The organism is Micromonospora sp. DT201, from assembly GCF_049841575.1.
Classification (GTDB): domain Bacteria; phylum Actinomycetota; class Actinomycetes; order Mycobacteriales; family Micromonosporaceae; genus Micromonospora.
Map to the genome: position 1 here is coordinate 168323 of NZ_JBNCKP010000003.1, position 55494 is coordinate 223816.

Annotated in this window: 55 protein-coding genes and 1 tRNA gene (2 of these 56 only partly in view); 29 read left to right on the plus strand and 27 right to left on the minus strand. The window is 70.5% G+C overall.

Features of this window, described 5'->3' with window-relative positions:
- Positions 1-1207 carry the 3' portion of a sigma-70 family RNA polymerase sigma factor gene (locus ACLQ28_RS07720; RefSeq protein WP_425685503.1) on the plus strand. Its footprint begins 686 nt before the window's first position, so 1207 of the gene's 1893 nt are visible here — the last part of the coding sequence; its start codon lies off the left edge, out of view; the stop codon is at positions 1205-1207.
- Between the two features lie 138 nt (positions 1208-1345).
- Here ACLQ28_RS07720 and ACLQ28_RS07725 read toward each other — a convergent pair whose 3' ends face one another.
- The gene (locus tag ACLQ28_RS07725) at positions 1346-1909 is read right to left on the minus strand and encodes a GNAT family N-acetyltransferase (protein ID WP_425685504.1); all 564 of its coding nucleotides are present in this window, start codon (positions 1907-1909) and stop codon (positions 1346-1348) included.
- Between the two features lie 81 nt (positions 1910-1990).
- Here ACLQ28_RS07725 and ACLQ28_RS07730 point away from each other — a divergent pair, with 81 nt between their 5' ends.
- From ACLQ28_RS07730 to ACLQ28_RS07765, 8 genes are all read left to right on the plus strand, one after another.
- Positions 1991-2701 (plus strand): siderophore-interacting protein, encoded by a 711-nt coding sequence (locus ACLQ28_RS07730; RefSeq protein ID WP_425685505.1) that lies wholly within the window; start codon positions 1991-1993, stop codon positions 2699-2701.
- Complete coding sequence (locus ACLQ28_RS07735) at positions 2698-3957, plus strand: MFS transporter (RefSeq protein WP_425685506.1); 1260 nt, start codon at positions 2698-2700, stop codon at positions 3955-3957. The genes ACLQ28_RS07730 and ACLQ28_RS07735 overlap by 4 nt, the downstream gene beginning before the upstream one ends.
- A 44-nt stretch (positions 3958-4001) precedes the next feature.
- Positions 4002-5171 carry an ATP-grasp domain-containing protein gene (locus ACLQ28_RS07740; RefSeq protein ID WP_425685810.1) on the plus strand — a complete coding sequence of 390 codons (1170 nt, stop codon included), beginning with the start codon at positions 4002-4004 and terminating at the stop codon, positions 5169-5171.
- The gene (locus ACLQ28_RS07745; RefSeq protein ID WP_425685507.1) at positions 5168-6793 is read left to right on the plus strand and encodes an IucA/IucC family protein; all 1626 of its coding nucleotides are present in this window, start codon (positions 5168-5170) and stop codon (positions 6791-6793) included. Before ACLQ28_RS07740 ends, ACLQ28_RS07745 begins: the two co-directional genes overlap by 4 nt.
- A complete protein-coding gene (locus ACLQ28_RS07750) occupies positions 6790-8388 on the plus strand; it encodes an IucA/IucC family protein (RefSeq protein ID WP_425685508.1) in 1599 nt (532 codons plus the stop codon). The genes ACLQ28_RS07745 and ACLQ28_RS07750 overlap by 4 nt, the downstream gene beginning before the upstream one ends.
- Positions 8385-9530, plus strand: coding sequence for an alanine racemase (locus tag ACLQ28_RS07755; protein ID WP_425685509.1), 1146 nt, complete (start codon positions 8385-8387; stop codon positions 9528-9530). Before ACLQ28_RS07750 ends, ACLQ28_RS07755 begins: the two co-directional genes overlap by 4 nt.
- A gap of 116 nt (positions 9531-9646) precedes the next feature.
- Entirely contained in the window at positions 9647-12499 is a 2853-nt protein-coding gene (locus ACLQ28_RS07760; protein WP_425685510.1) for a hypothetical protein, read from the plus strand.
- 229 nt (positions 12500-12728) lie between these two features.
- A complete protein-coding gene (locus tag ACLQ28_RS07765) occupies positions 12729-13079 on the plus strand; it encodes an STAS domain-containing protein (RefSeq protein ID WP_425685511.1) in 351 nt (116 codons plus the stop codon).
- 9 nt (positions 13080-13088) lie between these two features.
- On the opposite strand, the gene ACLQ28_RS07770 is transcribed toward ACLQ28_RS07765, so the two are convergent.
- Positions 13089-14333: a PP2C family protein-serine/threonine phosphatase gene (locus tag ACLQ28_RS07770; protein ID WP_425685512.1), complete on the minus strand. Its 1245-nt coding sequence runs from the start codon at positions 14331-14333 to the stop codon at positions 13089-13091.
- 246 nt (positions 14334-14579) lie between these two features.
- On the opposite strand from ACLQ28_RS07770, the gene ACLQ28_RS07775 reads away from it, so the two are divergent.
- Complete coding sequence (locus tag ACLQ28_RS07775; RefSeq protein WP_425685513.1) at positions 14580-15227, plus strand: CatB-related O-acetyltransferase; 648 nt, start codon at positions 14580-14582, stop codon at positions 15225-15227.
- Positions 15228-15698: 471 nt separating this feature from the next.
- On the opposite strand, the gene ACLQ28_RS07780 is transcribed toward ACLQ28_RS07775, so the two are convergent.
- Together ACLQ28_RS07780 and ACLQ28_RS07785 are read right to left on the minus strand one after the other, a co-directional pair.
- Positions 15699-16031 (minus strand): hypothetical protein, encoded by a 333-nt coding sequence (locus ACLQ28_RS07780; protein ID WP_425685514.1) that lies wholly within the window; start codon positions 16029-16031, stop codon positions 15699-15701.
- Positions 16032-18770 (minus strand): LuxR C-terminal-related transcriptional regulator, encoded by a 2739-nt coding sequence (locus ACLQ28_RS07785; RefSeq protein WP_425685515.1) that lies wholly within the window; start codon positions 18768-18770, stop codon positions 16032-16034.
- 136 nt (positions 18771-18906) lie between these two features.
- On the opposite strand from ACLQ28_RS07785, the gene ACLQ28_RS07790 reads away from it, so the two are divergent.
- The gene (locus tag ACLQ28_RS07790; protein ID WP_425685516.1) at positions 18907-19467 is read left to right on the plus strand and encodes a dihydrofolate reductase family protein; all 561 of its coding nucleotides are present in this window, start codon (positions 18907-18909) and stop codon (positions 19465-19467) included.
- 81 nt (positions 19468-19548) lie between these two features.
- Positions 19549-19893, plus strand: coding sequence for a DUF1801 domain-containing protein (locus tag ACLQ28_RS07795; protein WP_425685517.1), 345 nt, complete (start codon positions 19549-19551; stop codon positions 19891-19893).
- Positions 19894-20022: 129 nt separating this feature from the next.
- Here the strand turns inward: ACLQ28_RS07795 and ACLQ28_RS07800 are convergent, their stop codons facing one another.
- Positions 20023-20268 (minus strand): hypothetical protein, encoded by a 246-nt coding sequence (locus tag ACLQ28_RS07800; RefSeq protein WP_425685518.1) that lies wholly within the window; start codon positions 20266-20268, stop codon positions 20023-20025.
- 5 nt (positions 20269-20273) lie between these two features.
- Positions 20274-20888, minus strand: a complete 615-nt coding sequence (locus ACLQ28_RS07805) for a TetR/AcrR family transcriptional regulator (RefSeq protein ID WP_425685519.1) — start codon at positions 20886-20888, stop codon at positions 20274-20276.
- Positions 20889-20973: 85 nt separating this feature from the next.
- Here ACLQ28_RS07805 and ACLQ28_RS07810 point away from each other — a divergent pair, with 85 nt between their 5' ends.
- Complete coding sequence (locus tag ACLQ28_RS07810; RefSeq protein WP_425685520.1) at positions 20974-21399, plus strand: DUF4345 domain-containing protein; 426 nt, start codon at positions 20974-20976, stop codon at positions 21397-21399.
- A gap of 239 nt (positions 21400-21638) precedes the next feature.
- Here ACLQ28_RS07810 and ACLQ28_RS07815 read toward each other — a convergent pair whose 3' ends face one another.
- Positions 21639-23084, minus strand: coding sequence for a TOTE conflict system archaeo-eukaryotic primase domain-containing protein (locus tag ACLQ28_RS07815; RefSeq protein WP_425685521.1), 1446 nt, complete (start codon positions 23082-23084; stop codon positions 21639-21641).
- A 60-nt stretch (positions 23085-23144) separates the two neighbouring features.
- Between ACLQ28_RS07815 and ACLQ28_RS07820 the strand changes: the two genes are divergently transcribed.
- Positions 23145-23456, plus strand: coding sequence for a hypothetical protein (locus tag ACLQ28_RS07820; RefSeq protein WP_425685522.1), 312 nt, complete (start codon positions 23145-23147; stop codon positions 23454-23456).
- A gap of 6 nt (positions 23457-23462) precedes the next feature.
- Positions 23463-24614: a hypothetical protein gene (locus ACLQ28_RS07825; protein ID WP_425685523.1), complete on the plus strand. Its 1152-nt coding sequence runs from the start codon at positions 23463-23465 to the stop codon at positions 24612-24614.
- 189 nt (positions 24615-24803) lie between these two features.
- On the opposite strand, the gene ACLQ28_RS07830 is transcribed toward ACLQ28_RS07825, so the two are convergent.
- The 5 genes from ACLQ28_RS07830 to ACLQ28_RS07850 form a co-directional block, all read right to left on the minus strand.
- Complete coding sequence (locus ACLQ28_RS07830; RefSeq protein ID WP_425685524.1) at positions 24804-25022, minus strand: hypothetical protein; 219 nt, start codon at positions 25020-25022, stop codon at positions 24804-24806.
- Positions 25023-25376: 354 nt separating this feature from the next.
- Positions 25377-25610, minus strand: coding sequence for a hypothetical protein (locus tag ACLQ28_RS07835; protein ID WP_425685525.1), 234 nt, complete (start codon positions 25608-25610; stop codon positions 25377-25379).
- Between the two features lie 235 nt (positions 25611-25845).
- Positions 25846-28584, minus strand: a complete 2739-nt coding sequence (locus ACLQ28_RS07840) for a helix-turn-helix transcriptional regulator (RefSeq protein WP_425685526.1) — start codon at positions 28582-28584, stop codon at positions 25846-25848.
- A complete protein-coding gene (locus ACLQ28_RS07845) occupies positions 28551-28745 on the minus strand; it encodes a hypothetical protein (protein WP_425685527.1) in 195 nt (64 codons plus the stop codon). Before ACLQ28_RS07845 ends, ACLQ28_RS07840 begins: the two co-directional genes overlap by 34 nt.
- A 299-nt stretch (positions 28746-29044) precedes the next feature.
- Positions 29045-29479: a VOC family protein gene (locus ACLQ28_RS07850; RefSeq protein WP_110564523.1), complete on the minus strand. Its 435-nt coding sequence runs from the start codon at positions 29477-29479 to the stop codon at positions 29045-29047.
- Positions 29480-29571: 92 nt separating this feature from the next.
- Here ACLQ28_RS07850 and ACLQ28_RS07855 point away from each other — a divergent pair, with 92 nt between their 5' ends.
- The 3 genes from ACLQ28_RS07855 to ACLQ28_RS07865 all read left to right on the plus strand — a co-directional run bounded on the left by ACLQ28_RS07855 (position 29572) and on the right by ACLQ28_RS07865 (position 31399).
- Positions 29572-29745 carry a hypothetical protein gene (locus ACLQ28_RS07855; protein WP_425685528.1) on the plus strand — a complete coding sequence of 58 codons (174 nt, stop codon included), beginning with the start codon at positions 29572-29574 and terminating at the stop codon, positions 29743-29745.
- Positions 29746-30335: 590 nt separating this feature from the next.
- Positions 30336-30408, plus strand: a tRNA-Arg gene (locus tag ACLQ28_RS07860).
- 397 nt (positions 30409-30805) lie between these two features.
- Positions 30806-31399 carry a TIGR03086 family metal-binding protein gene (locus tag ACLQ28_RS07865; protein WP_425685529.1) on the plus strand — a complete coding sequence of 198 codons (594 nt, stop codon included), beginning with the start codon at positions 30806-30808 and terminating at the stop codon, positions 31397-31399.
- 54 nt (positions 31400-31453) lie between these two features.
- Here ACLQ28_RS07865 and ACLQ28_RS07870 read toward each other — a convergent pair whose 3' ends face one another.
- From ACLQ28_RS07870 to ACLQ28_RS07890, 5 genes are all read right to left on the minus strand, one after another.
- The gene (locus ACLQ28_RS07870) at positions 31454-32776 is read right to left on the minus strand and encodes an acyltransferase family protein (protein WP_425685530.1); all 1323 of its coding nucleotides are present in this window, start codon (positions 32774-32776) and stop codon (positions 31454-31456) included.
- A 132-nt stretch (positions 32777-32908) separates the two neighbouring features.
- Positions 32909-33259, minus strand: a complete 351-nt coding sequence (locus ACLQ28_RS07875) for a DoxX family protein (protein ID WP_425685531.1) — start codon at positions 33257-33259, stop codon at positions 32909-32911.
- Between the two features lie 151 nt (positions 33260-33410).
- Entirely contained in the window at positions 33411-34184 is a 774-nt protein-coding gene (locus ACLQ28_RS07880) for a hypothetical protein (protein ID WP_425685532.1), read from the minus strand.
- 86 nt (positions 34185-34270) lie between these two features.
- Positions 34271-34870 carry an ATP-dependent Clp protease proteolytic subunit gene (locus ACLQ28_RS07885; protein ID WP_425685533.1) on the minus strand — a complete coding sequence of 200 codons (600 nt, stop codon included), beginning with the start codon at positions 34868-34870 and terminating at the stop codon, positions 34271-34273.
- Between the two features lie 134 nt (positions 34871-35004).
- Positions 35005-35502: a helix-turn-helix domain-containing protein gene (locus ACLQ28_RS07890; RefSeq protein ID WP_425685811.1), complete on the minus strand. Its 498-nt coding sequence runs from the start codon at positions 35500-35502 to the stop codon at positions 35005-35007.
- 151 nt (positions 35503-35653) lie between these two features.
- On the opposite strand from ACLQ28_RS07890, the gene ACLQ28_RS07895 reads away from it, so the two are divergent.
- Entirely contained in the window at positions 35654-36667 is a 1014-nt protein-coding gene (locus ACLQ28_RS07895; RefSeq protein ID WP_425685534.1) for a potassium channel family protein, read from the plus strand.
- Between the two features lie 36 nt (positions 36668-36703).
- Here ACLQ28_RS07895 and ACLQ28_RS07900 read toward each other — a convergent pair whose 3' ends face one another.
- Positions 36704-37186: a MarR family winged helix-turn-helix transcriptional regulator gene (locus ACLQ28_RS07900; RefSeq protein ID WP_425685535.1), complete on the minus strand. Its 483-nt coding sequence runs from the start codon at positions 37184-37186 to the stop codon at positions 36704-36706.
- Positions 37187-37268: 82 nt separating this feature from the next.
- Between ACLQ28_RS07900 and ACLQ28_RS07905 the strand changes: the two genes are divergently transcribed.
- A complete protein-coding gene (locus ACLQ28_RS07905; RefSeq protein WP_425685536.1) occupies positions 37269-37913 on the plus strand; it encodes an FMN-dependent NADH-azoreductase in 645 nt (214 codons plus the stop codon).
- Between the two features lie 66 nt (positions 37914-37979).
- Here ACLQ28_RS07905 and ACLQ28_RS07910 read toward each other — a convergent pair whose 3' ends face one another.
- The 3 genes from ACLQ28_RS07910 to ACLQ28_RS07920 form a co-directional block, all read right to left on the minus strand.
- On the minus strand, positions 37980-39014 hold the full coding sequence (locus tag ACLQ28_RS07910) for a 2-oxoacid:ferredoxin oxidoreductase subunit beta (protein ID WP_425685537.1): 1035 nt from the start codon (positions 39012-39014) through the stop codon (positions 37980-37982).
- Positions 39007-40854 (minus strand): 2-oxoacid:acceptor oxidoreductase subunit alpha, encoded by a 1848-nt coding sequence (locus ACLQ28_RS07915; protein WP_425685538.1) that lies wholly within the window; start codon positions 40852-40854, stop codon positions 39007-39009. Before ACLQ28_RS07915 ends, ACLQ28_RS07910 begins: the two co-directional genes overlap by 8 nt.
- Positions 40855-41156: 302 nt before the next feature.
- The gene (locus tag ACLQ28_RS07920; RefSeq protein ID WP_425685539.1) at positions 41157-42620 is read right to left on the minus strand and encodes a hypothetical protein; all 1464 of its coding nucleotides are present in this window, start codon (positions 42618-42620) and stop codon (positions 41157-41159) included.
- A gap of 128 nt (positions 42621-42748) precedes the next feature.
- Between ACLQ28_RS07920 and ndhC the strand changes: the two genes are divergently transcribed.
- Positions 42749-43126 (plus strand): NADH-quinone oxidoreductase subunit A, encoded by a 378-nt coding sequence (gene ndhC / locus ACLQ28_RS07925; RefSeq protein WP_088986508.1) that lies wholly within the window; start codon positions 42749-42751, stop codon positions 43124-43126.
- Between the two features lie 67 nt (positions 43127-43193).
- On the opposite strand, the gene folP is transcribed toward ndhC, so the two are convergent.
- The gene (gene folP, locus ACLQ28_RS07930) at positions 43194-44063 is read right to left on the minus strand and encodes a dihydropteroate synthase (RefSeq protein ID WP_425685540.1); all 870 of its coding nucleotides are present in this window, start codon (positions 44061-44063) and stop codon (positions 43194-43196) included.
- Between the two features lie 156 nt (positions 44064-44219).
- Here folP and ACLQ28_RS07935 point away from each other — a divergent pair, with 156 nt between their 5' ends.
- Genes ACLQ28_RS07935 through ACLQ28_RS07950 form a run of 4 tightly spaced genes read left to right on the plus strand, consistent with a single transcriptional unit; the run spans position 44220 to position 46581 of the window.
- Positions 44220-44825 carry a DivIVA domain-containing protein gene (locus ACLQ28_RS07935; RefSeq protein WP_425685541.1) on the plus strand — a complete coding sequence of 202 codons (606 nt, stop codon included), beginning with the start codon at positions 44220-44222 and terminating at the stop codon, positions 44823-44825.
- On the plus strand, positions 44822-45319 hold the full coding sequence (locus tag ACLQ28_RS07940; protein WP_425685542.1) for an SRPBCC family protein: 498 nt from the start codon (positions 44822-44824) through the stop codon (positions 45317-45319). The genes ACLQ28_RS07935 and ACLQ28_RS07940 overlap by 4 nt, the downstream gene beginning before the upstream one ends.
- Positions 45320-45362: 43 nt before the next feature.
- Entirely contained in the window at positions 45363-45944 is a 582-nt protein-coding gene (locus ACLQ28_RS07945) for a DNA-3-methyladenine glycosylase I (protein WP_425685543.1), read from the plus strand.
- Positions 45945-45957: 13 nt separating this feature from the next.
- Positions 45958-46581 (plus strand): hypothetical protein, encoded by a 624-nt coding sequence (locus ACLQ28_RS07950; protein WP_425685544.1) that lies wholly within the window; start codon positions 45958-45960, stop codon positions 46579-46581.
- On the opposite strand, the gene ACLQ28_RS07955 is transcribed toward ACLQ28_RS07950, so the two are convergent.
- From ACLQ28_RS07955 to ACLQ28_RS07970, 4 genes are read right to left on the minus strand one after another with little or no spacing between them, the layout of a single operon-like run.
- Positions 46578-47819 carry a DUF1501 domain-containing protein gene (locus ACLQ28_RS07955; protein ID WP_425685545.1) on the minus strand — a complete coding sequence of 414 codons (1242 nt, stop codon included), beginning with the start codon at positions 47817-47819 and terminating at the stop codon, positions 46578-46580. The two genes, ACLQ28_RS07950 and ACLQ28_RS07955, sit on opposite strands and share 4 nt — an antisense overlap.
- A gap of 14 nt (positions 47820-47833) precedes the next feature.
- Entirely contained in the window at positions 47834-49132 is a 1299-nt protein-coding gene (locus ACLQ28_RS07960; RefSeq protein ID WP_425685546.1) for a DUF1800 domain-containing protein, read from the minus strand.
- Positions 49133-49191: 59 nt separating this feature from the next.
- Complete coding sequence (locus ACLQ28_RS07965; protein ID WP_425685547.1) at positions 49192-49983, minus strand: enoyl-CoA hydratase-related protein; 792 nt, start codon at positions 49981-49983, stop codon at positions 49192-49194.
- Positions 49984-49987: 4 nt separating this feature from the next.
- The gene (locus tag ACLQ28_RS07970) at positions 49988-50806 is read right to left on the minus strand and encodes a PaaX family transcriptional regulator C-terminal domain-containing protein (RefSeq protein ID WP_425685548.1); all 819 of its coding nucleotides are present in this window, start codon (positions 50804-50806) and stop codon (positions 49988-49990) included.
- Positions 50807-50996: 190 nt separating this feature from the next.
- Here ACLQ28_RS07970 and ACLQ28_RS07975 point away from each other — a divergent pair, with 190 nt between their 5' ends.
- Both ACLQ28_RS07975 and ACLQ28_RS07980 read left to right on the plus strand, forming a co-directional pair.
- On the plus strand, positions 50997-51164 hold the full coding sequence (locus tag ACLQ28_RS07975; RefSeq protein ID WP_007455245.1) for a DUF3117 domain-containing protein: 168 nt from the start codon (positions 50997-50999) through the stop codon (positions 51162-51164).
- A gap of 147 nt (positions 51165-51311) precedes the next feature.
- On the plus strand, positions 51312-52787 hold the full coding sequence (locus ACLQ28_RS07980; RefSeq protein WP_425685549.1) for a leucyl aminopeptidase family protein: 1476 nt from the start codon (positions 51312-51314) through the stop codon (positions 52785-52787).
- A 5-nt stretch (positions 52788-52792) separates the two neighbouring features.
- Here the strand turns inward: ACLQ28_RS07980 and ACLQ28_RS07985 are convergent, their stop codons facing one another.
- Entirely contained in the window at positions 52793-53362 is a 570-nt protein-coding gene (locus tag ACLQ28_RS07985) for an O-methyltransferase (RefSeq protein WP_091397298.1), read from the minus strand.
- 299 nt (positions 53363-53661) lie between these two features.
- On the opposite strand from ACLQ28_RS07985, the gene ACLQ28_RS07990 reads away from it, so the two are divergent.
- Positions 53662-55053 (plus strand): S1C family serine protease, encoded by a 1392-nt coding sequence (locus ACLQ28_RS07990; RefSeq protein WP_425685812.1) that lies wholly within the window; start codon positions 53662-53664, stop codon positions 55051-55053.
- A gap of 76 nt (positions 55054-55129) precedes the next feature.
- Positions 55130-55494 carry the 5' portion of a preprotein translocase subunit TatB gene (locus ACLQ28_RS07995; protein ID WP_425685550.1) on the plus strand. The gene runs 58 nt beyond the window's last position, so only the first 365 of its 423 coding nucleotides appear in the window; it begins with the start codon at positions 55130-55132; its stop codon lies beyond the right edge, outside the window.

Below are 55494 nucleotides of genomic sequence, written 5' to 3' on the forward strand. Positions count from 1 at the left end.
TGACTGCGAGTCCTGTGCACGACTGGGCGCCAACCTCCTGCCGATCGACCGGCTGCTCGCCGGCCTCCCGTTGCTGCCGCTGCCGGCGGGTCTCAGCGCACATTTCCCGAGCGCCGTGCCACAGGCGGCGTCGCAGGCTGCCGGGCACCACCCCCCGGGCCTGACCGCCGAGCACGCGGCCGGGCAAGCCCCGACGGGCGGTGTGCCCACCGACGCGGGCGGCGGCCAGAGCCTCGTCGACCTTGCGGTGAACCGGCCCCGTGGCCTTGTTCCATCCCTCGCCGCCGGGGTGGTCGCCGCCGTTCTCGCCATCACCCTGGCGGTGGTGATCCTGCCGGACGATCCGGCCGCACCCTCGTGGGCTGCCCCGCCGCCTCCCGCGCCCGCACCTACCGTCTTCGCCTCCCCGAGTGGTGCACCCTCACCGAGCGCGCGACCCTCGTCGAGGGCCCCGGCCGCGCCAGCGGTCAGCTCCGCGCGCAAGGGCGTCGGGGTGTGGAACTTCGGCGGGGCCAGTCAGGCGTTGGCGAACTCCAAGGCAGGCTGGTATTACACCTGGGGCACCCAGCATCCGGGGGTCAGCACGCCACGAGGTGTGACGTTCGTGCCCATGATCCGCAGTGCGGAGAACGTCACCGCGGCGGAGTTGGCCCGGGCCAAGGGGGCCGGGCCGGATCTGCTCACCTTCAACGAGCCGGACCTGCCCGAGCAGGCGAACATGACCGTCGAGCAGGCGCTGGAGCTGTGGCCGCAGTTGATGGCGACGGGCAGCAGGCTGGGCAGCCCGGCGGTCGCTTGGGGCGGCCCGGAGCCGCAAGGCTGGCTGGACAGGTTCATGACCGGTGCCCAGGCCCGCGGTCACCGGGTGGACTTCATCACGCTGCACTGGTTCGGCGCCGACTTCGCGACCGCCACTGCGGTCAACCAGCTCCGGCAGTATCTGCAGGCCGTGTACCAGCGGTACAGGAAACCGATCTGGCTGACCGAGTTCGCACTGATCCGCTTCGACGGCGGCGGTCAACAGTTCCCGAGCCAGGAGCAGCAGGCTGCCTTCCTCACCGCGGCCACCGCCATGCTCGGCCAATTGTCCTATGTGCAGCGTTACGCCTGGTTCGGTCTGCCCGCCACCGACAAGGACAGGTCCGGGTTGTTCAGCGACGGCGCCGAGGCGACTCTGGTCGGCCGCGCCTTCCAGGCCGCCCGTTGAGCAGGGGAGGACCCGTGAATGAGCGCCAGATCAGGGCCGAACGCTCTGTGTTCGATGCCCGGCACCTGGGCGTCGGGCGCGCCGCGCAGTTCGGTGAGACTGGCGCGGTCGACACCGGAAGTTGGACGCCCTGGACGGTCAGCCCGCTGCGATCGGGTGATTCGACTCGAACCGAGCGCGCGTCAGGAACGCGAGCTGGGCGCGCTTGTCCGGCATGTCGATCTCCGAGTCGAAGGTGAAGCCCTCGATCTCGAGCCGGCGCAGGGCGAGGTGGTTACGGATGTCCGGCTCGACCACGATCCGCTGGGCGGCCGGGTCACCGAAGAGGAACCGGGCGAGGGCGGGGCCGACGACGTTGGTAAGGCCGCGTGCGAGGCGTCGGTCGGGGCTGAGCAGCAGGTGCATCCCCACGTCGCCGGGCTGCACCAGGTAACGCTCGCCGACCGGGTCCGCCTCGGGCTGGTAGGTCTGAAACAGGCCAACCGGCTCGGCGTCAACCATGATCAGGTACGCGTGGTGCGTCGGCAGGCTGTCCACGAAGGCGTAGATCTCGCGTACCTCCTCCGGGGTGTGGGAACCCATGCCCCAGAAGGAGTTGCGGGGTCGGGTGACCCAGTCGTGCAGGAGTGCGGCGTGCCGGTCGGGGTCCACGGTCAGCAACGACAACTCACCGAGACCGGCGACTTTCTCCAGGTACGTCATCGGGCGCTGTCCTCTGTTCCATCGGGGGCGCAACTTAGGTTAACCTCCCCTAACCAAGGATGACCTTACCTGGAGGGGTTCGTGAAACGGAACTGGGAGGCCCTGGTCCTCAAGGCCATGGGAGGCCGGGACTTTCGGTTGACCGTGCTGAGCACCGAATCGATCGACGGGCACTACCAGCGGCTCCTCCTCGACGGTGGCGGCCTGCTGGAGGCGTGCGAGGTGCACCCCACGATGTGGATCCGACTGTGGTTCGACAACGACGGCCGGGCACACCAGCGCGCGTACACGTTGGTGGACCCCGACCCGGCCACCGGCCAGTTCACCCTCGAATTCGCCATCCACGACGGCTGTGCCGCCCGCTGGGCCACCACGGCCCAGGTTGGCGACACCATCAGCGCGACCGTTCAGGGCAGCGCGTTCGAGCTGCCCGACCCCGCGCCCGAGCACCTCTACCTCGTCGGCGACGCGGCGTCCCTGCCCGCGGTGAACAGCCTGCTCGACGCCGGTGCCGACATCCCGGCGACGGTCTGGCTGGAGTACGCCCACGAGGGCGAGAAGTCACTCGTGCCACGGGCCCGGACGCACCACGACGTCACCTGGGTGCCTCGGCGCGACGACGGTCAACACCTCGTCGACACGGTCTGCGCGGCCCTGCCGGGCACCGGGGCGGGTCACTACTGGGTGGCCTGCGAGGCAGCCACCACCCGCGGCATCACCCGACACATCCGGCGGACGCTGGGCGTGGGCAAGGACCGGCTGACAGCCCTCGGCTACTGGAAAGTCGCATGAAGGGTCGGCTCGGCACCCTGACCGCGCTGTACGTCACCCAGTACCTCGGCGTCGGCTTCATCACCGTCGGGCTGACCGCCATCCTGCGCGACGGCGGCACCTCGCTGGACACCCTGGCGCTGTTGCAGATCGTCGGCCTGATCTGGCCCATCAAGTTCCTCTGGGCGCCGATCCTCGACCGGTACGGCTCGCGGCACCGCGGCCACTACCGATCCTGGTTGCTCGTGCTCCAGAGCGCACTGGTGCTCGCCCTGCTGGCGCTGCTGCCGTTCTCCAACCCGGCCGACGCGCTCGGCCCGATCATCGCCATCTGCGCCGCGTACGTCTTCTTCTCCGCCACGCAGGACATCGCCGTGGATGCCGTCGCCGTTCGGATGCTCGCCGAGTCGGCTCAGGGGACCGGCAACGGCATTCAGGTCGCCGCCAGTTATCTCGGCAACCTGCTGGGCGGCGGGGCCTGCGTCCTGGTCTACGACCAGTTCGGCTGGGTGCCGGCGGTCGGCTTGCTGGCCGCGATGACGGCGGTCGGCCTGCTGGTGGTGTGGCGGTTCCGGGAGCCTCCGCGTACCGATCGGGTGGCCCGGGTCGGCACCGCCTACCGGGCGTTGCTGTCGGTGTTCGGCCAGCCGGGCTGCCGGTGGTGGACGTTCGGCGTGGTGCCGTTGGTCTACGTCGGGGCGGGCATGGCGTACGCCCTGGTGACGCCGGCCCTGGTCGACGCGGGGTGGTCGTTGGGCCGGATCGGCGTGGTCAGCGGCGTGGTGACCAGCGCACCGGCCATCGTGGCGGGTCTGGTCGCGGGGCTCGGGATCGGGCGGTTCGGGCGCAGCGGCGTGCTCGTGGTCGGCGGCGTGGCCCTCACGGTGTCGACGCTGCTGCTGTTGCCGTTGATGAACGGGCGCGCGCCGCTGGGTGGAACGGTGGCCGCGCTCTGCTGCTTCATGGTGGCCTACACCATCGCCAACGTCGTGCTCTACACGGTCAACATGGACTACTCGCGGCCGGACACCGGCGGCACCGACTTCACCGTCCTGTCGTCGTTCGGCCTGGTCTGCTCGTTCGTGGCCGCGTCCATCGGTCTCGCGGCGGCCGACCGGGTCGGCTATCCGGCGGTCGCGGTCGCCGCGATCGTGCTGGTGGCGGCCGGCGTCGCCCTCGGCCTCGCCCACCAGCGGCGATTCCCGAACCAACCTGGTCACGTCGCCGGCACGGCGGCAGGGCACCCAACCGTGGACGGCGTCAAAGCTGCGGCGTGACCGCAGCCCTGATCGCGACAATCGTCGTCGACGACGGAGGCGGCATGCGGCTGTATCTGACCGCGCTCAACCCCACCGACGCCGTCCTGGAAGGTTTCCTCCCGGCGGCGGCGGCGCTTGGGCTGTCGGCCACCGTGCTGACCGACCGACCTGCGCAATGGCCGTCGGACGTGCTGGTGGTGCGGTGCGCGGTCCGGGATGCGAATGCGGTGGTCGCGGCGGCGGCACCGACCCGACCGGTGGCGCTACTGTCCAATAGCGACCATCTTCAGGAGGCCACCGCGATCGCCGCACGGAAGCTCGGCCTGCCCGGCAAGGATCCCGACGCCGCCCGTCTCTGCAAGGACAAAGCCGCGGCCCGCCGGGCGATCGCGGCCGCGGGGCTCGATCTGGTACGCACCGTCACCGTCGACTCCGGTGCCGCACCGGAGGTGCCGGTCGGGATGTTTCCGGCGGTGGTCAAACCCCGCGAGGGAGTGGCCAGCGAGGACGCGTACCTGGTGGCAGACCGGGCCGAACTGGTCGCCCGGGTCACCGAGATCCGAGGTCGGCGGCCGGACGTGGCCCTGGTGGTCGAGGAGTATCTCGCCGGGGACCTGCGGACCTTCGAAACCCTCGGCGACGGCACGACGGTGGCCTCCCTCGGCGGGTGGCGCACCGGCCTCGGCCCGCCACCGACCTTCACCGAGGAGAGCCTCGACTGGTCACCCCCGGCGGAGCGGACGAGCACCCAGTTGCGGGCGCGGCTCGACGCGCTCGGCGTCAACTTCGGCGCCTGCCACACCGAGTACGTCATCTCCGACGGCCGAGTCCGGCTGATCGAGGTCAACTACCGCCTCATCGGCGACCGGATGGACCTGATCCTCGCCGACCTGCTCGGCGTGCCGTTGTTCCAACACGTCATCCGGCTACACCTCGGCGAGCCACTGGCCACCCTCAGCCTGCCGACCACCGTCGACCGGTACGCGCAGGTCGAATACGTCTGTGCGGACACCTCGGGCCGGCTCGCCGCCGCACCGGGCCGGCTGGACACCGTCCACGGTGATGTCCGGCTGGGCTGCCGACCGCTGCGTGCGGTGGGCCACGTCGCCGAGCGCACCGGGACGAACCGTGACTACCTCGCCGTGCTGCACGCGATCGGCCCCGACCAGACCACCGTCCGGCAGTCGTTGGCCGCCTTCCGCAGCGACCTGCAGTGGACCATCGTCGAGTGACCGACGACTGCGAGCGGGAGGTGTTCGCCCGGGTGCTCGACGCCCTGCTGCGTGAGGATCACGTCGGCCTGTTCAGCACCGGCCGACTGGACGGGCCAGACTGGTGGCAGGTGCCGCGGCCCGGTGGCCTGCTGCGCATCCCAGTCCGGGCGGACGGCTTCCAGCAGGCCCTGCGCTGTGCCGCGCCGATGGTTGTGGTGCTCGCCAACGGCGTCACCCACCGCACGGACACGGTGGAAGGGCTGTTGACGGTGCTCGCCCCGGACGGCAACGCCGAGGCTGAGGCTGGCTGGCGCGACTTCGGCGCCGAGTGCCACGCGGACCTGCGCGCCCGTCGGCTCGCAGCCCGCAACCGGCCACGGGTGCTCACCGAGGTGGCCACCGCACGCGCGCTCACCCCGACCGGCTTGCCTGCGGCGCTCCTGGACGACGTGCTCGCCGCCCACCACGGCCACCCGGTCTACCCCACCGACCGGTGCCGGCACGGTCTCAGTGACGACGAACTGCTCCGGTACGCCCCAGAGCACGCCCCACGTATCGCGCTGCGGTGGTATGCCGCCCCCGTCGAGGACGTCCGGCTCACCGGCGAACTCCCATCCTGGTGGCCGCGCGCACAGAGACCGGATCAGCTGATGCTCCCGGCGCATCCGCTCACCGCCGCACGCGACGCGTTACCGGTGACGGACCTGCCGGTGATCTCCGCGCGACCCACGCTCTCCATGCGGACGGTGGCGCTCGACGACGACCCGTACCTGCATCTCAAGCTGCCGCTGCCGACCGCGAGCCTCGGCGCCCGCAACCGGCGCACGCTGCACCCGGGCGCGCTCGGCGACGGCGCGGCCGTCGCCGCGCTGCTCGACCGGATCGCCAGTGCGGAGCCCGCCTTCGCTGGCCGGATCCGGCACGCCGACGAGAGCACCTGGGCGCACGTCGACGGCGACGAGCGGCGCGGCTTCCTGCTGCGCCGCTTCCCGCGCGACCTGGCCGGCGTCCACGTGGTGCCGGTCGCGGCCCTCGCCGCAGCCGACCCGGTCGCCGGCACGGTCCTCGAACGGATCAGCCCCGAGCGGCCCGGGACACTGCTGGAGTCCTACCTTGACCTGCTGCTCGACTGGCACGTCTTCCTGTGGCTCCGCCACGGCATCGCCCTCGAGGCGCACCCGCAGAACATCCACCTGCTGGTGCACCCCGACGGCACGGTCGGCCTGCTCTACAAGGACAACGACGGTGCCCGACTCGACGCGCGACACGGCGGCCCGAGCGGGCTCGCCTTGAACGACGACCGGATGTGGGCGCGTGATCCCCAGGAGTTGGCCGACGTGTTCATCACCATCACCCTGCACCTGGCCGCCGCCGCCCCCCTGATCGCACTGGCCGCCCGAGGGCTGCCCGTGCCGACACCCGCCGCGGCGCTGGCGCCCCGCCTCGCCGCCGCCCGCGACCGTTGGGGCGACGAGCCGGCGATCCGAACCTTCACCGAGCGGGTCCTGCGGGCCGCCCACCTGCCCATCAAGGCGATGGTGACCGCCGGCACCCTGCTGCCCAAACAGCGGCTGGGCTGCACCGACATCAACAAGTACTACCTGCGTACCGGCCCGAACTACCTCCGGGAGACACGATGACGAGCGCACAGGTGCGCTCTCGGCCCGCCACCGCCACCGGCCAGCTCGCCGACCTGGCCGCCGCCCACGCCGTCTTCGGCTGCCTGATCCGCGAGCTCGCCATTCCGGACAGCACCCCGAGTGTGGTCGACGGAGCCGTACGTCTGCCGTTGTGGCACTGCGGCGTCACGCTGCGCTGCGCCGTCGCCCGACCTGCGGCGCTCGGCACGCACCGCTATGCCGGCCCGGTGCAGCGGATGACTGACGACGGACGGTGGGAGGACCTGGACGCGGACAGGCTGGCCGGTCTGGTCGCGGCGGAACTCACCACCCGTACCGGCCTGGCGAACGACGAGTTCATCGAGCAGGTCCGGGCCAGCCGGGACACCGTGGCCCGGCTGCTGGCCGAGCGACCGGCCGAGGACCCGACCCCCACCGGTGAGCCCGCCATCGACGCGTACGTCGAGTCCGAGCAGTCACTGGTCTTCGGCCACCCGCACCACCCCACCCCGAAGTGGCGTAGCGGCGACCCGGCCAGCTGGCGTGCGTACGCGCCGGAGCTGCGCACGTCGTTCCGGCTGCACTGGCTCGCCGTACCGGACGAACTGGTCGCCGGTGCCGGGCCGTTCGATCCGCTCGTCGCGGCCCTCGACCCACCGCAACCCCCGGTCGGGCACCGCGTCCTGCCGGTGCACCCCTGGCAGCTCTCGCTCATCCCGCCGACGCACCCACGGCTGCGCGACCTGGGGGAGGCAGGCGTGCCGGTACGGCCGACGGCGAGCGTCCGCACCCTCTACGCCCCCGACGCCGACCTGTTCGTCAAGACCAGCCTGAACGTGCGAATCACCAACTGCCTGCGCAAGAACGCCCGGTACGAACTCACCGGCGCGGTCGCCCTGACCGACCTGCTGGCCCGGGTGCCGATGCCGGACGGGGTGGGGCTGCTCGCCGAGCCCGCCTACCGCACGGTCGACGCCCCCGGCCCGGACGAGGCGTACGGGACGATCCTGCGCAACGGTCTACGCCCGCACCTGCGCCCCGGGGACACCCCGATGCTGGCGGCGGCGCTGGCCGCCGCGCCGTTCGTGACACCGGATCCGGTGGCCTGGTGGCGGGCGTACGTCGGGCTGCTGGTGCCGGCGGTGTTGCGCTGCTGGCTGAGCCACGGCGTCGTGCACGAGGCGCACCTGCAGAACGTGGTCGTCGTGCTCGACCCCGACCGTCGTCCGGTCCGCATGCTGCTGCGCGACCTTGAGGGGGTGAAGCTCGACGCCGATCGGTGGGCCACCTGGCCGGACGGTGTCCCAACGCAGGTTCGCTACGGTCCCCGGGATGCCCGCCGCCGGATCGTCTACTGCCTGTTCGTCAACCACCTCGCTGGCATCTGCGGTGCCCTCGCCGACGCGCGGCCGGGCATCGAGCGGCGACTGTGGCAGGAGTTGCGGACCGTCGTCGAGGCGGTGGCGGCCGACCTCGACGATCCGCCCGAGCTGCGCGCGTTGCTGAACGGTGAGCCGCTGGTGGCCAAAGCGAACCTGCTGGTCCGGTGGCGGCGCGACGCGGACCGGGCCGCACCGTTCGTGCCGGTGCCGAACCCGATGGGCGGGCCACGGTGACGCGACCCGTCTACGTCCACGACCTCGACGCGTTGGCCGCGCAGGTCGAAGCCATCCGGGCGGCGCTGCCTCGGCAGGTCGAGCTGCTCTACGCGGTCAAGGCCAACCCGGAGCCCGGCGTTCTGCGTACCCTCGCTCCGGTCGTCGACGGGTTCGAGGCCGCGAGTCGTGGCGAGCTGCGGAGGTTAGCCGAGGTGCTGCCGGGACGAGCCCCGGCCGCGTACGCCGGGCCGGGCAAGACCGACGCGGACCTCGCCGCCGCCCTCGCCGCCGGGGTGCACCGCATCCACGTCGAATCGCCCGCGGAGCTTCGGCGACTCGGCGCGCAGGCCACCGCCTCGGGCAGAGCGGCTCAGGTGCTGCTGCGGGTGAACCTGCCGGTCGACGCACCTGGCGCGAGCCTGCTCATGGGTGGCGGGCCCAGCCCGTTCGGCATGGACCCGGCCGACGTGCTCGAGTGCGCCCGCCGGCCGCCCGAAGGCATCGACGTACGCGGAATCCACGCGCACCTGGCCAGCGGGCTGGACGCGCCACTCGCCGCCACGGTCGCCGCCGCCGTGGTCCGCTGGGCCGTCGCCGAGGTGGGTGCCGTCGAGGTCGACGTCGGCGGAGGCATGGCCGTGGACTACGCCGACCCGGCAGCACGATTCGACTGGGCGGACTACGGCCGGGCCCTGGCCGACGTCCTCGATGCGCACCCGGGAGTGCGGCTGCGCATCGAGCCGGGCCGGTCGGTCACCGCCTACTGCGGGGCGTACCTCACCGAGGTCATCGACGTGAAGCGCTCCTACGGCGAGTGGTTCGTGGTGGTGGCCGGCGGCACCCACCACCTGCGCACCCCGGCGGCAAAGGGGCACCCGCAGCCGTTCACCGTGCACCGCCGGCGCGGCCTCGACCGCCCGCGCACCGATGGGGGGCCGGTCACCGTCGTCGGGCAGCTCTGCACCCCGAAGGACGTGCTGTCCCGGTCGGCCACCGCCGGGCCGATCGGCGTGGGTGACGTGTTGGCCTTCGCAATGGCCGGCGCGTACGCCTGGAACATCAGCCACCGCGACTTCCTGCTGCACGAACCGCCGCTCTTTCGCACCGGTGACCCGGAGGAACTGGCCGACGAGTGGGCTGCCCTGCCGTCGGGGTCGTGACCCCAGACCGATCGGCTACACAGTGGATTCGCGGGCCGAAAATACGTGTGGGCCGTCGATACGATGACGCCGGTCGGCGCCGACACAGGCGCCGTCAAATGGAGGTCGACGTCTAGATGAAACGCATCGGTGCAGCGATGCTGGCAATGGCGGTAGGCGCCGCCACCGCCGTCCTGGCTACCGGCCAGCCGGTCCTCGCCGCCACCTCGGCCAATTCACCCCTGTCGAGCTGGGCCTATCTCGATTCGCAGAGCCCGACGAAGAAGTTCGTCAACCCGGCTGTTCCGCCGCCCGTCGGCACACTTGTCGACAGCGCGAACAAGGCGCACACCTACCGCTCGTACTTCACCTATGACCTGACCCAGCTCAAGGGCTCGGTGGTGCACAACTCGTACCTCTACACAAATGAGGAAACGGTCACCGACTGCTCTGCAGCCGCGACGATCGAGGTGTGGCGTACGACTGCGGTCAAGTCCGGGACGACCTGGAACAACCCGCCCGCCGAGCTGGAGAAGCTGATCTCCGCCGACCGCGGCGAGGGTTCCATCTACTGCCCCGGCTACCTGGGCATCGACATGGTGTCGACCCTCAACGCCGCGCTCAGCCGGCACGAGAAGTCGATCACCATCGAATACCGGATTACGGCAGCCCAGGAGTCGGACCCGCGCGCGGGCCGCACCTTCCAGCAGCCGACGCTGGCCTCCACCTCCAACTACCCGCCGACGGTGACCGACCCGCGCCTTGAGGCTCCTGCCCGGCCGTGCGGCACGGTCACCAAGCCGTCGCCGGCGGCGGCGTCGACCCAGTTCGGGGCTACCGCGAACGACCCCGACGAGGGCGACTTCCTGTCGACCCTCTACGCGATCTGGCCGGTCGACCACCCAGACCAGCGCCGCGAGTTCTACAGCTACAACTACGGCACGGACCTGAGCCAGTACGCCGATGGTGAGCTCCTCGCCTGGCAGGCCCGCGCCAACGACTACTACGACGCCGGGCCGTGGAGCAAGGTCTGCTACATCGTCATGGACAAGACGGCACCGACGAACCCGCCGGCCGTCTCCTCGAAGCTCTACCCCGAGGGCGGAACGCCCGGCGGCGGCAGCGGCCTCAAGGGCAAGTTCCGCCTCGACGCGGACGGCGACCGCGACGTCGTCGCCTTCGCATGGCACGACTCGATGGGTGACTCCGGTCAGATCAAGGCGCGTCGCCCGGGCGGCTCAGCCATCCTCGAATACACCCCGAAGAGGGATTGGCTCGAGGAGCTTTACGTCAACTCGATCGATGCGGCTGGCAATCGCGGGCCGGAGAGGACCTACCGGTTCTGGATCGCCGACACCGCGCCGAGCGCGCAGATCGAGCTGGGTGGGGTCGGGCTGCCGAGCACGATCACGCTGTCCGCGCCGAAGCCCGAGACGACCGCCTTCGGCTATCAGATCAAGGGCGGCCCTGAGTCCCGGGTGCCGGCCGTCGACGGTAAGGCGACCGGGCAGCTCACCTTCGCCGAGGTCGGTGAGGTCGATGTCGTCGTCAGCAGCTACGCGAAGAACAAGCTGATCGGGCAGGACACCCTGCGGGTCATGGTCACCGATGCCCCCGGGGTCGAGTCCGCCGAGTTCAACCTCGACAGCGAGCCGGTTGCCGGCAAGACCGGATCGTTCAGGTTCACGCCGCGCAACACCGACGTCGTCTCCTACGAGTACTCCCTGGACGACACCCTGCAGACCGTCCCGGCGGCGGCGGACGACACCGCCGTGGTGCCGTGGACGGCGACGGCAGGGTGGCACACCATGGTCGTACGGTCGGTGAAGGCGGACGGCTCGAAGTCCTTCGAGACCTACTACCAGTTCAGCGTCCTCGATCCGGTGCCGTCGGTGTACTCGCCGACGCTGGAACACCTGACGCGGATCGACGGCGTCGGCCTGCCGGTGGAGTTCTATCTGAGCAGCCAACTGCCGAACGTGACCGGCTTCGCCTACCGGTTCGACGGCGGCCCGGAGACCGTCGTCGACTCCTTCGGTGCCAGCGTGACAATCAACGTCACGCCGGTGCACACCGGCGACAACACGCTGATCGTCCGGGCGCTGCTGGCGGATGGCACTCGGTCGCCCGAGAAGAGCTTCACCTGGCAGCCGTTCGAGGCGCCGGTCATCATCACCGACCCGCCGAACGGTGGTGCGGCGGCTCAGCCGATGACGCTCACGTTCCGTTCGGCGCTACCGGACACCAAGGAGTTCCGCTACTCGTTGGACTTCGGCGAATATCAGATCATCGCGGCGGGGCCGGACGGCACGGCGACCGTGTCGTTCACACCGCAGTGGGATGGCTGGTTCTCGGCCCGGGTCACCGGTGTCGCTCAGGACGGCACGACGTCGCCGGAGCGCGAGATGACAGTCCCGGTCCGCGACACTCGCGTCTCGGTGTGGAGCCAGTACAACGAGTGGAGCCCGAGGGGCGGCATCGGTGTGCCCGGTGACTTCCTCCTCAGCACCTCCTGGACGCCGGAGGTGGTGGAGTACCGCTACCGGCTCAACGACGGCCCGGAGTTGAGTGCCCCCAGAGCGGACAACTGGAACACCCTGGTCACGCTCGCCCCGGACCGCAACGGGCTCAACACCCTCACCGTGCAGGGTCGCACCGCGGACGGCCGGCTCTCCCCGGTCACCGAATACTCGTTCCAGGTCGGCACCGCGCCGCATGTCTTCTCCGAGGTGTATCCGCGGGAGATGCCCGGCGGGGGAGTCGGCGTCGAGGGCCGCTTCGAGTTCAGTGGCGGCACGGCTGGGATCACGTCCTTCGAGTACACGATCGGTGGCACCGCAGACACGGTCGCCGCCGACGCGCAGGGCCGTGCGTCGATCACCTGGACCCCAACCGAGGCGACCAACCTCTACCTGGTCGTCAAGGGGCGGAAGGCGGACGGCAGCATGACCGACGAGGCCGGGTACAACATCTCGGTGAATCCCAGCTGATCGATCTTCAACACGCCCCAGCGCCACCACTGATCGGATGACGCCCCGCAGGCCGGGTAACCGCCTGCGGGGCGTCACCGGCTCGACCAACTCCCGTCCCTGCGCCGAGGCGACGGCCGGCTGACGCGGCGGTGGCGCACGTCGACGAGCGATTCGAGCGGTTATCTGGCACCGTGGTACGGCACGCAGTGTCGCCGAGCTGCCGGCGACGCCGTATCGAGGGGGTTTCGTGGACTTCACGCTGTCGACGCGGCAGGGGCGAATCGGCACCGTGGTGGAGGTCGCCGGCGACTTGGACATGAGCACCACGCCCGAGTTGCGTGACCAGCTGCGCAAGCTGGTGGACAGCGATACCCCGGTGGTGGTCGTCGACCTGACCGGTGTCGGGTTCATGGACTCCAGTGGCCTCGGCGTGCTCGTGGTCGCCTACAAGGACCTGCGGGAGCGGGACGGCTGGCTCGCCCTGGCCGGGGTCAGTCAGCCGGTGCGTACGGTGTTGTCGATCACCTCGGTGGATCGGGTCATCGGCGTCTTCGACACGGTGCACGACGCCGAGGAGGCGTCACCAGCGCTGTCGTGAGCACCGTCATTAAGGAAGGGTGCTGGCGCGGGTGGTGTCAGCGCCAGCGGTGCTCGATCGCGGCTCATGGCCGCCGTACCAGTCGATGATGAGCAGGGTGGCGTCGTCGGCCAGGACCGGCCCGGCGGTCGCCAGCACCGCGTCGGACAGCGCCCGGACCGCCTCGCGTGGATGCAGGTGGGCGATGCGGAGCAGAGCGGCGGGCAGGTCCAGGTCGGCGGCGTTGCGTTCGCGCATCCCGTCGGTGACGATGACCAGCCGGTCACCCGGCACCAGGTGGATCTCCCCGCTGCGGTAGCCCTCGTCGGGAAACATGCCCAGTGGGAAGTTTGCGGGCAGTTCCAGGGGCGCGGCCCGACCGTCCCGGACCAGCATCGGCGGAACGTGCCCGGCGTTGAGTAGCTCGCAACGCCCGGTGGTCAGGTCGATCCGGCCGAGCACGGCAGTCACGTAGGCGCCGCGTACGTTGGCGTGCTCGGCGACGGCCCGGTTGGCTGCTTCCGCCTGTGTGACGAGACTGTCGCCGTGGCGGCGGGTGTTGCGCAGGCTGCCCACCCCGAGGGTGGCGGTCAGCGCGCTGGCCACGCCGTGGCCCATCGCGTCGGTGACGCTGACGTGCAGTGTGTCGCGGGCCACGCTGTAGTCGAAAGTGTCCCCGCCGATGCTCGCGGCGGGCTCCAGCCAGCCGGAGAGGGCGAACGCGCTGGCCTCGCAGGTGAACGAGGCGGGCAGCAGGCGGCGCTGGATCTCGGCGGACAGGGTGAACGGAGCTGTGCGCTGCCCCCATTCGAACAGGTCGGTGTGCCGGCGGTTGGCGATCACCACGAACGCCAGCGCGTGCGCGGTGCGGGCGATCCGTGCGATCACGGCGGCGTCCGGCTCGTCGGGCAGGTCGATCTCCAGCAGGCCGATGGCCTCGCCGCGTTCGGTGACGGGTGCGAGCACCGTCCACCGGCCATCGCCGGGTAGCACCACGGTTGTCTGTTGGCGTAGCGCCTGCTCGTAGGGCCCGCCATCGAAGGGGAGAACCTCTGCGGTCTCCTCGCCCTGACGCCGGCCGGGGCGGCCGATGGCCGCTTGGTGGGTCAGACGGACCAGTGCCCGGCCGCTGAGGTCGGCGATGAGCAGCGAGACGCCGAGCGCGTTCAACGCTGTGACGATGGCGCCGGTGACGGCCTGGACCGCCTCGACCGGCTCGGCTTCCTCGGCCGCCTGCAGCATCTCGGTCAGCACGGCCTGCTCCTTCTCCTCCACCCTTCGAGCATAGGCAACTGCTGTTCCGGGTGTCTCGGGCCGACCGACGGGCAGAGGTCGGAGGCGCTAACTTCTCCGGCTCGGTGTCTCCCGCAGGATGGCCACCTCGCCGGCACGGGTGCCGTCGCCCAGGCCGGACAGCGACATCGAGGTAGTGCGCTCCGTGTAGACGGGCGCGGTGGTAGCGTTCGGCGAGTCTTTGCGATCTTGGTCAGGTCCCTTCAGCGGCCCAATAAGGAGATCATGATGGCAGGTGTTCCGGCCGATCCGGGCGTGTTGCATCCGATGCCCGAACAGCCGCGCGTGGTGCTACTGAAGCCGCTGGTCACCTCGCCGCTGATCGAGGTTGGGGAGTTCACCTATTACGACGACCCGGATGATCCAACCACCTTCGAGGCCCGCAATGTGCTGTACCACTACGGCCCGGAAAAGCTGATCATCGGGAAGTTCTGCGCGCTGGGCGAGGGCGTGCGTTTCATCATGAACGGCGCCAACCACCGCATGGACGGCCCGTCGACCTTTCCGTTCCCGATCATGGGTGGTTCCTGGGCCGAACACTTCGATCTCATCACCAACCTGCCCGGACGGGGTGACACTGTGGTGGGCAACGACGTGTGGTTCGGATACCGAGCCATGGTGATGCCCGGTGTCCAGATCGGCAGCGGAGCGGTCATCGCTTCCGGGTCCGTCGTCGTCGACGACGTCCCCGACTACGGCATCGTCGGCGGCAACCCAGCCAGGCTCATCCGCCTCCGCTACAGCGAGGAAGACGTCGCCCGCCTTCTGGCACTTGCCTGGTGGGACTGGCCAACTCAGGACATCACCGCGCGCCTTCGCACGATCATGTCCGGTAGCGTCGACGACCTCGAGGCCGTGGCGCCCAAGCTTCGGTAGTGCCGGGTCGGGTCTGCGTGCAACGCGCCAACCAGATCCTGGTTGGAGGCGGCGTTGAACCCCGCGTTCAGGCCGTCCAACGGATCCGTGGGCCACCGTCGCATGTGGGCATTCGCGCTGTTGAAAAAGCTGCCCTGAGTGCGGGGCAGGATGCCCTCATGCCAACCGACGGCCATGCTGACGACGTAGTCGGATCGGCCTTGGCTCTCCAGTACGAAGACTCGGTCCCCACGGTCGGCACGTACGCCGGGGAGAGACGCCATGATCTGGGTCGCCTCCCCAACGGTCGCACATCTGACGACGAGACCCGCGAAGCCATCACGGATCTTGACAGCCTCGACGTGGCCGTTGCCGTATGAGGCCTCGGCGGTGATGTGTGCTGCTGTCTTGGTCGCCGAGTACAGGGTGAGGACGCCCCTGCCCCGACGCAGGGTCCAGGAGGCCTAGATGACGATCATGTCGAGAGTCGGTTCACCTGATCTCTCCGGCCAACCAGTCGGCGGTCGCGGGCAGCCAGTCGGGCTGGGCGTTGCCGAGCAGGTGGTCGCCGTGCGGAACGAGTAGATACTTCCCGTACGGGGCAAGGCGGGCCAGCGGCTCACCGTTTGTCACACCGGGGATGACGTCCTGGCCGCCGTCCACCACGAGGAGCGGGCCAGCGACGCGGGGCGCCAGCGTGGACAGGTCGACCTGGCGGGCGAAGTCGCGGGCCGCAGCGGTCCCGCCGGCACGCCGGGCGAGCACGTCCTGCACCGGGGGCGGTAGGGACCGGGCCCGGTGTGGGTCCTCATCCCGCTCATCCACTCATTGAGCGGAAACCCCGACACCGAGTGCGGCGAGGTCTCGCCGGCCCTCGGCGGCACGGTCGGGTAACAGCAGGAGTGTGCAGGCTCGTTCGAACCGGGCACCGATGCGCTCCCATCCGGCCACAGATGCGTTGAGGGCAGCGACGTCGCCGTACAGGCGGCCTCGGGCGCGGGCGGTGCAGGCAGCGGCCCACGCGCTCTCGTGCCGCTCGGCGGCCGACAGCAGGTCCGGTGCCTCGGGGAGTTCGGCCACGACGGCCAGTTCGGCGCCCACCGCCCGCGAATAGGGCGGCGACCAACTGCGGATGCCGTTGAACGCCAGGCGGACAAGCGCCGCGGCGTCCTCAACTCGCCCCGCGTGTACGGCGAGCCGCGCGTCGACCATCGACACGAACATGGAGTGCCGGGGTAGCTCCCCGATGACCTCGATCGCGCGGGAACGCCACAACGCGTACCCCCCGTCGTCGCCGCGCAGCCCAAGGACCAGGGCGACCGCAGCCATCGGCGGAGACATCGTGCCGGTGCGCGGACTGCCGGCCCGCCGCCAACCCTCCCACGCGGTGCCCGCCATCCGCAGTGCCTCGTCGAAGCGTCCGCTGAGTACCAGCGGTGTGATCAGGAGAGCAGCCGAGTAATAGGAGCTGCCGGCGAGGTCGTCGTCCATGGTCCGCTGGCCGATCGACAGAGCTGCCGGCAGGTCACCGACGCCGAGGGCAGCCAGGTGGGCCATCAGGTACGTGTCGACGATCTCCGGGGCGGCGTTCGGGTCGTGCCGGGACATCGCGGGAAGCAGAGCCAACCGTTCGTCCATGACCCGGCGAAGGTCCCCGCCCCGCCCCGCCACGATGTCGGCGGTGGCCACCGTGTCCAGAGCTGCGCTGATCAACACCGGATCGCCGGTGGCCCGGGCCGCTGCTACCGCGGCCTCGGCGAGCGCCGGGTTGGCCTCGTGCCTGTCGGAGGTTGCGGCCCAGGCCACCGCCTCGGCGAGGCGGGCCGCCACCACCGCGTCAGTCGACCCGTCGGCTGCCAACGCCGCCTCGTCGAGGAGGTCACGCAGGCGCTCGTCCGGAATCTCGGCGGCGAATCCGGCCGGGTGCCGGCGCGCGGTGGTGACCGCCTGCGCCAGCGCGATGGCAGTGGCCCCACGATCCCCGGCCACCCGGGCCCGCTGCGCGGCGGCGAGCAGCAGGTCGAAGGGTCGCTGACCGTCGTCGCCGATCGCGTGGGAAACGGCCGAGGCCGCGTGCAGGTCCGCCGCAGCCTCGGCCGGAGCGGGGGCCCGATCGGCCGCGGTCCGGTAGTGGTCGAGCGACTCCATCAGAAACCGCCGCGTGTAGGCGAGGTGTGCCAGTGCCCGGGCCAGCCGGTGCGGCAGGGCACCCGGGCCATCGGGAGCGACGGCAAGGGCGGCCCGCAGATCGTCGGCGACGCCGTCGAACTCTTCGTACCACTCGTCGCCGTCCAGCCTCGTCTCCAACTCGGAGGCGACGTCCGCTGCCCAGCGCAGGTGCCGGCCCTGGATCTCCGGCCGCTCGCCGGACACGTCCAGCTGTTCGGTGGCGAACGCGCGCACCGTCTGCAGCAGTCGCCACCGGGCCGCTCCGCCCCGGCGGTGCACGCTGACCAGGCTCTTGTCCGCCAGCCTGCCAAGCACGTCGGCAACCGCACCGCGGGTGCTCCCGGCCGGGCTCACCCCGATCACAGCGCTCAGGTCGAACGCCCCGGCGAAGACGGCGAGCCGCCGGAACAGCGCCTGTTCCTCACCATTGAGCAGGTCGTGGCTCCAGCCGATGACCGCCCGCAGCGAGCGGTGCCGCTCGTCCACACCCCTACCGCCGGTCACCAGCCGTAGCTGGTCATCGAGCGCCGCCAACAACCCGTTCTCGCCCAGGGTGGCACTGCGGGCCGCGGCCAACTCGATCGCGAGCGGCATCCCGTCCAGCCGGGCGCACAGTTTGGCGACCACCGCGGGGTCCGGCCGGAATTCGGGGTCCGCGGCGGTAGCGCGGTCGACGAAGAGTCGCTCGGCGTCGGACTCCAGCGGCAGCGGGCCCAACGGTACGGCGCGCTCACCCCGTACGCCGAGGCGTTCCCTACTGGTGGCGAGGATGTGGGTACCCGGGCAGGCGGCCAGCACCCGCTCCGCGAACGGCGCCACCACGTCGATCACATGCTCGCAGTTGTCCAACACCAGCAGCGATCGGCTCTCGCCGAGCCGCTCCAGCACAGCGTCCTCCAGCGACTGCTGCGGGCGCTCGCTGACGCCGAGGACGGTGGCCACCGTCTGTGCGACGTAGCCGCCGCGGGCCGGGACGAGGTCGACGAACGCGCCGCCGTAGGGAAAGGAGGGCCCTGCCGCCCCGGCGATCTGGGCCGCCAGTCGGGTCTTCCCCATCCCGGCTGGTCCCACCAGTGTCACGAGACGGGCGCCGCGCAGCGTCTCCATCAGGTGTGCGCTCTCCGCGCTCCTTCCGACGAAGGTGGTGAGCGCCGATGGCAGGCCGGCCAACCGCTCCGGCACCGGTGCCCCCGCCTGCACCTGTACGGCGAGTTCGCCGAGCGCCCTCCGGTCGGCCATGCCGAACTTGCGCAGCAGCGAGGAGACGTGATTTTCCACGGTCCGCACGGAAATGTGCAGCCTGCCGGCGATGTCCGCGTTGGACAGGCGCGCGCCGAGCATGACGAGCACCTCGATTTCTCGCTTCGACGCTCCGGCGGGATAGGCGACGTCCATCGCACCATCTTGCCCGATGCGGTGTCGTCAGTGCGTAGCCCAATGAGTGGTGGAATGCGTGGTCACCGCCGATGTCCGTCCCACCCGCCGTGCAGCAGGCTCTATCTGATTTCGCCGAAACGTCTGGGGAGACATCATGGGACGCGTCGTTCTGTCCATCTTCACCACCGCCGATGGGGTTGTCGACGACCCGCAGCGGTTCACCTTCCAGTTCGTCAGCGAGGATTCGATGCGGACCGGGCTGGCGCAACTGCAGGCCGCCGACGCTCTGCTGCTCGGCCGCGTCACCTATGAGGGATTCGCCGCGTCCTGGCCGAGCATGACCGACGAGGCCGGCTTCGCCGACAAGATGAATAGCATGCCCAAGTACGTCGTCTCGACGACGCTGGACCGGGGCGAGTGGAACAACACCACAGTCATCCGCGAGAACGTCGCCGAGACGATCGCCAAGCTGAAGGCGGAGCTGAACGGCGACATCCTGATCTACGGCAGCGTCGCACTGGTCAGGTGGCTGCTACGCAACGAACTCGTCGACGAACTGCGTCTGGTCACCTACCCCGTCGTGATGGGCAATGGCGTGCGTCTCTTCGAAGAGTCGAGCGAGTCGGTGGTCCTCCGGCTGATCGGCGCGCAGGCGTTCGACTCGGGTGTGGTCGTGATGACCTACGCTCCCACCGGAGACAAGCTCGTCGGGTAGGAGCGAGGCGGTAACCGATCTCGGCTTCGACACGTTCCACAGACCAGTGCATTCCAGCGAACAGGGCTGAAGGAGAAGACCGTGAACGACGATGTCACCCAATACATCAACAAGACGCAACCGTGGCAGATCGACGTATGTGAAAAGCTGCGAGCGATGATCGACCAAACCGTTCCAGATGTCGAGGAGCGGCTTCAGTACGGCAAGCCGCACTACATCAAGAACGGCCAGTTCGCGGCCGTCATCGCGGTAGCCAAGGCCAAGGTTTCGTTCATGGTCTTCAACGCGGCGGACATCCCTGCGGTCAAGGGATTCCTCCGGTCAATGGGTAACGGTGATCGCAAGACCGTCGACATCACGGAAGGGCAGGACGTCGACTACGCCGCACTCGCCAGCATCCTGGGGAAGACCACGGCTGCCTTGTAGCTGACAGCGTGTCTGCCAGGTGCATGGGGCGGTGCCCCATGCACCTGGCCCGTTACTGTGTGGTCGACGCATGGTCGTCGACCAGCGTCTGGCGGGTCAGTGGCTTGTCGTACCGGTGAATTCCCCGGCTCAGCCGCTCTCGTCCACGAACCTGTAGTAGCTCATCCGGAAACGCTGCAGCAGTGCACGCATGAATTCCGGACCGGCCTCCGGCAGCACCCGCCCGGCGCCGACCGGCACGCCGTTGTCATGAAAGTCCTGTGCGAGCGCGCCCCACTCGGGATCGAGGACGGTCAGCGACACCGCTTGGCCCGGCTGCCAACAGAACTCGGCTACCCGCCGGTTGGTGTGCTGGGCGAACGTGTACAGCGCCACGCAGGTCAGCGCCTGTGGGGCCAGTCCGGGGCGGCGTCCTGGTCGAGGAGGGGCCGGATGGCGCCCAGTACGGCGCCGATACACACGTCGCGCAGTTCGGCGCGGGTGCAGGTCTGCTTGGTGAGCCAGTCCAAGCACAGCACCCGGACGAATACCAGCCAGCTCTTCAGGACTCCCGACACGGCCTCCCGGGTGCCGTTGTCGGCGAGCGGGAGCACGCCGAGCAGCCGCTCCCGCAGGGCGTCGAGTTCGTCGGCGATGATCGTTTGGATCAGCAGGTCGCCGGCGAGGACCCGGTTCGCCGCCAGGACGGTGTTGCGGTTCTCCGCGAAGTATTCGATGTGGGCGTCCAGGCCTTCGATGAGCTGCTCGACCAGGGTGTCGGCGGGGTCGAGCCGGGTCCTGGCGAGCAGTTGCTCGGACGCCTGCCGGTAGAGGGCGGCAAAGAGGTCGCGCTTGCCCGGGAAGTGCCGATAGAGCAGCGCGCGGGAGACCCCGGAGCGCTCGGCGACGTCCTCCATCAGCACCTCGTCATAGGGCCGCGCGGCGAAGAGCACCGCGGCGACGGCGAGGAGTTGGGCGCGGCGTTCCGCGGGGCTGAGTCGCTGGCGGGCAGGCACGGGTGCATGCTACTTGACACGTGTCTACTAGCTGGTCATAGTCTAGTTGACACGTGTCTACTAGTGGTGGGGTGATGGCCGGATCATGACTAGGGCCAAGGTGCTCCGGGGTCTCGTGTCGGCGATGGGGTACGCGTGCGTGGCGATCGGGCTGGCCCACGTGCTGCTCGGCAATGCCGCGATTCCGGGCGCGGGCCCGGCCGGCGTGACGGTCGACAGCCTCGGGCGATTCTTCGGCGCGATCTTCGCCGGCTACGGCCTTGCCTGGCTCTGGGCTGCGCGTCAGAAACCGATTTCCGCAACGGCGGTGCGGTGGCTGGCTGGGGTGCTCCTGCTGGGCGTTTTCGGGCGGCTGCTGTCGCTCGCCGTGCACGGGTGGCCGCACTGGTTCCAGGTGGTTCTGACGGTCGTCGAACTGGTGCTGTCGCCGCTGTTCTTCTGGCTGGCGGACGCCGAGGAGAAGTCGCTCCGGGCGCGCGTCCAGGGCGAGTCAGATTCGCTGCGTTCGTGACTGTTGGTGCTCAGCGGGGCGTGTCCCGACAGGACGACTTGCCACTGTGCGTAAGGCGCTCCGCCCAGCGACGACCACGCGGGACTGGTCTCTCGGTAGCGAGCCCAGGCCCCGACCAGTTCCAGGCCGGCGGCCATCCGGTCGCGATCCCTCGCTCGTTGTCGTCACTCAGAGCGTCGGTCTCGACCAAGATTCCGGTCGACATGCGGAGGAGAATATCGATCGCCGGCCTGTGACGGTCAGAGCGTGGAGTAGTTCCGGGATCGACGGTGTGGTTGTTCGAACGCGTCCCATACGAGCAGGTTCCCGGTCGGCGTGATCTGGGCCATCAGTGGCCAGCAGCCCACCTCGCCGCACTCGCAGCCCAGCACCGCCGTCTTCGGACCCAGGCCCGGGTTCTCCTTTCCCAGGAAATGCTCATCGAGCGGCCGGTACCGGTAGTACGCGGGAATCAACCCCCGTAGGCGCCGCCTGCCTCGGCCGCCGCCGAGTTGGCCGGGCTTGATGTCGAGGAATTGTTCGATGCGGATGCGCCATTGGTCGGCGAGGGCTTTGCGGTCGACGAGGACGAGGGTGGAGGTGTTGCGGTCGGCGATCACGGCGCAGGCCATGACGGACTTGCCCGAGCCCGGTGGGGCGACCAGAATCCCGTCGTCGTGGGCGAGAACCGCGCCAACCGCGTTGGCCTGCCTGCCGGTGAGTTCGGCGGTGAACGCCGCGTCGATCTCGGTCCCGGAGTGTCGTGCGTCCGTGACGGCCAGCCGCGATCCGGCGCGTTCGACGATGGTGGCGATGATGTGCCGCAGGCCCCGCGGGAGGACCAGGTGATCTTCGAGGGTGAGGTCGTAGCCCGGGATGAAGGGTGCGGTGTCCCAGGTGGACTTGCGTAGTCGCTGCGGCTCGTAGAACTTTGGATTGACCATGGCAGCGGCGTGTTTGAACGTCGCCAGTGCGGCGGGAGTCAGCTGTCTGGCGTCGATGCTCAGCCCGGCACCGGCCTCCGCATGGACCACCGGAGGTAGCGGAGGATGAACCTGCGTCGCGGCGGAGCGGCTCAACGTGGCGACGTCGGCACCGGTGATGGCTTGCTTGGCCTGCCGGGCGACGTGTTCGGCGTCGCCAGGGCTGAGCCGGTCCAGCGTCGACAGGAACGCCCACTGGTCCGCGTACGGCTCGAGCGTGCCGAGGTCGAGGAAGGTGGTCAGTCCGTCCTTGCGGCGGCGGCCCTGCAGCGGTGCGGCGATGAGATTGCCGAAGCCACCCTCGGGCAGGACGTCCTGGTTGGGAAAGAGACGGTCGTACGACCGTAAGTCCATCGACCCGCGCAGCACCATCGCCTCACGCAGCAGGACCGTTCCGACGGCCCGCGCGGTGGCCGCGGAAACAGCGCCGGTGAAGAAGACCCACACGTGGACGCCGCGGCCCGACTGGGAAATCTCCAACGCAGCAGGCACCGCGCTGGCCCGTGCCGCCTTCACGTACGCGAGGGCGTCAAGCATCGCCGTCGGCCCGTCGAAGTCGGCCACGACGAAGTGACAGGTGTTGCCGGGCGTCAGCGGGTACAGACCCAAGAACACGTCGCCGAGCAGATGCGCCGCGACGACCTCCGTCGTGCGGGGAAGGTAGGTGGCACCCCACCGGTCCATCTCCCGCCGAAGATCGACGAACTCGGCCACTGGACCCATGCCGACCATCCTCATGCATCGGGCTCCGAACACCCGGCGCCGGTCCGATATCATCCGCCGATGGCATCGAAGGGGACCGCCGCGCTGGAGGCGATGATCGAGGAAGTCACCGTCGACGCGTACGGCGACGACGAGCAGCTCACCGGCCTGTTCACCATGCTCAAGGAGCATCTGGCGGTGCCGTTCACTACCACCGTCCTCGGCATCGAGGTCACCGTGCGCAAGATCGACCTGATCGCCGACACCATCGTCGCGGTCTGCGCCCGAGGCCGACACCGGCAGAGCCTCGACCTCCTCGACCTGCCGCTACCCACCCCCGCGCCGGACGGCGCCGCATGGATCGACGCCTACCGGCACTGGGCCGGAAGGTAGGCCACGATGAGCGAGTACCAGTACTACGAATTCATCGCCGTCGACCGACCCCTCACCGGCCGGGAGCGGGCCGAGCTGCGGTCGCTGTCGACCCGGGCCGACATCACCGCCACCAGCTTCGTCAACACCTACGAGTGGGGCAACTTCAAGGGCAACCCCCGCACGCTGACGGAACGGTACTTCGACGCCCACCTGTACCTGGCCAACTGGGGAACCCACCAGCTCATGCTGCGGCTACCGAAACACGTGCTCGACCCCGCAACCGTCGCCCAGTACTGCCAGGGCGACAGCGCATCCGCCTGGACCGCCGGCAAGCACGTCATCATCGACCTGCACGACGAGGACGAGGACGGCACCGACGAATGGGACCTCGACGGCCACGGTCTGCTCGCCTCCATCATCCCGGTCCGGGCCGGCCTCGCAGGCGGCGACCTGCGCCTGCTGTACCTGGCCTGGCTGCGCTGCGTACAGACCGAGGAGATCGCCGACGACGAGCCCGAACCGCCCGTCCCCGCCGGACTGGGCACCCTCGACGCGCCCCTCACCGCTGTCGCCGAGTTCCTACGCATCGACTCTGATCTGATTGCGGCTGCGGCGGCCGGGTCAGCGCCAGCCGCCTCCGGTGAACCGACCGCCGCGCAACTACGCACCTGGGTCGTCGGGCTGCCCGCTCGGGACAAGGACACCATCCTGACCGACCTGATCACCGGCGGCGACAACCACCTACGCGGCCGACTGTTGCGCCGCTACCGCGACGCACACCTCACCGACGCGTCCACCCCGGCGGCCGCCCGCACCGCCGGGGAACTACTCGCCACCGCCGCGAAGTTGCGCGCCGAACGGGAACGACGGGACGCCGACCAGCGCGAACACGAGCGGGTTCGCCGGGAACGGTCCGCCGCAGCCGCCCGGCAACGACACCTCGACACCCTCGCGGTCGACCAAACCGCCGCATGGCAGCGGGTCGACGAACTCATCGCCACGAAGAAACCCCGCGAGTACGACACCGCAGTTCAGCTCCTCGTCGACCTACGCGATCTCGGCGAACGCGACGGAGACAGCACATCGGTCCGACAGCGGCTGGCCGAGCTACGGGCGGTGCACGCCCGCAAGCCCAGCCTGCTCGAACGCCTCAACCTCGCAGGCCTCGACACCTGACGCACGGTTCGCGGCCCGGTGACCCTCGCCAGAGTGCGGGAAGGTCGTGAGACCGCCGCGGCGCATCGGAGACGCTCCGGACAGTCGACGCCAATGGCAGCAGGCTCCAGGCGTCCGCCCGGACCCGCAACCAGACATCGAACCGTGTCGCGCCGGCGCAGACCAAATCACCGCCCTGCTGCGACGCGGCTACGTCCGCAAGTGGGTGAACGCGGGCCGCTCCCATGTTCTGGTGAAGCCGAGGGCCCGGTATCCGGGCATGCGGCGTGGGAGTGAGGCGGCAAGGATGGGTGTGGCCGGGTCGTGGTAGTCGTGAACCTCGGCGAGGTCCTTGCCGGGCGCGGCGCGGGGCTGGAATGTGGTCTCGTGGGTGAACAGCGTTCGACGGGGTCCGGCGTCGGGGTGCATCGCTGCCGCGAGGGTGCCTTGTTCCTCGTCGGTCAGGGTGTGGCGGACGGGTCCGAGTTGCCAGGTGACGAGTTGGCCGAGGCCGTCGCGCCGAGTGGCGCGGGCGCTGGGATTCCGTCAGCTTGGCGCTCAGCTGAGCATCCGGATCAGAGCCTGAGCCCCGAACGCCAGTTCGCCGGCTGCGCGGACGGCCGTGCCGAACGCGGCGCGAGTCGCGCGATCAGCGGCAGATGCCGTGCGTTCTCGGGGTCGTTGCCCGTGGAGGCGTTCTGCGGGACCGGACCGGACCGGTGCCGCAGCGACCGGCTGACCTCTGGCGGCCCAGACAGCCGCATCACCGACCGGACTGCCTCGTTAACGGTCCTGCTCGGTTCTCAGCACGCGCATCATTCGCAGGATGCCCTGATAAATCAACACGCCGACGCCGGTGTTGGCTATGGCGAGCCCAGACGCGCCGAGCAACCCCGGCCCGACACTCATCACGTCGTCGGCGGCGAGCAGGACTGGCCACCCCAGAGCGGCGGCGATGAGCGACAACCGCCACCAGCGTCCGAATACAAGGCCGAACAAGATCAGTGTCGGGATCACGGCGATCCGCCCTTCGCTGCTCCCAACATACGCTCATCGGCCGGGCGTCCGCCCCACCCCGCGACGTCACGGAACGGGGCGCCCGCTCGGCGGCAGATGAGGGCATGGGATCGAGCCATCGTGGGCGCCGTCGGCGCGGTGGACCCGGGCAGGGCCGGCGACCCGAGGCGCCGAGCCGGAAACGCCACCGCCGGCGGTGGTTGAGCTTCGCGGAGGGCTGCGCTGGCGGTGGCGGTCAGTGCTGCCCGACGAGGTGGCCCACCTCGGTCCGGGACGAGACGCCCAGCTTCCGCAGGATGTTCGAGACGTGAACGGCGGCGGTTTTCGGTGAGATGTACAGGCGTCGGGCCAGCTCGGTGTTGGTCAGCCCGTCGCTGATCAGTACTGCCACTTCCCGCTCGCGGGGGGTTAGGGCGGTCGGGCCGGTTACCGCAGGCGCCGCGTCGACCGGCGCCATGCCCAGCTGAGCGCGGACCTGGGCGAGCTGGGCCACCCGCCAGCCACGCCACTCGGCCAGCAGGGGTGCGGCCGCCTCCACCTGCGCGGTGGCCTCCTCGCGCCGGTCGTTTGCGAGCAGACAGCGGGCGGCGCCGACGCGTACGGTGCCGCGGGTCGCCGGCCCCAGGATGTGGGCCTCGGCGATGGACAGGTAGCCGGCCAGCGCCTCGGCGTACTGGCTGCGCGCCTCCGCGAGCTGGGCGTCAACGAGTGTCCGGTAGGCGTCCCAGACGTCGGCGTCGAGTAGCGCGGTGGCCATCTGGTCGAGCCGGTGCGCCGGCAAGCCGATATGAAGCGCGGCAGAGATCAGGTCGTGGGCCTGTTCATCGCTGCGCCACGGCTGCTCGAGTAAGGCCGCGATGAGTTCCTCCAGGCTCGCTTCGGCACGCGGGAGGTCGCCGCGACGGCAGGCGAGGTGGAACGCGAGGCCGGGAATCGTCGCCGGCCAGTTGTCGGGCAGCGCTGCCAGGTCGGTGACGAGCTGCTCGACCTGGTCCAGCTCGCCGACCTCCAGATAGAGCCCGGCGAGGAAGACCCCGTGGTAGTCGGCCCAGCGGCCCCGGCGCCGGTAGCTGCGGTCCTGTTCGCGACCCTCCTCCAGCGCCGCGATCGCGGCGCGCAGGTCGCCGGCCCGCACCGCGAGCCGGGCTCGGCCCTGGAAGTACGTGGCCACCGCGAGTGACTCGAAGCCGGCTCGCTCGGCGTTGACCCGCATCCGTTCCAGTGTCTCGGCGTGCTCGGCCGGCGAGGTGGATGGCTCGCCGTGTACCAGGTCGTTGAGGGCACGGGCGGCCAGCACCCACTCGCCCGCCTTTTCGGCCTCGTCAACGAGTGCGGACAGGATCTTGCGGCCGGCGGCGGCGGTCTGCGGGCGCTCAGTGAGCGTCGAGCCCTTCTCGATCAGCGCCGCCAGGCGGACGGCCGGCAGGTCGAATTCGTCCGCCAGCGCCAGCGCGCGGTCGGACCAGAGCAGTGCCGCGTCGAGGTCGTCGCGCAGGTACGCCGACTGCGCGATCGCGGTCATCGCCCGCGCCTGGTCGGCGCCGGGGGGAAGCTGCGCGATCAGGGTCCCGATGTCGTGCGTCAGGGCGCGCATCTCGTCGGTCTCACGGGACTCCCACGCGATGCGGACCAGGAGGTACAGCGACTCAGCCCGGTCGGTCGTGGTGCAGGCGACGTCACGCCAGCGCCGGCCGTACCGCAGGGCGTCATCCAGCAGGCCGGCCAGCCACGTCGCCCGGGCGGCGCCGGCAAGCAGGCCGGTGTCGTCGGGCACCTCGTCGAGGCCCATCTCCGCCAGCTGCAGGGCCTGGTAGGCGGAGCCGATGGAGAGGTAGAGCGCAGTGCCGCGGCGGGCCGCGGCGATCATGTCGTCGTACCGGCCGGCGCCGCGGGCGTGGTGCGCCACCATGGCTGGGTCGGAGGCACCACCTTTCAGGAGTACGTCGAGTGCTGTCTCGTGCAGCCGGCGCCGCTGCCGGCCGAGCATCTGGTCGGCAATCGCCTCGCGCACCAGCGCGTGCCGGAACGCGAACTCGTCATCGCCGGACTCGACCAGCACGCCCCGGGTGACCAGGTCGCGCAACACGGCGATGAGCTCGTCCTCGCCCACACCGGTCACCTCGGCGAGCAAGTCGAACGGGATGCGGTGGCCGAGCACGGTAGCCGCCTCGACGACGCGGTGGCTGACCGGGTCGAGGTCGTCGACCTGGCGGCGTAACACCTCGGCGAGGCTCCACGGCAGCGGCTGCTCGACCAGCGCCTCCACGTCGTACCCGGGCAGCGCGCGCAGCAACTCCTCCAGGAAGAACGGGTTGCCGCCAGTGCGGTGGTGCAGTGCCGCCACGGCGCGCAGCGGCGCCGGAGCGCCGGTGGCCGCCGCCAGCAACGCCGCGGTCTGCGAGGGGATGAGGCGATCCAGACGTACGTGGGTGACGGTGTGCCGGCGTTCCATCCGGGCCAGCAGGCCAGCCACCGGTTGGCGGCGGGTCACCTCGTCCGGCCGGTACGTTCCGATGAGCAGCCGCGGCCCGCGCTGGTCGGCGATCCGCTCGAACAGCGCCGCGCTCTCCGAGTCGGCCCAATGTAGGTCCTCGAAGACGATGACCGCGGGGGAGTCGCCGATCAGGTCGGCCAGGATGGCGAGGCCGGTGTGCAGGCGCTCGACCGGGCTGCGCCGCGAGTCCGCGAGGGCCGCAAGCTGCTCCTCGTCGCTCTCTGGACGGCCGTCGATAGCGTCCAGGAGCACCTCGTACGGCCGAGACAGCGAGCCGGGTTCCGCCTGGCCGACCAGCACTACGGTCTCCGCCGACACGGTTGTCAGCAGCTCGTGCACCAGCCGGGTCTTTCCGATGCCCGGCTCGCCCGCGATGAGCGCAACCGCCGGCTCACGCGCCGAAGCGAGCTGCGCCAACCGGCGCAGCTCGCTTTCCCGCCCGATCATCATTGGGCTGGCACCGCCGCGGATGGTTCGCACGACGTGAGGGTACCGTCGGGCTGTCCACGGACGGCCAGGGCGTTACGGGCCAGGCGGGCCCGGCGGGCGCTGGTGAGTAGGCGCTCCCTGTCGGCCTCGGCGATCAACTCGCGGCGACGATGGTTCGCCAGAGCCAGCATCGTGCCCGGGTCTATCAACATGGCTTGTCTCCTTGTCAACCGCTGATGGATCAATCGTCGGTTGACAAGAGTGCTGCCACATCGGGCAGCGCTTACCTATCTTCACTGCTCAGCGGGGTTTAGCGGAGTGCGCGGGCCGCCTAGGCATACCTAGTGCCTGCAATCTTCAAGGGCGTCCACCAGTAGAGGTCACCGGATGCGGGGGGCATCGGGGGCGAGGGGTGGTTCTGGATCAGGACCGTTGGCGCGCTGCGGGACGGCGACCCTCGCGGTGGTGAACTGCACCAGTCGACTCGCGAAGGTGCCACGTTCGCGGCCACTCAGGCGAGACAGAACTCGTTGCCCTCGATGTCCTGCATCCCGAGGCACGACTCGTTGTCGCCATCGGCGCGCAGTAGTCGCCCGCGTACCGCGCCGAGCGCGACCAGTCGTGCGCATTCGGCCTCAAGTGCGGCCAGGCGCTCCTCACCCACGAGCCCGGTGCCGACCCGCACGTCAAGATGCACCCGATTCTTGACGACCTTGCCTTCGGGAACGCGCTGGAAGTACAGTCGCGGACCCACACCTGAGGGATCACTGCAGGCGAACGCTGAACCCTGACGCTCAGGCGGCAGCGTGCGATTGAAATCGCCCCAACTAGCAAACCCCTCCGGTGGCGGCGGTACGACGTACCCCAACACCTCGCACCAGAAGCGAGCGACGCGCTCAGGATCTGCGCAGTCGAAGGTGACTTGGATCTGTTTGACCGATGCCATCGGCCCACCATAGAGGCGGGGTCTTTCGTCGTCTCCACGGGCCCGAGGCTAGCTGCGCCACCGCGCCCCGATGAAGCGCCAGACCCGCGAGGATGAGCACCTGCCCGGGCCCCGGGCCCATGGCCCGTCGTACGGCGGTACGCCTCGCACATTGCGTTGAAGGCCTCGGGGAGCAGGGCGTCCAAGCCTTCACCCGCCGCCAGCCGCTGCCGCATCGTCGCCGCCAGACCGGGCAGATCGACGTGCTGTCCGCTGGCCAGGTGTGAAGCGTGCCGCGCGATGGCCCGTAGCAGCAACCGATCCCTGTGCGCCATCGAGCCGAGCATCGTTAGCCCATCGCCGAACGGCTCACACCATCGTACGTCGCTGAAGGCATAAGTCACTCCGTCAATGTCCTGCTGCCTGGGGCGGGTCACGCCGGTGTTTTGACCAACCGGGCCGTCCCAGTCGTACTCACGGTCCTCCGGGGCATGTTTACCAGCACATGATCGGGCGCACTGTCATCGGCCATGAGCGGACGCCCGGTGGGGAACGTCGTAGTCGGCATCACGGCGGAGTCCGAGCGCCCCGGGGTGAGCGCCCCATGGCCCCCTGGCGGCGACGACGAAGGCGCTGTATGGACGCCACGTTGTTGATCTTTGATGACGTGCTCGATGTGTGCTCTCCAGCGGATGCCAACCCGGGCGAACCGGTGCCAACGCGGGTCACCGCGGCCGACCGCCGGTCGCAAACCGGGGTTCGTGTGCTCGGCGTGCGGTCCTGGGCTGGGAGAACGGCGGTCCGGGGAACATGGGTGAACGTGGGCCACTCCCTGCCACCCCAGGTGAACCCCCAGGTCGCTAGACTAGGCCCTCGCGCCCCCGTAGCTCAGGGGATAGAGCATCGGTTTCCTAAACCGTGTGTCGCAGGTTCGAATCCTGCCGGGGGCACCTCGAAGATCAGCCGAATTGCTATCCGAGCTGGCAATACGCACGTTTCTCGACGGGCCAAGCCACGCCGTTCAGAGCCTCAGCGATCCGGTCGTTGACGGTGGCCTCTGCCCCGTCGATGCACCTGGCATAGACCTTGAACAGTAGGTCCACGGACGTGTCCGGCCTGGTCGGCCACCTCGGTGGCGGGCACGCCAGCGTTGAGCCACAGCACACAGCAGCGTGCCGCAGGTCGTAGGGCCGACCAGCGAGCCAACCTGGCGCGCCTCATCCCACAAATAAGGCTTGTACGGAACGGAACGTTCCGCTACTGTCAGGAGTGGCAGAACGGTCCGTTCCGTTCCGAACTGCCGGCGGGATCGCTTCAGCTTTCGCCGGACCCTATCGAGGAGAGACGATGACCGCGACCAGCACGTGGACGATCCTGGACCGCGCCCACGCGGCACTACGCGACGCAACCGCCGCATTGACCGCCGCAGACCTCGGCAAGCCGACTCCCTGCGCGGAGTGGAACGTCGTCCAAGTCCTCCAGCACTCGGCCGGCGACCAACTCGCCTTCGTCGCGGCGATCACTGGGCAGAACGGGCCGACCGAGAACCCGTTCACTCCGTCGGGCGTGCTGGCAGGCACCCCGGCTGAGCTGGTGGAGCCGACCCTCACTGCCTCGGCTGCCGCTTTCGCCATGGTCGACCCGGCCGGCACGACGCCCACCCCGCTGCCGCACGGTGCCCTGCCCGCCGCCACGGCGGCCGGTGCCGCCGCCCTCGATGCCGGCGTCCACGCCTGGGACATCGCGATCGCGGCCAGCCAGCCATCACCGCTCGACGACGACCTCGCGGCGCAACTCCTGCCCGTGGCCAGGGCGATTGTCGAGCCGCTGCGCCAGTACGGCGCCTATGCGCCCGCGCTGGAGCCCCGCGAGAACGACAGCGCTGCGGCGAAACTGCTTCGTTACCTCGGCCGCGACCCGCTCTGGACGCCGGCGAGCTGACCCGTCCCGGTCGGCCCGGACCGGCCTCGCCTCCTCCTGCCGATGGGCCGCCGACTACCGGTCATGTGTCGTGATTCCGGGGAGTCCGGGCCCGTGATCCGGATACCTGCTCGCCCTCTCGGGTGCACGTGAGCGGGCCGGATCGGTGTCGTGGCTCAGGACACCGTGCCCGGTCAGGACGGCCTCGGTGCGCTGAAGGACCACCGTGGGCGCCTCGTGCGGTGCCTGCGGAGCCTGCGGAGCCTGCGGTGCCTGCGGAGCCTGCGGTGCCTGCGGTGCCTGCGGTGCGGGCGGCACGCGGCGTGGGTAGAGGTTGCGCAGGAAACGCTCCACCGGGTGTTCGACCCATCGGTAGCAAGCCCACGCCAGGGCGATGCCCAGCACCGTCCAGACCAGCAGAACCTTGAGGTTCGCCCAACTCGCAGGGCTGGTCTTGACCGTGCCCATCAGCCAGTAGATGACCGACAGGTGGACCAGGTAGAAGGCGTAGGACCAGGCGCCGAGGGAGACCAACGGCTTGCTGCGAAGGAACGACGGCCGGCCGGAGACGTCGCGAATCGCTGCCGCAAGCACCACGAGTACGCAGGCGGGGATCAGGCCCTGCTGCGACCAGTGCGCAGCCCACCAGCCCTGCCGTGCACCCCACCACAGAAGCAGCACCGATGCCGGCACCGTTGACAGGGCGAGCCACAGGTTGATCCGCGGCCGCCATCCGCGTAGAAGCGCAGCGGCGGTGATCATTCCCAGTAGGAATTCGATGAATCGGACCGGCGGGAACCGGATGAACCAGGAGAGCTGGATCCAGTACTGCTTCGGGTCGATGAAGTCCTGCACGAAGAACCAGTAGGCCCATTCGATGGCCATGCCGGCCGCCGCGATTATCGCGAGCGCCGGCAGCCGCAGCCGCAGCAGCGGCCGGATGACGAACGGGAAGAGCAGGTAGAAGAACGCCTCGCAGGAGACCGACCACGCCACCGGGTTGGCGACGAGATGGGCCGCCGGGGGGAACCACGACTCGGTCAGCGACAGGCTCAGCAGGGTGCGCTTCCAGGAGTCGTGCCAGACCTGGTCGAAGGCCACCCAGGCGATGACGGTGCTGACCGCGAGCGCGGGCCAGACCCGGGCGAACCGACGCCAGTAGAACGCCCCGGTGCTCACTGCGGGGGAGAACGACCAGGTCAGCACGAAGCCCGAGAGCACGTAGAAGAACGTGACCCCGGCGTCGCCGAATCGGAAGAAGTCGCCGAGCTTGATGTCGTTGACCGTGGGCAGCTTGATGATCTGGTTCGCGTGGAACAGGAATACGGCGAACGCGGCGAACCAGCGCAGCCCGGTCAGTGATTCGACCCGGGGCATGCGATCTTTGGGAGAACTCATCGTGATGTGGCACCTTTTGGGGCATCCGCCTGACCGAGGGTCGGCTGGGCGCTCCAGGCATGATGCCAGGTTTCCCGCCGCCATGACGGACGAGTCGCGCCGGAACCTGGAGCGACCCAAGCGCTACCGCTGCTACCAGTGGTAGGCCAGGTTCACGGCTAGCGTGGCCACCACGGTGATGAAGAAGACTGCCCACCCCACGAGCTGGCGGGAACCCACCCGCAGGTGCGCGATGAGCGCGCCGACGAAGTACAGCACGAGGCCAGCGGCGGCGAGCGTCCCCAGCAATGGCACGGCGAACCCGGCCAGCAGCCCAAGAGAGCCGGCCGCCAACAGCATGCCCAAGCGCGGCACCCACGACCGTGGGATCCGCTTCATGTCCGCTTGGGCCTTCGGGTAGTCGTGGCCGATCAGGTAGGTGACTGCGGCGATGGCGGTGAAGACCGAGGCGAGGATGGTGACGGTGACGTACGCGGCGAACATGTGCCCTCCTTGTGGCTTGTCTGCCTCAAGGACGGGGTTGCGCTGCGAAATGTTACCTGCGGTGCTGTGACCTGGGGCACTCTGCAGAGCGTGGGCTACGGGGAGACCGCAGCCCACGCTCGACCGGTGACGCCTAGGACAAACCGACCTGTCAGAAGTACTTGTACATCTCCGCGGAGGCCGCCTCGGTCTCGCTGGCGGGTGGCGCCTCCACCGTGACCGGCTTGCCGAAGTCGCTCATGCGCATCTCGGTGACGAGGTCACCCAGCGTCTTCGTGGCAATCGTGTAGGAGAGCGCGGTGAGGCGCCCCTCGGCGTCGAGAGTCGCCTCGAACGGGATCGCCGTCGGGTCCTTCGCCAGCTTGGCGGACGACTCGAGGCCTTCCCGCATTCCGGCATCGGTGCTGGCGGCCGCGGCGGCCTTCCCCAGGTCGGCGACGCCGGTGTAACGGCCGCCGCTCGCCTCTTGGGCGGACACGACGCCGCCGATGATGCCGGTCTGCGACTTCATGTCAAAGGACTGGCGCAGCGTGCTGTTCGGCTTGAGCTTGGTGAGGTCGAGCTTCATCCACGGCTTCTCACCGTCGAGCGATTCGGACTTGATGTAGGCGGCGTCGCCGATCAGCCGCGCCTCCATCGGTTCCGGGGCCTTGCCGCTGATGTGGAACGCGCGGGTCGCTGGGTCCATCTTTCCGCTGAGGGTGATCGACTGGTTGCCAGCCTTGACCGAGGCGTCCATGGTGAGCGACTTGGCAAGGCTGCGGTCCATGCCCTGCTTGATGGCGGCGACCGGCTCGAGTTTGGACGTTGCCGGGGCGGCGGCGGAGGAGGGAGCGTCCGCTACCGGGTCGTCGGACTTGGTGCCGCAGCCGCCGACGAGGGCGACGGCGAGGGCAATCGTTAGGGTAGGGATCAGTCGGCGCATAGACGTGACCCTAATAGGCGGCCGCCACCGACTTTTCACGAGTGGCGGCAGTGCCCCCTCAGGCCATCGTGTGGCGGCCGCACGCATCAGACCGTTGGTAGCTGCTCGGCCCGGGTGAGCACCTCATCGATGAGGCCGTACTCCCGGGCCTGCTCGGCGGTGAACCAGCGGTCCCGGTCCCAGTCTCGCTGGATCTCGTCGAGCGTCCGTCCACTGTGTTGAGCGATCAGTTCCTGCATCGTCCGCTTCACGTGCAACATGTTCTCTGCCTGGATGGTGATGTCGGCGGCGGTGCCGCCCATCCCGCCGGACGGCTGATGCATCATGATCCGCGAATGCGGCAGCGCGTACCGCTTGCCGGCCGTGCCCGCACAGAGCAGGAACTGCCCCATCGAGCCGGCGAACCCGAGCGCCAGCGTCGCCACGTCGTTGCGGACGTAACGCATCGTGTCGTAGACCGCCATCCCCGCGCTCACCGACCCGCCCGGCGAGTTGATGTAGAGGAAGATGTCCCGGTCGGCGTCCTCGGCGGCGAGCAGCAGGATCTGTGCGCAGATCTGGTTGGCGGACTCCTCCGTCACCTCGTTGCCGAGAAAGACGATCCGCTCCCGCAGCAGCCGCTCGAACACATGGTCACCGAAGGACGGCTGTCCGCCGTCCAGCATCCGCACGTCGTACCCGATCATGTGCCGCCGCCTTTCACCGCGCCGGCGGGCGGCGGACCGCCCGGTGGACCGGCCCCTCCAGCGTGCGTGCGACGGCCTCGGCTGGCCCAGGGATTCTGCCGCCGGCAGATCCGCCGACGGCAGAATCGCGCGGCCTACGCGGCGGTCAGCCACCGCAGGCCCAGCCGGGCCTGCTCGTTGTCGGCCAGGGCGGCGGTACGCGGGCCGGGGTGCGAGCCGCCAGCGGAGACCATCGCGTCGACGCCGAGGCTCGGGTCGGTCGCCTCCGGCCCGCGGTGCAGGACGAACCCGCCGATACGTGGACCCACCAGCAGGGTGGCGTTGCCGATTTCGTGTCGAGTCGCGTCGACCCGCTCCAGGTGGGTCAGCACGGCGCGCGGCGCGGCCGGGAGTCGGGGCTCGACCCGGCGCATGTCGTCCCGGGCTTCCCCGAGCAGGTCGGCGAGGCTGATGCCGAGCGCCCGGCAGATCGCCGCCAGCACCTCCGACGAGGCCTCCTTGCGGCCCCGCTCCACCTCCGACAGGTAGGGCACCGAGACGTCGGCCGCCGCGGCCACCTCGCGCAGCGTGCGGCGCTGACGCTGGCGGTGGCGGCGCAGCACCCCGCCAATCACTCGTCGTAGTAACGACATGCGGGCCTCACTCTCGCGGTCGTCGTCCGGGAACAGTCCCATCATGCCTGCTGCCGGATCCGCCGGATGCCCGTGCGGGCCCGCACCGCAGCACGGCGCGTACCCGCTATGTTGTGGGCGTGCAGGCGACGGTGGCGGAACAGGTTCGACGGTGATCCATTTTCCCGCGCAGCGTCGGGGGCCGCTGAGCGCGCTGAGCCTACGGCTCGCCGCCGCCCTGGGCCTGGTCTTCGCCGTGGTCGCCGCGGTCTACCTGGGCCGGGACGGCTACCGCGATGTCAACGAGGACGGCCTCACCCTGCTCGACTGCTTCTACTACGCGGTCGTGTCGCTCTCGACGACCGGCTATGGCGACATCACGCCGGCCGCGCCGTCGGCCCGGCTGGTCAACGTCCTCTTCATCACTCCGGCCCGAGTGATCTTCCTGATCATCCTGGTCGGCACCACCCTGGAAGTTCTGACCGAGCAGTACCGGACCGGCCGTCGCCTGTCGCGGTGGAGGAGAGCCGTGAAGGACCACGTCATCATCTGCGGCTACGGCACGAAGGGGCGCAGCGCGGTCTCCGCCCTGATGGAGAACGGTCTGGACCGGTCGCGAATCGTGGTGGTGGAGCGCAGTGCTGCCGCCCTGCGGCAGGCCACCTCGGCCGGGCTGGTGGCCATCGAGGGGTCGGCGACCCGTTCGTCGGTGCTGAACGAGGCCCACGTCAAGAACGCGAAGGCCGTGATCATTGCGACCGACAGCGACGACGCGTCGGTGCTGGTCGCGCTGACCGTGCGGCAGCTCACCGCCGGGCAGGTCCGGATCATCGCGGCGGCACGGGAGGCGGAGAACGCGCCGCTGCTCAAGCAGAGCGGTGCACACCACGTGATCGTCTCCTCGGCGACCGCGGGCCGGCTGCTCGGCCTGTCCACGTCGGCCCCGCCGCTTATCGACGTCGTGGAGGACCTGCTCACTCCGGGTCAGGGCATGGCGCTGGCGATGCGCTCGGCGGAGCGGGACGAGGTGGGTCGCTCGCCGCGCGAGCTGGAGTCGTTGGTGATCGCCCTGGTGCGGCGGGGCAAGGTGGTCACCCTGGCCGACCGGGCCGGCGCGGTGATCGAGACCGGCGACATGTTGGTGCACGTGCGCGACGACCGCCCGCAGTCGCCGACGACCGCCTGACCGTTCCGCCGCAGCCGTGGCGGGCAGATCGCGGCGTCAGAGCGGGTCGTCGGCCGCGCAGATCGCCGCGGTGCAGTTCATCGGCGTCGTGGCGGCGGCGGCCCGCCGAAGCAGCTCGTAGAGCGTCTCCCGCTCGGTGGGATCCAACGCCCCCAGCACCTCGTTCTCGGCACCGGCGAGTGCGCATTCGGCCTCGCTGAGGCGTTTTGCCCCGTCTTGGGTTAGTTCGACGACGTGTCGGCGACGATCCTCGGGTGAGCGGCGCCGCTCGACCAGTTGCTCCGCTTCCAGATCGTTGAGCAGCCCGACGATGTTGGTGCTGTCCATCTCCAGGATGGTGGCGAGCGACTGCTGGCTGGTGCCGCCGCCGGCGCGCAGCACGGTGAGCGCGACCAGATGCCGGGGGCGTAGGCCCAGCGGCGCCAGCACCGTCTCCGACCGCAGTCGCATCCGCCGGGCCAGATGGTCCAGGAGTGCGCCCGAGCGGTGCTCCGAGGGGTCAAGCGGCGGGGCGGACATGTGACCCAGTCTACCGAGCTGACGGAACATCTGCCTGCTATAAATAGTTGATGCTGCACAGACGATCCTTGGAGGAGCAATAATGCATCTGCTGCATATCGACTCAAGCATTCGGGGTGACTGGTCGGTCAGCCGGCGGCTCACTGCCCGCGCGGTCGCCACGTGGCGTGCGGCCCATCCGCACGGCACGGTGACCTACCGGGACCTGGGCGCAGATCCGCTGCCGCACCTGGACGCGGCGGGCGGGCTGGCCCGGATGACACCGCCGGACCAGCACACCCCGGCGCAGCGTGAATCCTGGGAGCTCAGCGAGCGGCTGGTCAACGAGGTGAAACAGGCCGACGTGGTGCTGCTCGGGCTGCCGCTCTACAACTACGGCGCGCCCAGCAGCGTCAAGGCGTGGGTCGACCACCTGATCGTGCCCGGCCTGGCCTTCGACCCGACGACCCAGCAGGGCCTGCTCGGCGAGCGCGAGTTCGTGGTGCTGGCGACCCGGGGCGGCGGCTACGGCGAAGGCACCCCGCGCAACGGCTGGGACCACGCCGAGCCGTGGCTCCCGCACGGCCTGTCGATGACCGGCATGGAGCCGCGCTTCATCAGCACCGAGCTGACCCTGGCCCCCTCCGTCCCGGCGATGGCCGAGCTGATCCCGCTGCACGAGGCGAGCCTCGCGGCGACCGAGAAGGAGATCGACAACCTCTGGACGCCGGCCTCCGCCCAGCGCTGAGCGCCGATACGACGAGAGCGGCCGCCCCCGGTTTTGGGGACGGCCGCTCTCGTCATGAAGTACGGGTCAGACGATCGTCCAGGTGTCGCCGCTGGCCAGCAGGCCGGCGAGCTGCTGCTCGGGGGTCTCGGTGACCTTCGCCTTGGCGGCCGCGAGCTGACCCTGCACCACGCTGTCGTAGGACGGGCGGTCCACCGAGCGGAAAACTCCGATCGGGGTGTTGCGCAGGTCCAAGCCAGGCAGCCGGGACAGCGCGAAGGCGTACGCCGGGTCGGTCACCGTCGCGTCGTGCACGACGATCTCCTCCGGGCGGACCGAACTGGTCTCCCGGACCTCCAGACCAAACGCGCCCGGCGGGTGCACCACGCAGAACTGCCCGTCGGCCCCGAAGGTGATCGGCTGCCCGTGCTCCAGGCGGATCAGGTAGTCATCCCGCGTGGACGGGTCCTTGAGCTGCTCGAACGCCCCATCGTTGAAGATGTTGCAGTTCTGGTAGATCTCCACGAACGCCGAGCCCTCGTGCTCGGCGGCGGCCCGCAGCACCGACTGCAGATGCTTACGGTCGGAGTCGATGGTCCGGCCGACGAAGCTGGCCTCCGCACCGAGGGCGAGCGAGAGCGGGTTGAACGGGGCGTCCGCCGAACCGGCCGGAGTCGACTTGGTGACCTTGCCGACCTCGGACGTGGGCGAATACTGACCCTTGGTCAGACCGTAGATCCGGTTGTTGAACAGCAGGATCTTGAGGTTGACGTTGCGCCGCAACGCGTGGATCAGATGGTTGCCACCGATGGACAGGGCATCACCGTCGCCGGTGACCACCCAGACCGACAGGTCCGGCCGGGACACCGACAGGCCGGTCGCGATCGCCGGGGCGCGGCCGTGGATCGAGTGCATCCCGTAGGTGTTCATGTAGTACGGGAAGCGCGACGAGCAGCCGATCCCGGAGACGAAGACGGTCCGTTCCCGGGGGATGTTCAGCTCCGGCATGAACTGCTGGATGGCCGCCAGGATGGCGTAGTCACCGCAGCCGGGGCACCAGCGCACCTCCTGGTCGGACTTGAAGTCCTTCGCGGTGAGCTTGAGAGCGACAGGATCAGACATTCTTCAGGACCTCTTCCAGCGTCGTCTCCAGCTCGGCGGCCGTGAACGGCAGGCCGCGGACCTGGTTGTAGCTGATCGCGTCGACCAGGTAGCGGGCCCGGATGACGTGGGCGAGCTGGCCCAGGTTCATCTCCGGGATGACCACCTTGTCGTACGAGCGCAGCACCTCACCGAGGTTGGCCGGCATCGGTGCGAGATGCCGCAGGTGCGCCTGGGCGATGGACAGGCCACGCTGGCGCACTCCGCGGCATGCGGCGCCGATCGGCCCGTACGTGGAGCCCCAGCCGAGGACCAGCACCCGGGCGTCACCGTCCGGGTCTTCGACCTCGATGTCCGGGACCGGAATCGTCTCGATCCGGGCGGCCCGGGTACGAACCATGAAGTCATGGTTGGCCGGGTCGTAGGAGATGTCACCGGTCTTGTCGGCCTTCTCCAGGCCACCGATCCGGTGCTCCAGCCCCGCCGTGCCGGGGATCGCCCACGGGCGGGCCAGGGTCTCCGGATCACGCAGGTAGGGCAGGAAGGTGGTGCCGTCCTCGCCGTTGGGCTCGGTGGCGAAGTCGACCCGCAGGTCGGGCAGCGACTCCACGTCCGGCAGCAGCCACGGCTCGGAACCGTTGGCGACGTAGTTGTCGGACAGCAGGATCACCGGGGTGCGGTAGGTCAGCGCGATCCGGGCTGCCTCCAGGGCCGCGAAGAAGCAGTCCGATGGTGACCGGGGCGCGATCACCGCGACCGGTGCCTCGCCGTGCCGACCGTAGAGCGCCATGTTGAGGTCGGCCTGCTCGGTCTTGGTCGGCATGCCGGTCGACGGGCCGGCGCGCTGCACGTCCACGATCACCAGCGGCAGCTCCAGTGCCACCGCGAGCGAGATCGTCTCGCTCTTGAGTGCCACGCCCGGGCCGCTGGTGGTGGTCACGCCGAGCGAGCCGCCGTACGACGCTCCCAGCGCCGCACCGACCGCGGCGATCTCGTCCTCGGCCTGCACGGTGAGAACGCCGAAGCGCTTGTGCTTGCTCAGCTCGTGCAGGATGTCCGACGCGGGCGTGATCGGGTACGCGCCGAGGAAGACCGGCAGCCCGGAGCGGACCCCGGCGGCGACCAGCCCCAGTGAGAGCGCCGCGTTGCCGGTGATGTTGCGGTAGGTGCCCGGCTGCATCTTCGCGGGCTTGACCTCGTAGCGGACCGCGAAGTCCTCGGTGGTCTCGCCGAAGTTCCAGCCGGCCTTGAAGGCGGCGACGTTCGCCGCGACCAACTCCGGACGGGCCGCGAACTTGCGTTCCAGGAAGCGCAGTGTCGACTCGTAGGGTCGTGAATACATCCAGGAGAGCAGGCCGAGGGCGAACATGTTCTTCGACCGCTCGGCGTCCTTCTTGGACACCTGGTGGGAGGCGAGCGCGCCGACCGTCATCGAGGTCAGCGCCACCGGGTGCACGACGTAGCCGGCCAGCGAGTCGTCGTCCAGAGGGCTGGCCTGGTAGCCGACCTTGGCGAGGTTGCGCTTGGTGAACTCATCGGTGTTGACGATGATGTCCGCGCCACGAGGCAGGTCGGCCAGGTTGGCCTTGAGGGCCGCCGGGTTCATCGCCACCAGCACGTTGGGCGCGTCGCCCGGGGTGAGGATGTCGTAGTCGGCGAAGTGCACCTGGAAGCTCGACACGCCGGGCAGCGTGCCGGCGGGAGCCCGGATCTCGGCGGGGAAGTTTGGCAGCGTGGAAATGTCGTTGCCGAGTTGCGCCGTCTCCGAGGTGAAGCGGTCGCCGGTCAGCTGCATGCCGTCGCCGGAGTCACCGGCAAACCGGATGACCACTCGGTCGAGTTGACGGATCTGCTTGGTCACGCCTGCACCTCGCTTCGCTGCGCGTGGTCGCGCGGGCGGCTGAACATGATGGTGACCTCGCCTTGCCCGGCCACAGGACCTCCTTGACGCGACGTTTCACCGCACCGCCCGAGGCTGGTCCGGTCGCTGTCGTTCCTACCTGAGAGCCTACGTCTAAGGGAGTCCTAACAATGCCCGCAGGTCCGCCGACTGGGACCGGACCAGGCCGAGAAATGCCTACGTTTGCGGCCTTACGCCCCGCCCGCCGTAATTCAGATCACCGTCGGAGCACGCCGACGACCCCCGCCGAGGTCCCGAGTCGATCAGTCGGCGGGGCTGGGCGCCGGCTCCGACGCCGGGGCGGCGAGCCTGCGGCGCAGCGAGGTGGTGGCCAGCGTGAGAGCCAGCACCACCAGCAGCGCGGAGACCACGATGAGGACGACCGCGGTGCGCTGCACCGAGGTCATCCCGCCGTCGTCGTTTGCACCACCCCCAGGGAGTACGCCCTGGGAGCCGGTCGGCGCGGGCGGCGAGAACACCGGCGTGGCCAGCGCGGCCGCCGAGGTGATCCGGAAACTCATCTGCACCTGTCGGGTCGGGCCGCTGCGGGGGTCGAGTTGGCCGATCACGGCACCGGACAACGGCGCTTCCCGCTGGGCCTGCGGCGTCGCCTCCACCGGCAGCCGCAACTCGGCGGTCCTGCCCGCCAGCACCAGACCCGCGTCGCAGCGGGTCCGGGTCTCGTCGATCGCCACGCAGCCGGGCGGTGGGGTTGGAATGGTCACCCCGGCCGGCAGGACGACCTCGACCTGGCCGGCAGCGTCCACCGTGCCGGTGTTGCCCAGCCGGAGAGCGAGGGTACTGGCGGTGCCGCTGATGTCGAAGGCCACCTCGTCGGCGGCCAGAGCGATCCCAGGCACCGGCGGGCCGGGCGGGAAGAGCACCGCGAAGCCCTGGTCGTCGGCTGCTTCCCCGGGCACACCCGGCGCGTCCGCGACGACCTGGACGGAGCCGGCGAGGGGCATCTGCCTCCACGCGGTGCCGTCGACCCGTAGGCGGAGCAGGGCGCTGAACCGGACGCCAGCTCCGGCCGTCCAGGCCCCACAGCGGTACGCGCTCCCCCCGGCGGCGCTGCAGCCCTTCGTCCCGGCGTCGGTCAGCCCGGCCGGCAGTGTGTACGAGAGCCGGATCCGCTGCGCGGTCGTGCCGGTGTTGTGCACCGTGACCTGCAAGGTGGTGGCCGTGCTGGCCGCGTTCCAGTACGCCTCGGTGAGGGTGACGTCCTGCGTGGTGACCTGCACGCCCAGCGGGTTCGGTGGCGTCGCCTCCGGATGAGGGGCGGGCGGCCGTACCGGCGGGACCGGGGACGCTGGTGGTGCTGATGGCGCTGGTGGCACCGGGGGCACCGGTGTGGGCGGCCCACCTGGCGCGGGCGCGGTGGTCGACGGTGCCGGCGGCACCTCCGGGGCGGTGGTCTCCGGCGCCGGCGGCGTCGTCTCCGGCGGCGGCGCGGTGGTTTCCGGTGCCGGATCGGTCGGCGCCGGATCGCCGCTCGGTTCCTCGGTCGGGGTCGGTTTCTCCGACGGGGTGGTCTCGGGGTCACCCCCAGGTTCGCTGACCGGGTCGGTCACCGAGACGACCGGGTCCGCGTCCGGCATGGCCGCGCTGGCCCAGGCCGGCCCCACGGCGAGCGCCGCGAGCAGACCGAGCGCCAGCGCGGTCCCCAGCAGAGGCGTGGAACGCCGCCCCTCCGCCCGGTTACCGGGCGATGCTTTGACGCGGGCCATCTGTCCTCCGGTGACATGGTGGGTGCCCAATGTTCGGTAACAGTTACCCCGGCGCACTAGTCCCATCTGGAAACAAATCCGTAACGTGTTTGGGACGGCCCTTCCGGGCGGACGGTAGGCTCCCGATTGTGACCGGATACCTGGGCTCGTACGCGACGCTCGGGCTCCTGCTGCTCGCCAGCGTTCTGTTCTTCGTTACGGCGTTCTCGGCCAACCGGGTGTTACGCCCCGCGCGTCCGGCCGACCCGCCCGGCAAGCGGGCCAGCTACGAGTGCGGGCTCGATCCGGTCGGCGCGGACTGGGCACAGATGCAGATCCGCTACTACGTCTACGCGTACCTGTACGTGCTGTTCGCGGTCGAGGCGGTGTTTCTCTTCCCCTGGGCGGTGGTCTTCGACCGGCCGGGCTTCGGTCTGGTGACGGTGGTGGAGATGGCGGTGTTCGTGGCGGTGCTCGCGCTGGGCATCCTCTATGCCTGGCGTAGGAACATCCTCCGCTGGACCTGACCGCCGCGACCTCCGGCGATCGTGCCGGTCATCCCGGCGGTTCGCGGTCGGTTACGCCGACGACCGGTCAGGCCAGGCCCCGGCGGGTCGCCGCAGGCGGACGGTCACCTCGGATCGAGGCAACCAGGTCCAGCACTCGACGGGTCGGGCCGACCTGGTGGGCCCGAAACACCCGGGCGCCCAGCCAGGCCGAGATCGCCGTCGCGGCGAGCGTCCCCTCCAGCCGTTCGGGCACCGGCAGGTCCAGCGTCTCGCCGATGAAATCCTTGTTGGAGAGCGCCACCAGCACCGGCCAGCCGGTGCCGGTCAGCTCGTCCAATCGGCGGGTGATCTCCAGGGAGTGCCGGGTGTTCTTGCCGAAGTCGTGTGCCGGGTCGATGAGGATGCCGTCGGGACGTACCCCTGCCGCCACCGCGCGCTCGGCGAGCCCGGTCACCGTCGCGACCACGTCGGCGACCACGTCCTCGAAGGCCGCCCGGTGCGGCCTGGTCCGGGGGACCAGGCCGCCGGCGTGCGAGCAGACCAGGCCTGCGCCGGTCTGCGCGGCCACCCCGGCCAGGGTCGGGTCGGCACCTGACCAGGTGTCGTTGAGGAGGTCGGCGCCGGCTGCCACGGCCTCCGTCGCCACCTCGGCACGCCAGGTGTCGATGGAGATCACCACCTCCGGAAACGCGGCCCGGACGGCGGCGATGGTGTCCACCGTGCGGCGGATCTCCTCGGCCACGTCCACGTCCACGCCGGGGCCGGCCTTGACCCCGCCGATGTCGATGATCGCCGCGCCCTCGTCCACGGCCCGTTCCACCGCGCGCAGAGCGCTGTCGGCGGCGAAGGTGGCCCCTCGGTCGAAGAACGAGTCTGGCGTGCGATTGATGATCGCCATCACCACCAGTTCGCCGGGGGCGAATGTGCGCCCACCCAGCCGAAGCGCCCCGGCCATGCCCGCCTCCTGAGAGTCCGCGCCGTCGCCGCCGCGTCGGCCGATCCCGACGCTAGTCGGTCGCCCGACCGGAACTCCGGGCGGGCGTCGGCACGGATCCTGATCCGGCCGGGTGGCGGGGTCGCTACCGGCCGCCTGCCATGCCACGATCAGTACATGGGTCAGCTTCTGCTCTTCCTGGTCGTGGCATTGACCGTCGCAGCGGTGATATTCGGCGTGACGGTGCTGGTCAGCGGCCGTGATCCCGGTCTGGTGTCCGCCGAGCCGGATTCGCGGGCCGTGGCGTTGCCGGGCACCCGGCCGTTGCGCGAATCGGATGTGGGTGCGGTCCGTTTCGACACCGGCTTGCGCGGGTACCGGATGGCCCAGGTCGATCAGGCGATGCGCCGCGCCGCCTACGACATCGGCTACAAGTCGGAGCTGATCGGCGTACTGGAGGCGGAGGTCACCGCGTTGCGTGAGGGCCGCACCGAGGACGCGGACGTGCTGCGCGACGCCCGTGAGCAGTCCGCCAGCAAGGTCACGAACACGGACGGAGCGGAAACGGGCGCCGATGCGTCGCCGGCCGATGACGCGGCCACCGGGGCGGCTCCGGTCGGCTCGACCTCGGCGGGCCCACTGCCGGCCGCAACCTCGTCCCCGGCGGATTCCGACGGCGCGGCACCGGCCGACGCTCCCGCCAACGGCGAGCCGACCGATGGTGAGCAGGCCGACCGTGGCACCGGGCAACACGACGCGGTGGTTCGGTCGGAGTCGGCGTGACCGGCCCCGACGGGGCCGACGATCTTCGAGAGGCTGCCCAACCCGGTGCCGGTGAGGTGACCGCCACGGTGATCGTCGACGCCCCGGCGGAGCGGGTCTTCAGCGGGTTGCTCGCCTGGGAACGCCAGTCCGACTGGATCCCGTTCACCCGCGTCCGCGTGGTCGAGGGCGACGGGCGCGAGGGCAGCCGGATCGAGGCGGTGACCGCGCTCGGCCGGGCCACGCTGCGCGACGAGATGCGGGTGGTCCGGGTCGACGAGCCGTACGAGATCGGCGTGGTGCACTACGGCCAGTTGCTGCGCGGCCCGGGCGTGCTGCGCTGCACCCAACTGGGTCGAGCCCGCACCCAGGTCGTCTGGCACGAATGGTTCCACCTGCCGGGCGGCCGGGCCGGCCGACTGGCCTGGCCGGTGCTCTGGCCCGGCTCCAAGCTCGGCCTCACCCAGGCGCTGAAGAGGTTCGCCCGTCTGGTCGAGCAGGGCCGGCTGCCCTGACCACGCTCGGCGGCGGCTGCCAGCCCGCACTAGCGTGTACGAGGTGACTGACCTGGTGATCGGTGCGGACGGGCTGGCTCGCTGCGCCTGGGGGTCGAGCACCCCCGACTACGCCATCTACCACGACACCGAGTGGGGGCGGCCGGTACGCGGCGACGACGCGCTCTACGAGCGGATGACGCTGGAGGCGTTCCAGTCCGGGCTGTCCTGGCTGACCATCCTGCGCAAACGCCCGGCGTTCCGGCTGGCCTTCGACGAGTTCCACATCCCGACCGTCGCCGCGTACGACGACACCGACGTGACCCGGCTGCTCGCCGACGCCGGCATCGTCCGCAACCGGGCCAAGATCGAGGCGGCGATCGTCAACGCCCGCGCCGCACTGGAGGTGCCGGAAGGGCTGTCCGCGCTGCTCTGGTCCTTCGCCCCGGAGCCTCGGCCGGCACGCCTCGCCTCGTTCGCCGAGCTCGCGCCGATCACCCCGGAGTCGACGGCCATGGCCAAGGCACTCAAGAAGCGTGGCTTCCGGTTCGTCGGTCCGACCACCGCCTATGCGCTGATGCAGGCCACCGGCATGGTCGACGATCACATCGTCGGCTGTCACGTCACGCTCCCGCCGGCGGCGTGATGAGATGGCAGGCATGACGACCGAGACCGCGTACCGTGCCGGTGGGTCCGGCCGTGCCGACGGCGTGGGCACCTGGGCCGTGCTGCTGCCAGCCGAGCGGTACGAGGCCGAGCGGCTCGTGCACCACGACACGTTGGAGCTGACCGGGCTGGTCGACATCGCCCGACCGGGGCTGGGTGACCAGGTGGCGATACTTGTCGACGCGCCGCCACGGCTTGTTGCGCTCGGCCGGGTCACCGCCCCAGGTCAGCGCCACCGCGAAGACCCGGACGACCCGCAGTCCCCCGTCGAGCCGGGGATGCTCGTCGTGGCGTACACCCGGCGGGCCTTCGATGAGCCGGTGCCGGCCGACCTGCTGACGCTCGACGGGCCGGTCACCGCGCTGGAGCCGGCGGCCTTCCGGGCGTTGGCCGACCAGCTCGGCCCGCCCCCGGCGCGGCGTACCTGGCTGGTCAGCCTCGACCTGCCGATCGAGGCCGGCACGTCGGCCGAGGCGGTCCGGCTGTTCTGGTCGTACGTGCAGGAGTTGGGCCCTCGTGAGCTGCCCGCCTTCGTCTCGCCGGCCGGCGACGAGTTGGCCATGCAGGCGTTCGTGTTGGGCGCAGAGGCCAACCAGGACCCGGAAGAGGACGACTAGAAGAGCTTGTCCAGCCGTCCCCGCCAGTCGGCGAGCACCGGGCCCGGGTCGGCGCCCAGCACCTGTTCCAGCAGCGTGGCGTAGACGTCCCGGAAGTCGGTCGTGTATTTCAGGTCGCCGTCGTCGAGGTCGGTGAGGCTCGGCGGTGCGCCGTGCCAACCGCCGCGTACGCCCGCACCGAGCAGCAGCACGTCGGATGCGGTGCCGTGGTCGGTGCCGTCCGAGGCGTTGGCCCGGACGCGTCGGCCGAACTCGGAGTAGACCGCCACCACCACCTTCCGGCCCGCCTCGGTACGGCTCATCCGGTCGGCGAACCCGGTCAACGCCCGGTCCAGCTGACCCAGCAGGACGGCCTGCAACTGCTTCTCGTCGGCGTGGGTGTCGAAGCCGCCGAGCGACACCGAGAAGGCGCGGGTGGACACTCCCGCCTCGACGCACTGCGCGACCAGGTCCAGCTGGGCGTCCAGCGGTGTGCGTGCCCCGCCGGTCGCGGTCGCGGGCGCCTGCTCGCCGTCCGGGTCCGCCGGGTCCGGGTCGTCGGAGTCGCGTACCTGGCGGATCATCTCGTCCACCGATCGCAGGTCGGCGAAGCAGGCGGCGGCCCGGCCCCGGGCCGTTGACTCACCCGCTTCGGCGGCGGCCAGCGCGGTCAGTGTCTGGGCGGGCAGCCCCTTGGCGGCCTTCCGGTCGGCCACCGGCACAGCGGCACCCGCGCTCTGCGCCCCGGCCAGCAGCGGCGGCAGTGCCGGCTCGAAGGAGACCGCCAGCCGGGGGTCGCCACCCGCCCCGTCCAGCCACCGACCCAGCCAGCCGGTGTTGCCCGGTCGGTCCGGCTGCGCGGTGTGCCAGATGTCCATCGACCGAAAGTGGCTGCGATCCGGCTTCGGGTAACCGACACCGCGGACGATCGCCAGCCCACCGGCGGACCAGCGCTGATGCAGGCCGGCCAGTGCCGGGTTGAGGCCGAAGCCGTCGTCCAGGCGCCGCACCTCCCCGTCCGGGTACGCCAGCTCGGGGCGGGCCGCCCGGTAGGCGGGGTCGCCGTACGGGATGACGGTGTTGAGCCCGTCATTGCCGCCGTAGAGGGTCACCAGCACCAGCGTGCGAGCCTGCGGATCGCGGTCCCCGGTGGTGTCCAGCAGGTCCCGCAGGCTGTACGCGCCGGCACCGGCGGCCAGCGCGCCCGCGCCGACCACCCCGCTGGTCAGCAGGAACCTGCGTCGGGTCTGGGTGTCCATGTCGACTCCTCCGCTCAGCTGACGGTGTATTCGGGGCTGACCAGGCCGGCGGCCAGCAGCTTGCGGGGCTCGCCGGCCAGAGGGGTGAGTGCGGCGCGGGTGCGCGCACTCCAGCCGTCGACCACCAGCAGTCGGGCCAGCGCGTCCGGCCGGCCGGCGGTGGGCGCGGCGGTCAGCCGGGCCAGCACCGCCGGTGCCGTGGCGGCGGCGAGCATTCCGGCAGTCCGCAGCCGGGCCTGCAACGACGAGGTGGTCAGCCAGGCGGCCCCGGCCGGCCAGCCGCCCACGCTGGGTGGTCGCAGCGGCACCTGGTCCAGCGCGTTCAGGCCGGCCATCAGTTGTTTGTGTTGCTGCTCGGGCAGGGCGGAGGGTCGGATGCCGAGCTGCCGCAGCGCGCCGACCAGCCATTCCACCGGCTGCTTGACCAGCGTGCCCCGGGTCTGCGCGAAGGCCGGCGACGAGAAGATCGCCCGCAGGGTCGCGATGGTGTCCGCGCCAGCCAGGCCCTGCGGTGCCGGGATGTCGGTGCCGGCGTAGCGGAACCAGAGCCGCCCGGCCACGAAGGTCGCCGCCGCGGGCTGGGCGGCCAGCAGCCCGGCGTACGCCTCGGCGTCGAACCGGCCGCTGTGCCCGAGGATTGTCTTCTCGCCGGGGTCGTGCCGGCGGGTCTCGAAGCGGGCGGCGCCGGTTCGCCGGTCGACGACCCAGCCGGTCAGGGCCCGCGCGCCGGCCTTCACGTCGGCCTCGGTGTAGTTGCCGATGCCGAGGGTGAACAACTCCATCAGCTCGCGGGCCAGGTTCTCGTTCGGCGCCTTGCGGGTGTTCTTCTGCCCGTCCAGCCAGATGATCAGGGCGGGGTCACGCACCATCGCGGCGACCAGCGGGCTCAGCGGCCCACGTCCGTGGCGGCGCAGGGTCTCCAGTTGGCCCTGCATCATCCGTGCCGACTTGACCTTCTGTGCGCTGGTCGCCCAGTGTCCGTGCCAGAAGAAGAGCAACTTCTCGGTCAGCCCGTCCTCGGCGGCCACCATCCGGTCCAGCCACCAGCCGGTGACCTGCTGGACCTGCTTGCGCCGTTCCGCGTTGGCCTGCTGCCGCTGCTCACGGGTGGACTCGCCGGTCAGTTGGGCGTACGGGTCCGCGGCCAGCGCCGGCGACGGTGTGGCCGCCGCGCCGCGGTCGGCTCGGGCCGGGGTGAGCAGGCTGTCCAGGGTGGCCGCCGGCCCGGCCCGCTCGGCGGCGTCCACCTCGTCTGCGGTCGGCCCGAAGGTGGCCCGGCGCAGCAGGTGTGCCACCGCTTCACGATCGCTCATACGCGCCGACGCTAGGCGGCCCGTGTTCGAGGACGGTAAGGGCGGCGTGTGAATTGCGTTCAGCGTCCCTCGAAGACCGGTTTCTGCTTGCCGACGAAGGCGAGCGTGGCCGCCCGGTGGTCAGCGGTGGCGCCGCAGATCGACTGGGCCTGCGCCTCGGCCGCGAGGGCGTCGGCGAGGGTGCCGGCGTCGGCGATGGAGAGTTGCCGCTTGATTGCCCCGTACGCGACGGTCGGGCCGGCGGCGAGGCGGGCGGCCAACTCCTGGGCGGCCGGCAACACCTGCTCGTCGTCGTCCACCAATCGGTTGAGCAGGCCCAACCGGCAGGCCTCCTCGGCGCGGACCGGCTCGGCCAGCATCAGCAGCTCCACCGCCTTGGCGTGGCCGACCAGCCGGGGCAGCGTCCAGGAGGCACCGGTGTCGGCGGCGAGGCCGACCTTGGCGAAGGCCATCAGGAAACTGGTGCTGGGGCCGCCGATGCGGATGTCAGCGAGGAACGTCAGCGACGCGCCCGCCCCAGCGGCCATCCCACGGACCGCGGCGATCACCGGCTTGGGCAGGTTGGCGAGCCGGGCGGCGATCGGGTTGTAGTGGGCCCGCACGGTGCCCAGGGGGTCACTGGCGGAGTTTTCCAGGGTGGACACGTGCTCGCGCAGGTCCTGACCGGCGCTGAACGACCCGCCGGCCCCGGCCAGCACGACGGCGCGGCAGGACCGGTCGGTCTCCAACTCCGCCAGGGCGTCCCGCAGCGCCTCCTTGAGCGGCACGTCGAGCGCGTTCATCGCGTTCGCCCGGTTCAGCGTGAGGGTGACGACGGCGTCGGTCCGGTCGACCAGCAGCGGCTCGGTCACGTGTCTAACGACCCTTCTGTCGGGCGATGCGGTTGCCGGCGTCGAGGCACTGTTCGACGTACCGGTCGGCGGCCGGACGCAGGCGGGCCGCGTGCCGGTCGAAGAAGCTGGCCGCAGCCGTGCCGGGCCAGCGTTCGGGCAGCAGTGCCGGGGGCAACTGCGGGTCCCGGAAGAGGAACGTACGCCACGCGTGCACGAGCCGGAACCGGGTCGCGTACGCCTCCTCGTCGCTGCTGCGCACGGTGACGGCGGCGAGCAGTGGGCGCTGGTCGGCGACGAAGCGTTCGTAGGCTTGGCCGATCTCGGTGAGGTTCCAGGCCCGGCGGACCACACCCATCGCCCCGGGTGTGCCCGAGAAGTGTGCGGCGGTGAACCGCTCGAACTGGATGCCGGCCTCGGCGAGTAGCAGGTCGACGTCCTCGGCGGGGCGGGTTGCCACCCAGGTCTGCTCGTCGAGCGTGCCGTAGCCGAGGAAGCTCAGGTTGGCGGCGAGCCGCTGCCGGTCCCGTCGGGAGCCCGGAGCATCCAACACCAGCAGATCGAACCGGCCATCCCAGGTGACCCGGCCGGTCCGGTAGATCCGGGCCGCTGCCTCGTCGAGTCGCCGGGCGGCTTTCGGCGTGATCGAATATCCCGGTCCGGAGGCCAACCGGAGTGGCTCGAGCCAGCCCTGACGCACCATCCGGGACACGGCGGTGCGAACGGCTGGCGGTGCGATTCCCAGCGGCGCCAGCAGCTTGACCAGGGCGGCAACGGGTGCGCGGCCACCCTTCGGACGGAGGTGGTCGCCGTACAGGTCGAAGAGTGCCGACCGTGCCTGCATGACCGCACATTGTGACAGGCCTTCTCAAGATAAGCTAGATGCTGTTACATCAATGCTGCTCCGGTTTGGGTCCGGCGGTGTTCATCAGGGAAAATCGTTGGTCGACACCCCCGCGACCGTTGCGGGTGGTCGTGACGAAGTGGCTGTGGGGCAACCCACCGACCCTGGTGTAGGTCTGAGGGGAGACAACATGGCGGCGATGAAGCCGCGGACGGGCGACGGTCCGCTGGAAGTCACCAAGGAGGGGCGGGGCATCGTCATGCGGGTCCCGCTGGAGGGCGGTGGCCGGCTCGTCGTCGAGATGACTCCCGACGAGGCCAACGCGCTCGGTGACGCGTTGAAGGCTGCGGCCGGCTGAGTAAGGAGTGCTCCGGGCGGCTCACACCGCCCGGGACGTTCTTCCGACCCTGAGCCACCGGTATCGCCGGTGGCTCAGGGTCTTCATCGGCGCGGGCAGGCGGGTTGGGTTCCGCTCCGCGACACTTTCCTGGAGGTACGGTTCCGCGTGCTCGCCATCCGTCTGATCGCCGAGCCCGACCGGCTCGACGTCCTCGTCCTGCCTGTCCGTCCCGCCGATCAGGCAGCGGGAGGTTGCACCTCGGCCGAGCCCATCTCGACCGCCGTGGCTCCCCCGGACGGCACTGCCGACGAGGCCACCGCGCTGGTGCCGGCGGCCCGACTGAACGGCCGAGCCGGCGAGATCCACACCCAGCTGCGCCCCGGAGGCACCCCCGGCCGGCTCCTGCTGCTCGGCATCGGCGACGGCGGCGAGGCGGCCTGGAGGACGGCAGGCGCGGCCCTGGCCCGCTCCGCCGCGAGTGAGACGCATATCACCATCGCGCTGCCGGCCGAGGTGACTCCGGCCGCGGTGCGCGGGCTGGCCGAAGGGCTGCTGCTCGCCCCGTACCGGTTCCGGATGACTGCCGCCGGCGACCCGCCGGCACTCAACGGCGTCGATCTTCTGCTCTCCGACCCGGCCGCGTTCGAGGCCACCGTCGCCACCGCCCGGACCACCGCGGCGATGACCAATCTCGCCCGCGACCTGACCAACACCCCCTCCTCGGTGAAGACCCCGCAGTGGTTCGCCGACCAGGTGGAGTCCGCCGCGGCCGATCTGCCGGACCTGCGACTGCGGGTCCGTGGCCCGGCCGAGCTGGCCGCCGAGGGCTTCGGCGGGATCCTCGCCGTCGGCGGTGGCTCGCCCAGCGGCCCCCGGCTCGTCGAGCTGGACTGGCACCCCGCCAATGCGCGTACGCACGTGGTGCTGATCGGCAAGGGCATCACCTTCGACACCGGCGGCATCTCGATCAAGCCGGTGCCGGCGATGAAGCTGATGCGCAAGGACATGGCCGGCGCGGCTGCGGTCGTCGCCGCCACCCTCGGTGCCGCCGCGCTGCGGCTGCCGGTCCGGGTCACCACGCTGGCCCCGCTCGCCGAGAACATGGTCAGCGGCTCGGCGTTCCGCCCCGGCGACGTCGTCCGGCACTACGGCGGAACGACAAGCGAGACGACCAACTCCGACGCTGAGGGCCGGTTGGTCCTCGCCGACGCGCTGGCGTACGCGGTGCAGCAGCTCAAACCAGACCTGCTGCTCGACCTGGCCACCCTCACCGGTGCCAACGCCGTGGCGCTGGGCAAGCGCACCGCCGCCCTGTACAGCGAGAACGACCAACTGGCCGCTGACGTGCTCGCCGCGGCCGAGGCGGCCGGCGAGTCGGCGTGGCGGATGCCGCTGCACAGTGACTACGTCGAGTACCTGGGCAGCGAGATCGCCGACCTCTACAGCGCACCGGCGCAGGGTGCCGGCTCGGTGTTGGCCGCGCTCTACCTTCGCGAGTTCACCGGCGACCTACGGGACCGTTGGCTGCACCTGGACATGTCGGCCCCGTCCTGGGCGGACGGCGACCACGCCGAGGTCAGCCGCGGCGCCACCGGTTGGGGCGTTCGGTGGTTGCTGCGCTGGCTGGCCAGCGTCGACTGACTGGATCAGCACTTCACCGCGGCGAGCAGCCCGTGCCCGACCGGCAGCAGCGCGGGGATCCAGTGCTCCGACTCCCGGACCGCCTTGATCGTCTCGCGGACCGTCACCGTCTCCGCGTCCCGGGCGGCCGGGTCACCGATCCGGCCGCTCGCCAGCACGCCGTTGAGCGCCAGCACGCCACCCGGGCGCAACAGCCGCAGCGCCGCTTCCACGCAGGCATGGAAGCCGGTCGCTTCCGCGTCCACGAAGACCAGGTCGTACGCGCCGTCGGCGAGCCGGGGCAGCACGTCGAGCGCACGACCGGTGATGATTCGCGTGCGGCCGGCCGCGAAGCCCGCCTCGGCGAAGATCCGCCGGGCGATCCGCTGGTGCTCCACCTCCACGTCGATGGTGGTGAGCACACCGTCGACGCGCATGCCGCGCAGCAACCAGACCCCGCTCACACCGGTGCCGGTGCCGATCTCCACCACCGCGCGGGCGTTGCCGGCGGCGGCCAGCAGCCGCAACGCGGCTCCCGCACCAGGGGTGACCGCGTCGAGGCCCACCTCCCGGGCCAGGCTGCGGGCGGTGCGCAGAACGAGATCCTCGGTGACGTACGACTCGGCGAACTGCTGAGCCTGGGCCGTCGAACTGTCGGAACCGGCGACCGTGGCGATGGGGCACCTCCGGGGGCGGTGCGTGGTGCGGGGGCGGGTTGGCACTGTGAGCGTAGAGGCGACCGCTGTGGGGCGCAGCCGCGCCTCCGCCTGACGCGATCACCGGGGCAACCGCTGACTCCACCGCGTGCATCCGTGCAATCCTGGAGGCGGTATCCCGTCAGCCGCGACCAGACCGGTCCGTGGCCGGGCGACGCGGCGCGGGATCCGGGGACGGACTGGGAGGCACCGACGTGACCGACGGCTGGGAGTGGCGCCGGGGCGGTGAGACTCCGGCGCGACCGCCCGGGGCAGAGGCCCCGCCGGGACCGCCGTCCACACCGGGGGCTGGCAACACGCCAGTTGTGCCGCCCGTCGGGCCGTCGCCGAGCTGGCCGGCCGTGACCGCGGGCGGGCCGGGCGCGGCTGGCGCTTCGCCGTGGTGGTCGGACGCGCTCGCCGATCCGTGGCGGGATCCGGCGGCGCCGACCGCGGTGGTGGTGCCCGGGGTGGTGGCGGTCGGCACCGAGCCCGAGCCGGTCACCGATCCGGATGCGCCGGGCCGCTCGACGCTGCGCCACCTGTTGCTCATCCCCGTGATCACCGCGCTGCTGGCCGGCACCCTCGGTGGCGCGCTGGGTTACGCGTTCGCGGTGCGCGGCGGGGCCGGTGGGGTGGTGCTCGGCGGTGCACCGGCGGAGGCTCCAGCGCTGGCCCAGCGCAAACCGGAGTCGCTGGCCGGTGTCGCCGAACGTGTCCTGCCCAGCGTGGTCACCGTCCGGGTGAGCAGCCTCGGCGGGACCAGCGAGGGCTCCGGCTTCATCGCCACCGCCGACGGCCATGTGATCACCAACGACCACGTGGTGGCCGGCGGCACTGGCAACGCCTCGGTGGTCTTCAACGACGGCACTACCGCGTCGGCGACCATCGTCGGGCGGGACCCGGAGTCGGACATCGCGGTGATCAAAGTGAGTCGTTCCGGGCTGCGAGCGGTGGAGTTCGGCGACTCCGACGCGCTGGCGGTCGGTGACCCGGTGCTCGCCATCGGCTCGCCGCTGTCGCTGGCCAACACGGTCACCGCAGGCATCGTCAGTGCCCTGGACCGGACGATGCAGGCCGGCGAGCCGGGTGGCCCGATGCGCTACTACGCGGCCATCCAGACCGACGCCGCAGTCAACCACGGCAACTCGGGCGGCCCGTTGGTCGACGGCGCCGGTCGGGTGGTCGGGGTGAACTCCACAATCAAGTCGCTGGTCGCCGAGGGGCAGGAAGCGGGCAATATCGGGCTCGCCTTCGCCATCCCGATCAACCAGGCCAAGCGGGTTGCCCAGGACATCATCGGCACCGGCAAGGCCCGGCGTACGGTGATCGGCGCCCGGGCGGACAGCCATACCGGGGCTGCCGGGGATGGTCTGCGGCTGGCGGAGGTGGAGCCGTCCGGCCCGGCGGACAGCGCCGGGTTGAAGGCCGGCGACGTGATCCTCAAGATCAATGGGCGGCCGATGACCGAGCCGACGGACCTGACCGCGTTGGTCCGCAAGTTCGCGCCGGGTTCGGTAGTGACCGTCGAGTTTCGGCGAGGTGCCGACCGGCAGAACACTTCGGTGACGCTCGCTGCGGACGCGAAGTGAACAGCGGCTCACCCCTTGCCCGAACGCGGTCCGGCGTGCGTAGTCTTGCTGCTGACGCCGAGAGGAGGCCAGCGGGATGTTCGACAACCTGAACTGGTGGGAGATCGGGGCGCTGCTGCTCCTGGCGCTGTTGATCTTCGGTGACCGGCTGCCCGCAGTCATCAACGACGGCCTGCGGTTGGTGCGCAACCTGCGCAACATGGCCCGCAACGCCACCGGCGACCTGAGTCGTGAGCTGGGCACCGACATCCAGCTGGAGGATCTGCACCCGAAGGCGTTCATCCGCAAGCACCTCCTCAGCGAGGAGGACGAGGCGGCGATCCGCAAACCGTTGCAGGGCGTCTACGACAACCTGCGCGCGGACGTCAGCGGCGTGCACGAGGACCTGAAGGACGTGGCGAGTGCTGCGGACCTTCGGTCGAACGGGACCAGGCCCGGCGC

Excerpts from the sequence above, each read along its gene's own strand:
- ACLQ28_RS07960 (WP_425685546.1), bottom strand. The coding sequence starts at position 49,132 with ATGAGCGATCGTGAAGCGGTGGCACACCTGCTGCGCCGGGCCACCTTC.
- folP (WP_425685540.1), bottom strand. The coding sequence starts at position 44,063 with ATGGCCGGGGCGCTTCGGCTGGGTGGGCGCACATTCGCCCCCGGCGAA.
- ACLQ28_RS07855 (WP_425685528.1), top strand. The coding sequence starts at position 29,572 with ATGAGCACCTGCCCGGGCCCCGGGCCCATGGCCCGTCGTACGGCGGTA.
- ACLQ28_RS07885 (WP_425685533.1), bottom strand. The coding sequence starts at position 34,870 with ATGATCGGGTACGACGTGCGGATGCTGGACGGCGGACAGCCGTCCTTC.
- ACLQ28_RS07865 (WP_425685529.1), top strand. The coding sequence starts at position 30,806 with ATGACCGCGACCAGCACGTGGACGATCCTGGACCGCGCCCACGCGGCA.
- ACLQ28_RS07750 (WP_425685508.1), top strand. The coding sequence starts at position 6,790 with ATGACGAGCGCACAGGTGCGCTCTCGGCCCGCCACCGCCACCGGCCAG.
- ACLQ28_RS07875 (WP_425685531.1), bottom strand. The coding sequence starts at position 33,259 with ATGTTCGCCGCGTACGTCACCGTCACCATCCTCGCCTCGGTCTTCACC.
- ACLQ28_RS07935 (WP_425685541.1), top strand. The coding sequence starts at position 44,220 with ATGGGTCAGCTTCTGCTCTTCCTGGTCGTGGCATTGACCGTCGCAGCG.
- ACLQ28_RS07905 (WP_425685536.1), top strand. The coding sequence starts at position 37,269 with ATGCATCTGCTGCATATCGACTCAAGCATTCGGGGTGACTGGTCGGTC.
- ACLQ28_RS07785 (WP_425685515.1), bottom strand. The coding sequence starts at position 18,770 with ATGGACGTCGCCTATCCCGCCGGAGCGTCGAAGCGAGAAATCGAGGTG.
- ACLQ28_RS07740 (WP_425685810.1), top strand. The coding sequence starts at position 4,002 with ATGCGGCTGTATCTGACCGCGCTCAACCCCACCGACGCCGTCCTGGAA.
- ACLQ28_RS07760 (WP_425685510.1), top strand. The coding sequence starts at position 9,647 with ATGAAACGCATCGGTGCAGCGATGCTGGCAATGGCGGTAGGCGCCGCC.
- ACLQ28_RS07815 (WP_425685521.1), bottom strand. The coding sequence starts at position 23,084 with ATGGGTCCAGTGGCCGAGTTCGTCGATCTTCGGCGGGAGATGGACCGG.
- ACLQ28_RS07845 (WP_425685527.1), bottom strand. The coding sequence starts at position 28,745 with ATGTTGATAGACCCGGGCACGATGCTGGCTCTGGCGAACCATCGTCGC.
- ACLQ28_RS07830 (WP_425685524.1), bottom strand. The coding sequence starts at position 25,022 with ATGCACCCCGACGCCGGACCCCGTCGAACGCTGTTCACCCACGAGACC.
- ACLQ28_RS07900 (WP_425685535.1), bottom strand. The coding sequence starts at position 37,186 with ATGTCCGCCCCGCCGCTTGACCCCTCGGAGCACCGCTCGGGCGCACTC.
- ACLQ28_RS07880 (WP_425685532.1), bottom strand. The coding sequence starts at position 34,184 with ATGCGCCGACTGATCCCTACCCTAACGATTGCCCTCGCCGTCGCCCTC.
- ACLQ28_RS07970 (WP_425685548.1), bottom strand. The coding sequence starts at position 50,806 with ATGCAGGCACGGTCGGCACTCTTCGACCTGTACGGCGACCACCTCCGT.
- ACLQ28_RS07810 (WP_425685520.1), top strand. The coding sequence starts at position 20,974 with ATGACTAGGGCCAAGGTGCTCCGGGGTCTCGTGTCGGCGATGGGGTAC.
- ACLQ28_RS07790 (WP_425685516.1), top strand. The coding sequence starts at position 18,907 with ATGGGACGCGTCGTTCTGTCCATCTTCACCACCGCCGATGGGGTTGTC.
- ACLQ28_RS07950 (WP_425685544.1), top strand. The coding sequence starts at position 45,958 with ATGACGACCGAGACCGCGTACCGTGCCGGTGGGTCCGGCCGTGCCGAC.
- ACLQ28_RS07920 (WP_425685539.1), bottom strand. The coding sequence starts at position 42,620 with ATGGCCCGCGTCAAAGCATCGCCCGGTAACCGGGCGGAGGGGCGGCGT.
- ACLQ28_RS07820 (WP_425685522.1), top strand. The coding sequence starts at position 23,145 with ATGGCATCGAAGGGGACCGCCGCGCTGGAGGCGATGATCGAGGAAGTC.
- ACLQ28_RS07910 (WP_425685537.1), bottom strand. The coding sequence starts at position 39,014 with ATGTCTGATCCTGTCGCTCTCAAGCTCACCGCGAAGGACTTCAAGTCC.
- ACLQ28_RS07975 (WP_007455245.1), top strand. The coding sequence starts at position 50,997 with ATGGCGGCGATGAAGCCGCGGACGGGCGACGGTCCGCTGGAAGTCACC.
- ACLQ28_RS07955 (WP_425685545.1), bottom strand. The coding sequence starts at position 47,819 with ATGGACACCCAGACCCGACGCAGGTTCCTGCTGACCAGCGGGGTGGTC.
- ACLQ28_RS07870 (WP_425685530.1), bottom strand. The coding sequence starts at position 32,776 with ATGAGTTCTCCCAAAGATCGCATGCCCCGGGTCGAATCACTGACCGGG.
- ACLQ28_RS07850 (WP_110564523.1), bottom strand. The coding sequence starts at position 29,479 with ATGGCATCGGTCAAACAGATCCAAGTCACCTTCGACTGCGCAGATCCT.
- ACLQ28_RS07725 (WP_425685504.1), bottom strand. The coding sequence starts at position 1,909 with ATGACGTACCTGGAGAAAGTCGCCGGTCTCGGTGAGTTGTCGTTGCTG.
- ACLQ28_RS07735 (WP_425685506.1), top strand. The coding sequence starts at position 2,698 with ATGAAGGGTCGGCTCGGCACCCTGACCGCGCTGTACGTCACCCAGTAC.
- ACLQ28_RS07890 (WP_425685811.1), bottom strand. The coding sequence starts at position 35,502 with ATGTCGTTACTACGACGAGTGATTGGCGGGGTGCTGCGCCGCCACCGC.
- ACLQ28_RS07825 (WP_425685523.1), top strand. The coding sequence starts at position 23,463 with ATGAGCGAGTACCAGTACTACGAATTCATCGCCGTCGACCGACCCCTC.
- ACLQ28_RS07775 (WP_425685513.1), top strand. The coding sequence starts at position 14,580 with ATGGCAGGTGTTCCGGCCGATCCGGGCGTGTTGCATCCGATGCCCGAA.